This is a genomic window from Streptomyces sp. NPDC052301 (genome assembly GCF_044593395.1).
GTDB lineage: Bacteria > Actinomycetota > Actinomycetes > Streptomycetales > Streptomycetaceae > Streptomyces.
In genome coordinates this window covers 24883-82553 of sequence record NZ_JBIUBE010000022.1, presented here as the reverse complement: position 1 = coordinate 82553, position 57671 = coordinate 24883, and the positions used below count along the sequence as shown (strand labels likewise).

The 57671-nt window shown below is 71.2% G+C and carries 38 protein-coding genes, 2 pseudogenes and 1 riboswitch (1 of these 41 running past the window's edge); of the genes and pseudogenes, 16 read left to right on the top strand and 24 right to left on the bottom strand.

Annotation, left to right across the window (positions count from 1 at the left end; translation table 11 throughout):
- From ACIHEJ_RS38200 to ACIHEJ_RS38180, 5 genes are all read right to left on the bottom strand, one after another.
- On the bottom strand, window positions 1-7999 hold the 5' portion of the coding sequence (locus tag ACIHEJ_RS38200; protein ID WP_400142450.1) for an SDR family NAD(P)-dependent oxidoreductase. It extends 23 nt beyond the left edge of the window; only the first 7999 of its 8022 coding nucleotides appear in the window; it begins with the start codon at window positions 7997-7999; its stop codon lies off the left edge, out of view.
- Window positions 8000-8379: 380 nt separating this feature from the next.
- Window positions 8380-10764, bottom strand: coding sequence for a phosphoketolase (locus ACIHEJ_RS38195; protein WP_400142449.1), 2385 nt, complete (start codon window positions 10762-10764; stop codon window positions 8380-8382).
- Between the two features lie 334 nt (window positions 10765-11098).
- On the bottom strand, window positions 11099-11425 hold the full coding sequence (locus tag ACIHEJ_RS38190) for a hypothetical protein (protein WP_400142448.1): 327 nt from the start codon (window positions 11423-11425) through the stop codon (window positions 11099-11101).
- A 117-nt stretch (window positions 11426-11542) separates the two neighbouring features.
- Window positions 11543-12025, bottom strand: a complete 483-nt coding sequence (locus ACIHEJ_RS38185; protein WP_400142447.1) for a DUF3618 domain-containing protein — start codon at window positions 12023-12025, stop codon at window positions 11543-11545.
- The gene (locus ACIHEJ_RS38180; RefSeq protein WP_400142471.1) at window positions 12022-12393 is read right to left on the bottom strand and encodes a phage holin family protein; all 372 of its coding nucleotides are present in this window, start codon (window positions 12391-12393) and stop codon (window positions 12022-12024) included. The genes ACIHEJ_RS38185 and ACIHEJ_RS38180 overlap by 4 nt, the downstream gene beginning before the upstream one ends.
- A 746-nt stretch (window positions 12394-13139) precedes the next feature.
- Between ACIHEJ_RS38180 and ACIHEJ_RS38175 the strand changes: the two genes are divergently transcribed.
- Window positions 13140-14129 (top strand): magnesium and cobalt transport protein CorA, encoded by a 990-nt coding sequence (locus ACIHEJ_RS38175; RefSeq protein ID WP_400142446.1) that lies wholly within the window; start codon window positions 13140-13142, stop codon window positions 14127-14129.
- Between the two features lie 145 nt (window positions 14130-14274).
- Here ACIHEJ_RS38175 and ACIHEJ_RS38170 read toward each other — a convergent pair whose 3' ends face one another.
- The 3 genes from ACIHEJ_RS38170 to ACIHEJ_RS38160 all read right to left on the bottom strand — a co-directional run bounded on the left by ACIHEJ_RS38170 (window position 14275) and on the right by ACIHEJ_RS38160 (window position 16479).
- Window positions 14275-15297, bottom strand: coding sequence for a cytochrome c oxidase assembly protein (locus ACIHEJ_RS38170; RefSeq protein ID WP_400142445.1), 1023 nt, complete (start codon window positions 15295-15297; stop codon window positions 14275-14277).
- A gap of 267 nt (window positions 15298-15564) precedes the next feature.
- Window positions 15565-15957: a DUF2267 domain-containing protein gene (locus tag ACIHEJ_RS38165; protein ID WP_400142444.1), complete on the bottom strand. Its 393-nt coding sequence runs from the start codon at window positions 15955-15957 to the stop codon at window positions 15565-15567.
- A gap of 51 nt (window positions 15958-16008) precedes the next feature.
- On the bottom strand, window positions 16009-16479 hold the full coding sequence (locus tag ACIHEJ_RS38160; RefSeq protein WP_400142470.1) for a hemerythrin domain-containing protein: 471 nt from the start codon (window positions 16477-16479) through the stop codon (window positions 16009-16011).
- Window positions 16480-17459: 980 nt separating this feature from the next.
- Between ACIHEJ_RS38160 and ACIHEJ_RS38155 the strand changes: the two genes are divergently transcribed.
- Window positions 17460-18698: a cytochrome P450 gene (locus tag ACIHEJ_RS38155; protein ID WP_400142443.1), complete on the top strand. Its 1239-nt coding sequence runs from the start codon at window positions 17460-17462 to the stop codon at window positions 18696-18698.
- 287 nt (window positions 18699-18985) lie between these two features.
- Here ACIHEJ_RS38155 and ACIHEJ_RS38150 read toward each other — a convergent pair whose 3' ends face one another.
- On the bottom strand, window positions 18986-19483 hold the full coding sequence (locus ACIHEJ_RS38150) for a peptidylprolyl isomerase (RefSeq protein WP_400142442.1): 498 nt from the start codon (window positions 19481-19483) through the stop codon (window positions 18986-18988).
- A 401-nt stretch (window positions 19484-19884) separates the two neighbouring features.
- Window positions 19885-20432, bottom strand: a pseudogene (locus ACIHEJ_RS38145) (ABC transporter ATP-binding protein); the annotation flags it as partial.
- A gap of 92 nt (window positions 20433-20524) precedes the next feature.
- Window positions 20525-20620: riboswitch (TPP riboswitch) on the top strand.
- Here ACIHEJ_RS38145 and ACIHEJ_RS38140 point away from each other — a divergent pair.
- Window positions 20610-22010 carry a purine-cytosine permease family protein gene (locus tag ACIHEJ_RS38140; protein ID WP_400142441.1) on the top strand — a complete coding sequence of 467 codons (1401 nt, stop codon included), beginning with the start codon at window positions 20610-20612 and terminating at the stop codon, window positions 22008-22010. It overlaps the preceding riboswitch by 11 nt.
- A 65-nt stretch (window positions 22011-22075) precedes the next feature.
- On the opposite strand, the pseudogene ACIHEJ_RS38135 reads toward ACIHEJ_RS38140, so the two are convergent.
- From ACIHEJ_RS38135 to ACIHEJ_RS38105, 7 genes and pseudogenes are all read right to left on the bottom strand, one after another.
- Window positions 22076-22288: pseudogene (locus ACIHEJ_RS38135) on the bottom strand (NAD(+)--rifampin ADP-ribosyltransferase); the annotation flags it as partial.
- Window positions 22289-22354: 66 nt separating this feature from the next.
- Window positions 22355-22999 (bottom strand): dihydrofolate reductase family protein, encoded by a 645-nt coding sequence (locus tag ACIHEJ_RS38130; protein ID WP_400142440.1) that lies wholly within the window; start codon window positions 22997-22999, stop codon window positions 22355-22357.
- A 127-nt stretch (window positions 23000-23126) separates the two neighbouring features.
- Window positions 23127-25157 (bottom strand): trypsin-like serine peptidase, encoded by a 2031-nt coding sequence (locus ACIHEJ_RS38125; RefSeq protein ID WP_400142439.1) that lies wholly within the window; start codon window positions 25155-25157, stop codon window positions 23127-23129.
- A 1-nt stretch (window position 25158) separates the two neighbouring features.
- Window positions 25159-27012 carry a peroxidase family protein gene (locus ACIHEJ_RS38120; RefSeq protein WP_400142438.1) on the bottom strand — a complete coding sequence of 618 codons (1854 nt, stop codon included), beginning with the start codon at window positions 27010-27012 and terminating at the stop codon, window positions 25159-25161.
- A gap of 68 nt (window positions 27013-27080) precedes the next feature.
- A complete protein-coding gene (locus ACIHEJ_RS38115; RefSeq protein WP_400142437.1) occupies window positions 27081-28991 on the bottom strand; it encodes a GMC family oxidoreductase in 1911 nt (636 codons plus the stop codon).
- Window positions 28988-29395 carry a hypothetical protein gene (locus tag ACIHEJ_RS38110; RefSeq protein ID WP_400142436.1) on the bottom strand — a complete coding sequence of 136 codons (408 nt, stop codon included), beginning with the start codon at window positions 29393-29395 and terminating at the stop codon, window positions 28988-28990. Before ACIHEJ_RS38110 ends, ACIHEJ_RS38115 begins: the two co-directional genes overlap by 4 nt.
- A gap of 243 nt (window positions 29396-29638) precedes the next feature.
- A complete protein-coding gene (locus tag ACIHEJ_RS38105) occupies window positions 29639-29989 on the bottom strand; it encodes a hypothetical protein (protein ID WP_400142435.1) in 351 nt (116 codons plus the stop codon).
- Window positions 29990-30227: 238 nt separating this feature from the next.
- Here ACIHEJ_RS38105 and ACIHEJ_RS38100 point away from each other — a divergent pair, with 238 nt between their 5' ends.
- The 3 genes from ACIHEJ_RS38100 to ACIHEJ_RS38090 are packed head-to-tail and all read left to right on the top strand — an operon-like array spanning window position 30228 to window position 34233.
- Window positions 30228-30947 carry a FadR/GntR family transcriptional regulator gene (locus ACIHEJ_RS38100; protein ID WP_400142434.1) on the top strand — a complete coding sequence of 240 codons (720 nt, stop codon included), beginning with the start codon at window positions 30228-30230 and terminating at the stop codon, window positions 30945-30947.
- On the top strand, window positions 30944-32404 hold the full coding sequence (locus ACIHEJ_RS38095) for a hypothetical protein (protein ID WP_400142433.1): 1461 nt from the start codon (window positions 30944-30946) through the stop codon (window positions 32402-32404). The genes ACIHEJ_RS38100 and ACIHEJ_RS38095 overlap by 4 nt, the downstream gene beginning before the upstream one ends.
- Complete coding sequence (locus ACIHEJ_RS38090; protein WP_400142432.1) at window positions 32401-34233, top strand: GMC family oxidoreductase N-terminal domain-containing protein; 1833 nt, start codon at window positions 32401-32403, stop codon at window positions 34231-34233. Before ACIHEJ_RS38095 ends, ACIHEJ_RS38090 begins: the two co-directional genes overlap by 4 nt.
- 145 nt (window positions 34234-34378) lie before the next feature.
- On the opposite strand, the gene ACIHEJ_RS38085 is transcribed toward ACIHEJ_RS38090, so the two are convergent.
- Together ACIHEJ_RS38085 and ACIHEJ_RS38080 are read right to left on the bottom strand one after the other, a co-directional pair.
- Complete coding sequence (locus tag ACIHEJ_RS38085; RefSeq protein ID WP_400142431.1) at window positions 34379-35758, bottom strand: MFS transporter; 1380 nt, start codon at window positions 35756-35758, stop codon at window positions 34379-34381.
- A gap of 37 nt (window positions 35759-35795) precedes the next feature.
- Window positions 35796-37709 (bottom strand): glycoside hydrolase family 15 protein, encoded by a 1914-nt coding sequence (locus ACIHEJ_RS38080; protein WP_400142430.1) that lies wholly within the window; start codon window positions 37707-37709, stop codon window positions 35796-35798.
- A gap of 334 nt (window positions 37710-38043) precedes the next feature.
- Between ACIHEJ_RS38080 and ACIHEJ_RS38075 the strand changes: the two genes are divergently transcribed.
- From ACIHEJ_RS38075 to ACIHEJ_RS38065, 3 genes are all read left to right on the top strand, one after another.
- The gene (locus ACIHEJ_RS38075; RefSeq protein WP_400142429.1) at window positions 38044-38796 is read left to right on the top strand and encodes a ribonuclease BN; all 753 of its coding nucleotides are present in this window, start codon (window positions 38044-38046) and stop codon (window positions 38794-38796) included.
- A 174-nt stretch (window positions 38797-38970) separates the two neighbouring features.
- A complete protein-coding gene (locus ACIHEJ_RS38070) occupies window positions 38971-39357 on the top strand; it encodes a VOC family protein (RefSeq protein WP_400142428.1) in 387 nt (128 codons plus the stop codon).
- An 836-nt stretch (window positions 39358-40193) separates the two neighbouring features.
- Window positions 40194-42563, top strand: coding sequence for an SCO7613 C-terminal domain-containing membrane protein (locus ACIHEJ_RS38065; RefSeq protein ID WP_400142427.1), 2370 nt, complete (start codon window positions 40194-40196; stop codon window positions 42561-42563).
- A gap of 109 nt (window positions 42564-42672) precedes the next feature.
- Here ACIHEJ_RS38065 and ACIHEJ_RS38060 read toward each other — a convergent pair whose 3' ends face one another.
- The gene (locus ACIHEJ_RS38060) at window positions 42673-43206 is read right to left on the bottom strand and encodes a kinase (RefSeq protein ID WP_400142426.1); all 534 of its coding nucleotides are present in this window, start codon (window positions 43204-43206) and stop codon (window positions 42673-42675) included.
- Window positions 43207-43586: 380 nt separating this feature from the next.
- Here ACIHEJ_RS38060 and ACIHEJ_RS38055 point away from each other — a divergent pair, with 380 nt between their 5' ends.
- Entirely contained in the window at window positions 43587-45749 is a 2163-nt protein-coding gene (locus ACIHEJ_RS38055; RefSeq protein WP_400142425.1) for a SpoIIE family protein phosphatase, read from the top strand.
- Window positions 45750-45909: 160 nt separating this feature from the next.
- On the opposite strand, the gene ACIHEJ_RS38050 is transcribed toward ACIHEJ_RS38055, so the two are convergent.
- A complete protein-coding gene (locus ACIHEJ_RS38050; RefSeq protein WP_400142424.1) occupies window positions 45910-47094 on the bottom strand; it encodes a type III polyketide synthase in 1185 nt (394 codons plus the stop codon).
- Window positions 47095-48143: 1049 nt separating this feature from the next.
- Window positions 48144-49046, bottom strand: coding sequence for an FG-GAP repeat domain-containing protein (locus tag ACIHEJ_RS38045; RefSeq protein ID WP_400142423.1), 903 nt, complete (start codon window positions 49044-49046; stop codon window positions 48144-48146).
- A gap of 321 nt (window positions 49047-49367) precedes the next feature.
- Between ACIHEJ_RS38045 and ACIHEJ_RS38040 the strand changes: the two genes are divergently transcribed.
- Window positions 49368-49796, top strand: a complete 429-nt coding sequence (locus ACIHEJ_RS38040) for a hypothetical protein (RefSeq protein WP_400142422.1) — start codon at window positions 49368-49370, stop codon at window positions 49794-49796.
- A 428-nt stretch (window positions 49797-50224) separates the two neighbouring features.
- On the opposite strand, the gene ACIHEJ_RS38035 is transcribed toward ACIHEJ_RS38040, so the two are convergent.
- Together ACIHEJ_RS38035 and ACIHEJ_RS38030 are read right to left on the bottom strand one after the other, a co-directional pair.
- Window positions 50225-51469 (bottom strand): ThuA domain-containing protein, encoded by a 1245-nt coding sequence (locus tag ACIHEJ_RS38035; RefSeq protein WP_400142421.1) that lies wholly within the window; start codon window positions 51467-51469, stop codon window positions 50225-50227.
- Window positions 51470-51841: 372 nt separating this feature from the next.
- Window positions 51842-52318, bottom strand: a complete 477-nt coding sequence (locus ACIHEJ_RS38030) for a MarR family winged helix-turn-helix transcriptional regulator (protein WP_400142420.1) — start codon at window positions 52316-52318, stop codon at window positions 51842-51844.
- 151 nt (window positions 52319-52469) lie between these two features.
- Here ACIHEJ_RS38030 and ACIHEJ_RS38025 point away from each other — a divergent pair, with 151 nt between their 5' ends.
- From ACIHEJ_RS38025 to ACIHEJ_RS38005, 5 genes are read left to right on the top strand one after another with little or no spacing between them, the layout of a single operon-like run.
- Complete coding sequence (locus tag ACIHEJ_RS38025; RefSeq protein WP_400142419.1) at window positions 52470-53570, top strand: phenazine biosynthesis protein; 1101 nt, start codon at window positions 52470-52472, stop codon at window positions 53568-53570.
- A complete protein-coding gene (locus ACIHEJ_RS38020; RefSeq protein WP_400142418.1) occupies window positions 53570-54997 on the top strand; it encodes an aldehyde dehydrogenase family protein in 1428 nt (475 codons plus the stop codon). Before ACIHEJ_RS38025 ends, ACIHEJ_RS38020 begins: the two co-directional genes overlap by 1 nt.
- Window positions 54998-55009: 12 nt before the next feature.
- Window positions 55010-56263: an MFS transporter gene (locus ACIHEJ_RS38015; protein ID WP_400142417.1), complete on the top strand. Its 1254-nt coding sequence runs from the start codon at window positions 55010-55012 to the stop codon at window positions 56261-56263.
- A gap of 15 nt (window positions 56264-56278) precedes the next feature.
- Window positions 56279-57004, top strand: coding sequence for an SDR family NAD(P)-dependent oxidoreductase (locus ACIHEJ_RS38010; protein WP_400142416.1), 726 nt, complete (start codon window positions 56279-56281; stop codon window positions 57002-57004).
- 37 nt (window positions 57005-57041) lie between these two features.
- Window positions 57042-57557: a DUF2231 domain-containing protein gene (locus tag ACIHEJ_RS38005; protein ID WP_400142415.1), complete on the top strand. Its 516-nt coding sequence runs from the start codon at window positions 57042-57044 to the stop codon at window positions 57555-57557.
- Window positions 57558-57671: the final 114 nt, after the last annotated feature.

The following is a 57671-nucleotide window of genomic DNA, read 5'->3' as shown; positions in this document are numbered from 1 at the left end:
CTCCGATCCAGTCGCGTATCGCCGCGGCCGTCGTGCGCGCGTCTTCCTCGAGCATGCTCACGTGGCTGCCCGGCACATCCACCGTGTCATGGGCACCCGGCCAGGTCGATCGCCAGCGCTGCGGCATCTCCGGCAACGGCTGTGTGGCCCGTACGAACAGGGTGGGCACGCCCGTCGGCCGTGGCTGCCAGGTACGGAACATCCGGGTGTACGCCCCCAGCGACAGCAGCGTCAGGTCGTCCACCGCGCCGTCGAACTGCTCGCCCATGGCGAGCGGCATCCGCGCGGGCAGGGCCAGCAGCCACGGTTCGGCTTCCCGGTCCGGTGTGATGTGGTAGGTGTCCACCAGAACCAGTCCGGCCGGTGGATCGCCGTCGGCCGCCAGCCGTTCGGTGACCGCGTGCGCCGCCGTACCACCCATGGAGTGGCCCACGACGACGTACGGGCGGCCACCGAGGTGACGCCGTACCGTGGCCGCGTGCAGGCCGGTCAGCGTCTGCAGGTCCTTCGCCACGGCGTCCCCGTCGTCGATGCCGGGGTGCCGCAGCTCGAGGACGTCCCGCTCGCCGTCGAAGCAGGAGGCGAGCCCCGCGTGCCAGGGCCGCCCCAGGTTGGGGGCGAAACCCGGGACGCAGACGAGCGCCGGGCCGTCCGCGCCGGTGGCCGCGTGCAGCGGCGGCAGCTCATGCCGGTCGGCGTCGCCGCTTCCGAAGGACGGCGCACCGAGGGACGCGGTCACCAGCAGATGCATGGCCGAGACCACGTCGCCTGTCTCGCAGACCTTGCGGTAGAGGGCCGGCAGGGAGTGAGTGGCCCGAGGGCCGTGCGTCGCGCGCCGGTCGGGCGGGAGGAGCGGTCGTGGAGCCTCGGAGAGAGCAGTCCCCGCCGTGGCCGGTGCCGAGGGCGCGGGGAGCGGCAAGGAGGTGGAGCCGCCGACGGGCCGTGCTGCGTCGGGCACGTCCGTCTCCGCTCCGTCCGACGTCTCTTCGGGCAGGGAATCACGCAACTCCGCGTACACATGGGCGGCGAGCTCCTGCACGCTCGGCCTGTCGTACACGACGGTGGCCGCCAGCCGCACCCCAGCGAGCACGCTCAGCCGGTTGCGTAGCTGCACGCTCATCAGCGAGTCGAGGCCGAGTTCGGGAAAGCCACGGTCGACGGCGCCGGCATCCGTGTGACCGAGCACCGCGGCGGCCTCGGCGCGGATCAGGTCCTGAAGCACCGTGACTCGCTCGGAGACGTGAAGGTGGGCCAGCCGATCACGCCAGGTGCCTTCGGTGCCGGCCGGGGCGGCGTCGTCCCCGGCCGGGCCGGACGACGCCGTCGGCCGGGCCGGACGCAGCAGCTCGCGCAGCGGTGGTGGTACGGGTGTTCCGGCGGCCGGTGCTCCGGGCGTGCGGTCCAGCGGCAGTGGCGCAAGAACCGGCTCGCTGCCGGCCAGAGCGGCGTCGAAGAGCGCCAGGGCCTGTTCGGGGGAGACTGGGCGTACCGCGCCGCCGTGGACCCGGCCGGTGCGGGCCGCCATGCCGTCCGCATCGGCCCACGGCCCCCAGAGCAGCGACAGGGCGGGCAGGCCGAGCGCGGCGCGGTGCCCGGCCAGTGCGTCCAGGAAGGAGTTCGCCGCGGCGTAGTTGGCCTGGCCGGGGTTGCCCAGCAGACCGGCCGCCGAGGAGAACAGGACGAAGTGCGTCAGGGGCAGGTCCTTCGTCAGCTCGTGCAGATGCCAGGCGGCGTCGGCCTTCGGCCTCAGGACGGCGGCCAGTCGTTCGGGTGTCAGCGTCTCCAGTACGCCGTCGTCCAGGACTCCGGCCGTGTGCACCACGGCGGTGAGGTCGGACCCGAACTTCGCGAGGAGCTCCTCGAGTTGGGAGCGCTCGGCGGTGTCGCAGGCCACCAGGTCCACCTGTGCGCCCGCCCGCTCCAGTTCGGTCCGCAGGGCCCGCGCACCGGGGGCCTGGGGTCCACGCCTGCTGACGAGCAGCAGACGCCGCACCCCGTACCGGCCGACCAGGTGCCGGGCCAGCTGTGTGCCGAGGGACCCGGTGCCGCCCGTGACCAGGACGGTGCCCCGGCCGAACGAGGCCGCGGCCGCGGGCGGGTCGGCGGCCGTCAGTCGCGGGATGCCGAAACGGCCCTTGCGGATGGACAGTTGCGGCTCGCCCGTGGCCACGGCTGCGGGCACCAGCCGAAGCGACTCGGGACCGCCGTCCACGTCCACGAGTGTGAGCCGCCCGGGGTACTCCGCCTGTGCGGCCCGCAGCAGTCCCCAGACGGTGGCCGCGGGCAGGTCCGGTGCCTCGTCGGCAGCACCGCGTGTCACCACTACCAGCCGTCCGGAGCCGGCGAGTCGCGTCCGCGCCAGTGCCAGGGCCCGTAGCGCGAGCGCGTACGCAGTGGCGGCAGGGTCGGCGCCCGCGGTGGCGGCGGACAGGGAGGCTACGACGACTTCCGGTACGTCCTCAGCCCGGGACCCGGCCCCCGCGTCCGTCACGTCCTGTGGTGGGAACACTCCGGCCAGACCCAGATCGTCGGGGTCGGCCACCGACAGGTGAGTTGCTCGCGCCGGGACCGCCAGGTTCGTCCAGCGCAGCCGGTACAGGTCTCTGACCTGCACGGCGCCCGTCTGCGGGACCGGGCGCGTGGCCAGCGATTCCAGGTGGGCGACCGGCGCGCCGGAGGGCGTGGCGAGGTCCACGCGGACCGTGTCGGGGCCGGTCGTCCTGATTCGTGCGCGCAGCTGCGTGGCCCCGCTCGCGTACAGCGTCATCCCGCGCCAGGCGAACGGCATCCGGGCCTGGCCGGCGGGCGGGGCGGTGAGCAGCCCGGCGTGCAGGGCGGCGTCGAGCAGCGCCGGATGGACGGCGTGGCGCCGAGCCTCCGCCCCCGGTACCGGGCCGACGTCGGCGAACAGTTCGTCGCCGCGCCGCCACAGGGCCTTGACGCCCCGGAACGCAGGCCCGTACGCGTGGCCGGCGGCGGCCAGCTGCTCGTAGGCGCCGGTGAGGTCCACGGCCGTGGCGTCCTGCGGCGGCCATGCGGGCGGCGCGGCCGCCGCTCGGTCCCGGGTCTCGGTGGCGGGGCCGAGTCGCCCGGTCGCGTGGTGGGTCCAGGCGCCCAGCGCGCCGGAGTCCTCGGGGCGGCTGTACACGTCAGCGGTACGGTGGCCGGTGCCGTCGGGTTCTCCCAGGACCACCTGGACCTGTATCCGGTCCCGGTCGGCGGCGGGCAGCGGCAGGGCGGCCAGGTGGACGAGTTCCTCCAGCACATCGAGACCGCACGCGTCGCCCGCTTGCAGCACCATGTCGGCGAACGCGGCGCCGGGCACGAGGGTGTGTCCCGCGACGGCATGGTCACGCAGCCATGGCTGGGCCGCGGCAGACAGCAGACCATCGCACAGCAGGCGGTCCGTGCCCGGCAGGGTGGCCGTCCGGGTGAGCACCGGGTGGCCGGGAGCGGCGCCGGCGTCGGTGGTGGTGCCGGGCAACCAGTGGCGCTGCCGCTGGAAGGGGTAGGTCGGGAGGGCGACGTGGCGGGCGCCGCTGTCCGCGTACACCCGCCGCCAGTCCAGCGGCAGACCGTGGACGTGGAGCCGGCCCAGCGCGGCGAACAGCGTCTGCGGCTCGGGCTCGGTGGCGCCGCGGCGGGCGACGGCCGTGCACAGGAGGCCGTCGACCGAGTCGGCGAGGTTCGTCATGGTCTGGGCCGTGAGCTGGGTGTCCGGACCGATCTCGACGAAGGCCGTCACCCGGCCCTCGTCCGCCAGCCACTGCACGGTGTCCCCGAAGCGCACCGCTTCCCGGGCGTGCCGTACCCAGTAATGGGCGGCGCACAGCTCGTCGGTGGTCGCCGGCCGGCCGGTCAGGCCCGAGACGACCGGGATGCGTGGCGTGCGGTACGTCAACTCGCTTGCCACGCGGCCGAATTCGGCAAGCATCGGCTCCATGAGGGCGGAGTGGAAGGCGTGGCTGACCCGCAGACGTGTGGTACGGCGCCCGGACGCGGCGAACTCTGCCGCGAGCTTCAGGACGGGATCCTCGGCGCCGGAGACGACGACCGCGCGCGGGCCGTTCACGGCCGCGATCGCGACCCCGTCGGTGAGCCGGCGTGCCACCTCCGCCTCGGTGGCGTCCAGCGCCACCATGGCGCCGCCCTCGGGCAGTTCCCGTATCAACCGTCCCCGGGCGGCCACCAGTCGCACCGCGTCCTGTTCGGACAGGATCCCCGAGGCGTGAGCCGCGGCCAGTTCACCGACAGAGTGCCCGGCCAGGAAGTCCGGTCGCACACCCCAGGACTCCAGCAGGCGGAACATGGCCACTTCGAACACGAACAGAGCGGCTTGGGCGAAGTCCGTACGATCCAGCAGTCGGCCCTCGTCGGCTTCCCGGAGGACCGAGCGCAACGGGCGCTCCAGACAGGCGTCGAAGCGCTCGCACAGGGCGTCGAAGGCGGTGGCGAAGACCGGGAAGGCCTCGTACAACTCGCGTCCCATACCAGCGCGTTGGGCACCCTGGCCGGTGAACAGCACGGTGAGCCGGCCGGCGGGCCCCTTGACGTGCGACCCGGCCGACTTCGCCAGGGTGTCCAGGGCGCCCAGCAGGCTCGCGCGGTCGTGGATGTCGAGCGCGGCCCGGTGGCCGAGCGCGGCCCGGGTGGTGGCATGGGTGAACGCCACGTCCAGCGGGTCGAGTCCGGGACGCTCGCGCAGGGCGGCGGCGGTCCGTTCGGCCTGGGCCCGCAGGGCGGCCGGGCTCGCGCCGGAGAGCAGCAGCGGAGGTGTGACGGTCCGGCCCAGGGACGTCCGGACTGCGGCGGGTGTCGTCTCGGGCTCCTCCAGGATCACGTGCGCGTTGGTTCCGCCGATCCCGAACGCCGACACGGCGGCACGGCGGGGCCGCCCGACCTCCGTTCGCCACTCCTCCTGTCCGGTCAGCAGCCGTACGGTGCCGGACGACCAGTCCACCCGGGGCGACGGCTCGTCCGCGTGCAGGGTGCGCGGGAGGACGCCGTGCTGCATCGCCAGGACCGTCTTGATGACGCCGCCGACGCCGGCCGCGGCCTGCGTGTGGCCGATGTTGGACTTCAACGAACCCAGCCACAGGGGACGTTCGGCGAGCCGGCCCGAACCGTACGCGGCCAGCAGTGCCTGCGCCTCGATCGGGTCGCCGAGCGCGGTGCCGGTGCCGTGCGCCTCGACGGCGTCGACATCCGCCGGCGACAGCCCCGCGTCGGCGAGTGCCGCTCGGATCACCCGTTGCTGCGCGGGCCCGTTGGGCGCTGTCAGACCGTTGGAGGCGCCGTCGGAATTGACGGCCGAGCCGCGCAGCACGGCCAGCACGGGATGCCCGTTACGTCGTGCGGCGGACAGTCGCTCCAACAGCACCAGGCCGACGCCCTCTCCCCAGGCGGTGCCGTCCGCTGCCGCGGAGAACGGCTTGCACCGGCCGTCCGGGGCGAGTCCGCGCAGCCTGCTGAACGCCAGGAACGGCGCGGGCGTGGCCATCACGGTCACCCCGCCGGCGACGGCCAGCGAACACTCACCGTCGCGCAGGGCCCGCGCGGCCGAGTGGATCGCCACCAACGAGGACGAGCACGCCGTGTCCACGGTCACGGCCGGTCCGCGCAGGCCCAGGGTGTACGCGATCCGGCCGGAGGCCACGCTGCCGGCCGATCCCAGGGCGAGATGGGCCTCCAGCTCGTGCCCCGCGCGGTGCAGCAGCCGCCCCGCGTAGTCGCTGTGCATGACACCGACGAACACACCGGTGTCGCTGTCGCGCAGCCCCGACGGGTCGAGGCCCGCCCGCTCCAGGAGCTCCCAGCCGGTCTCCAGCAGCAGCCGCTGCTGAGGATCGGTGGCCAGTGCCTCACGGGGCGACATGCCGAAGAAGGCGGCGTCGAATTCGGCGGCCCGGTGCAGGAAACCGCCCCTGCGGGTGACGGAGGTGCCGGGACGGTCGGGATCGGGGTCGTACAGCACGGCCTCGTCCCAGCCGCGGTCCGCGGGGAAGTCGGAGGTCGCGTCGGTGCCGTCCGCGAGCAACCGCCACAGGCCCTCCGGGGACTCCACGCCGCCCGGATATCTGCAGGCCATGGAGACGACGGCGATCGGCTCCCCGGGCTCCGTGCCCGATCCACCGCTGGGCGTACTGATGGCCCCGACGCGGTGTTCGCCGCGTAGCGCCTCGTGCACGAGCCGTGCGACGGCGGCGGGGGTGGGGTGGTCGAACACGAGTGTCGCGGGGAGATCGAGACCTGCGGCGGTGCCCAGCCGGTCGCGCAGCAGCACACCGCCGAGCGAGGTGAGCCCGAGCGCCGTGAACGGCTGGTCGGGGTCGAGGTCCTGCGCGGGCAGATCGGCCGTCCGCGCCGTCTGCTCGAGCACCAGGTCGAGGACGGCGTCGGGCACCGCCGACACTCGCGCGCGGAGCTCGGCCGAGGCGGTCTGCCGCTCCGCCGCCTGCCGCTGCGCCAACTGCTCGGCGAGCGCCGCCCGGACGATCTTGCCGGACGGGGTGCGGGGAACGGACTCGGTCGCGTAGATCTCGTCCGGTACCTTGAACGCGGACAGCCGCTCCCGGCAGACCTCGCGTGCCCGCACCATGTCGATGCCGTCGGGTCCGGGGACGACCAGGGCGACCGGCACCTCGCCCAGGACGTCGTGCGGTCTGCCGACCACAGCCGCGTCCGTGATGCCCGGGCAGGTGAGCAACGCCTGCTCCACCTCGGACGGGTTGACGTTCTGACCGCCCCGGATGATCAGCTCCTTGACCCGGCCGGTGACGCGGAGGGAGCCGTGCGGCAGACGCCGGCCGAGGTCTCCGGTGCGGTACCAGCCGTCGGTGAACACCTCGGCCGTGGCATCGGGACGGTTGTGGTAGCCGGTCATCAGGTTGGGACCGCGGACCCAGATCTCCCCCTCGCCCCCGTCGGCGACCTCGGCACCGGTGTGCGGGTCGGCCAGCCGGATGGTGAGCCCCTCCAGCGGAGCGCCGCTGGAATCTTCGTCGCGGGGCCCGTCGAGCCGTTCGACGGCGATCTTGCCGCACGTCTCGGTGGAGCCGTAGCCGTCGAGCAGCGGGACGGCGAGAACGCTGCCGATCTCGGCCTTCAGCTCGGGAGGGCAGGGTGCGCCCGCCGTGACGCACACCCGCAGCGAGGACGGCACGGCGCCCGGCGTCCGCCGCAGCGCGTCCAGCAGCAGACGGTAGGTGGCGGGAACCCCTGCCATCATGGTGAACGACTCCGCGGTGAGCGCCTCGACGACGTTGCCGCCCCGCTCCAGCAGATACGCACTGGCACCGACCGCGACCACCCCGAGCAGGCACAGCGAGTGGGCGTAGCAGTGGAACATCGGCAGGGGCCACAACAGCCGGTCCCGCTCCCCCAGCCCGTACGCCGGCACATAGGCCGCCGCCACCGACCAGAGGGCGGAGCGCTGCGTGGAGACGACGCCCTTGCTCTCCCCGGTGGTGCCCGAGGTGTACAGGATCCAGGCAGGCTCGTCGAGGTCGAGGTCGTCGCGGGGCGGGTGGCCGGGATCCGTGCCGGCCAGGTCCTCGAAGTCGGGCACATCGTGCGGTACGCCGCCCTGGCCGACGGCGACCACGTGTGTCCCGGGCCGGGCGGACGCCAGCGGGATGACCAGCGGCAGCAGTTCCTCCTCGGTGAGGACGACGGTCGCGCCGCTGTCGTCGAGGAAGTGCGCCAACTCCTCTTCCGGCGCTCCGGTGTTGAGCAGCACCCCGACCGCTGCGGCCCGAAGGACACCGAGACATGCCTCCACCACCTCCACGCGATTGCCGAGATGGACGGCGACGCGGTCGCCGCGCCGCACCCCGAGCCGGGCGAGATGACCAGCCAGCCGACCCGTGCGTTCCTCCAACTCCCGGTAGGTGACGGCTCGACGGGCATCGCGGTAGGCGATCTTGCCTCCCGACCGAGCCGAGTGCTCCCGCAAGGTGCCGGGCAGCGCACGCACCAACTCGGCCTGGAACTCAGGCATCCCCACCCCTTTGATCACCCGCTGGTCACGGAAGACACTACGGCAGCCGACCGCGCGCACAGCGGCAGCCGCTGCCGGCGTTCGGCGCATCGGCCCTACCGCAACCCGAGCTGCGTTCCGCTGCCGTGCAGCTGCCCGCAGCCGGCAACCGGGCCACACCTCTTCTTTGCGTACCTGGAGGTTCGCGTGGAGGGCCGGCTCGGAGGTCGAGGAACAGGCTCGCGCGCCTGAGGCCTTGGCGCTCGATCATGCATTCGGGCCGTCCGGTCGCCTTCTTCCTGTCAGAGGACCGGAGATCCGGCGTGCTTCGCGGGTGAGCCGTAACTGGGTGTGGGCGACCCTCCCGCCCGGTCCGAGGCCGTGATCCACCTCGTCATGACTCAGCCGTCCCAGGTCCAGTCGGTGACCTCCGGCAGGTCCATGCCGTGTTCCCGGATCCAGGCATGGTGGCGCTGCCGGGTGTCTTCCATGCGCTGACGTACGGCCGCCGCCTTGACGGCGAGGCCGGGGACGCGGTCGATGACGTCCATCACCAGTCGGTAGCGGTCCAGGTCGTTGCGGACCACCATGTCGAACGGCGTGGTCGTGGTACCGATCTCCTTGTATCCACGCACGTGGAGGTTCCGGTGACCGGCACGGCGGTAGGCCAGTCGGTGGATCAGCCACGGATAGCCGTGGTAGGCGAACAGGACCGGCTTGTCCGCGGTGAACAGCCCGTCGTATTCGAAGTCGTTCATGCCATGCGGGTGTTCCTCACCGGGCAGCAGCCGGGCGATGTCGACAACGTTGACGACGCGCACGGCCAGCTCGGGCAGGTGCCGACGCAGCAACTGGGCCGCGGCCAGCACCTCCTGGGTGGGTACGTCGCCCGCGCAGGCCAGCACCACGTCGGGTTCGCGGGTGCCGTCCTCGGTGCCGGCCCACTCCCAGATGCCGGCGCCACGCGCACAGTGGACCTTCGCCTCTTCCATCGACAGCCAGTCGAAGCAGGGCTGCTTGCCCGCGACGACGACGTTGACGTAGTCCCGGCTGCGCAGCACGTGGTCGGCCACGGACAGAAGCGTGTTGGCGTCCGGCGGGAAGTACACCCGCACGGCCTCGGGGCTCTTGTTGAGGATGTGGTCGACGAAGCCGGGGTCCTGGTGGGAGAACCCGTTGTGGTCCTGCCGCCACACGTGCGACGTCAGCAGGTAGTTGAGCGAGGCGATCGGGGCGCGCCAAGGCAGACGGCGAGTGGTGCGAAGCCACTTGATGTGCTGGTTGACCATCGAGTCGACGATGTGCACGAACGCCTCGTAACAGGAGAACAGTCCGTGCCGTCCGGTCAGGAGGTAGCCCTCCAACCAGCCCTGGCAGGTGTGTTCGGACAGGATCTCCATCACGCGGCCGTGCCGGTCGAGGTGTTCGTCCACCGGCAGCATCGCGGCCTGCCAGGCCTTGCCGCTGGCGGCGTACACCGCCTGAAGTCGGTTGGATGCCGTCTCATCGGGGCCGACGAGCCGGAAGTCGCGGCGGTCGGTCGTGGCTTGCATGACGTCCTCGAGCATGTCGCCCAGAACACGGGTGGGTTCGTGCAGACTCGCACCGTGCTTGTCGACTTCGACTGCGTACTTCTCCAGCGGCGGCAGCGGCAGTTCCCGCATGAGCAGGCCCCCGTTGGCGTGCGGCGTGGCGCCGAGCCGTCGGCAGCCTTCCGGAATGCATGCCAGGACACCCGCGCGCGGGGCACCCTGGTCGTCGAAGAGTTCCTCGGGCCGGTAGGAACGCATCCACTGTTCCAGTTGCCGCAGATGTTCGGGGTTGTCGCGCACGGCGGCCAAGGGGACCTGATGGGCGCGCCAGGTCCCCTCGACCGGCAATCCGTCGACTTCGGCGGGACCCGTCCAGCCCTTCGGGGTGCGCAGCACGATCACCGGCCAGCGGGGCCGCTCGGTGGCCCCGTCCTCGCGGGCGGCCCGCTGAAAGGCGGCGATCCGGTCCAGTGCGCTGTCCATCGCCGTGGCCATCGCGCGATGGACGGCGGCCGGCTCGTCGCCGGTGACGTGGATCGGGTCGTGACCGTAACCGCGGAGCAGTTCGTCCAGCTCGGTTTCGGGCAGCCTGGCCAGCACCGCCGGGTTTGCGATCTTGTAGCCGTTCAAGTGCAGGATCGGCAGCACGGCGCCGTCGTGCACCGGGTCGAGGAACTTGTTCGAGTGCCAGGAGGCCGCCAGCGGGCCGGTCTCCGCCTCCCCGTCACCGACGACACAGGTGACCAGCAGGCCGGGATTGTCCAGCGCGGCGCCGTAGGCGTGGGAGAGCGAGTAGCCGAGCTCCCCGCCCTCATGGATCGAGCCCGGGGTCTCGGGAGCCACGTGGCTGGGCACCCCTCCGGGGAAGGAGAACTGCTTGAACAGCCGGGCCATACCGCCCGTGTCCCGCGTGATGTCCGGGTAGGTCTCGGTGTACGACCCCTCCAGCCAGGAATTGGCGAGGACCGCCGGGCCGCCGTGACCGGGTCCCCAGATGCACAGTGCGTCGAGATCGCGGGCCTTGATGACGCGGTTGAGGTGAGTGTGCACCAGGTTCAGGCCGGGAGAGGTGCCCCAGTGACCCAGCAGGCGCGGCTTGACGTGCTCGGGGCGCAGTGGCTCGGTCAACAGCGGGTTGGCCATGAGGTAGATCTGCCCCACGGACAGATAGTTCGCGGCGCGCCAGTGGGCGTCCAGGGAGGCGAGCTCCTCGTCCGAGAGTTCGGCGGGCGCCTGCTGCGAGTCGACGGACATCCGGATTCCTTTCGGTTCGGGACAGCGTTCGGGTGTCGTGCGCCTTCGTACGACCCACCTTCCACCGACGTACCGACCACCCGACAGGGCCGTTCGGGCTACCCCGTCAGGAAGAGCCGGCCCATCGGGCGTACCGGGGCCCGGAGAACCACTCATGGCGCCGCCGGACGCTTGGCCGCGGCGAGCCCCCTCTGTCACGAAGCGCCGAACCTCAGCAGGTTCCAGCCTCCTCCCGCTCGGCTACCGGCGTGTCCGCCGGGAGACGAACAACATCGGCCCGCTCCCCCATCGGGACGACGAGACCGCCTGGTGGGTGGTCGGCGACGAGATCGCCTCAGGCCTGCGCTTCACAGGCGACAGCCCGGGAGCCCGCTCGCTCCACGGCTGACGGCTTCCCCTGCCAACCGGTCGCAGCCTGCAGGGCAAGGGACCGCGCCGCGGTGGAGGCGCTGGACACCGACGTCATCCGGGTCTCGCCGCCCAGCCCTGCCGCCCGATCTCCGGCGGCGTGGCGGCCGACCGGATCGCCGGAGCTTCCGGCACCCCGAACATGATCGGCGAGAAGGCGCACGCAAGAGCGGACTTCGTCGGTGTCGTCCGGGGCGTCCAGGTCGTGGCCGAGGATCTTCCAGGTCTCCTGGAACAGCGCTCCCGCAGCCATGCCGCCGACAGCACCGAGCACCGGACCGACCGACCTGCAGGCGATCTCCAACGCCTCCACCCGGCTCAGCCCTCCACCCGGCTCAGCCCTCCACCCGGCTCATCCCCCCCACCCGGCTCAGCCCTTCACCCGCCGGCAGGCCAGCCACACCACGGCGGCCGCACCCGTCGCCGCCAGCAGCGCCTTGCGGTTGTCCCGTGCCACCCGCGCCCCCTGAGCGGTCTTCTGCCGGACCGGCTCGGGCGCGTTGTCCTGCCACATCTGACCGGCCTGCACCACCTTCGCCCGGGCCTGTTCGGCGGCCTGGACGGCCTTTTCCTTGACCGGGTCGGGCAGCCGGTCCTGCGCCTGATGGGCCAGGTCGGCAGCCTTCGCCCTGAGTTCTCCGGCCTTGAGCGCGGCTTGCCCCTTCAACTCGTCGGCCTTCGCCGCGGCCTGCTCCTTGACGTCGGCGGCCTTCTCCTGGACGCGCGCCCTGACATCGGTCTTCGCCGCGAGCGCCTCGACCGTCTCCCCGAGCTCAGCTCGTGTCTGCTCGACCTGCTCGCGCAGTTCCTCGGGGCTCGCGGCGGTGGGCTCGTCGTGAGGCGGCTGGGTCATCGGTGCACACTCTCCTTGATCTCGGCCACGTCGGCCTTCACGTTTTCGACCGTCTGCTCGGGCCTGGGGTGCCCGGCCCGGTCGACCTGCTTCTTTCCACTCATCGCCAGTACCGCGGCGATCACACCCAGTACCGCGGTGACGATCAGCCCCGCCGCCCACACCGGCAATGCCACCGCCAGTGCGGCGATCGCGGTGGCGACCAATGCCTGCAACAACAGCAAGCCGACGACTCCGGCGCTGCCGAACAGACCGCCGCCCTTGCCGTAGTGCTTGCCCTTCTCCTTCATTTCCGCCTGCGCCAGGCGCAGTTCGCCGCGCACCAGCTCGGTCAGCTGCTGCGACGCCCGTTGCACCAGCTCGCCCACCGGCTCCTGACCGGAGCGGTCCGTGCGCCGGTCGGATCCGGCGTGGTGCGGCTGCGTGTTCGACACGGCGGTCACCTCCCATCCTTCTGCACTCCTGCATGCCGGGCTCCGTCATGCGCCCGGCCGCCTCCGATTCCCGCGAGTACCCCGATAGGGCGAGTTCAGGACCGACGGTGTGGCCGACGGGCTCGACCGACTTCCGCCCCTCGACCCGGGCCCCGACAGCTGGTCCTGTGACGCCGCATCAGGCCGGGAGCGTGGCGAGTGAGCCGGCCGCCGGCCAGGCGCGCGCCACAACCGCGGTGTAGGCCACCGCGGCGGCGGTACGACCGAAAGGGAAGGACGAGGAGTCGGGGCGGTCGTCGACCTCCTCGTGGGGGACCCACTCCTTCGGCGGCTGCGGCCTGCATCCCGCAGGCAACGGCCCACACCTCGGGATCATCAGGGCGTGGGTCGCACCTCGCCCAGGCGGCGGCTGTGACCGGGTGTCGCGCAGCGGGGTGTACGGCTCGCTGTCCGGCATCGGCCGCCACGGCAAGGTTCGCGACGCTCGAGGTGACTGATCGGCCGGACGCACGGCTGCCTCGAGCCCTGCACCCGACGGGCATGACGGCCACCTGCAGGACGGACCGACCGCGCGACCCGTGTGAAGTCCTGGTGGGCGGCCCGGAGGCCCTTCACTCCGCCAAGCACCTCTTTGCCCTCCCGGGAGCATGGAATGCGGTCCCGGAAGCATCCGAGAGGGTATGGAATGCGTGATCTACCAGGAGCAGACGGGTGAGTGCGAGCAGATCGACTGCAGGCAGGCGGACGGGGGATGCAAGGTCACCCTCGACCGTTTGGCGGCCTTGGAACCGGATGAGTTCGCCTGGATCCGCGTGGACGGCCCCAGTCAGGAGGAGCTGCAGCGGCTGGGCGAACAGCTGGAGCTGCATCCGCTGGCCATGGAGGACGCGGTTCAGGCTCATCAGCGGCCGAAGCAGGAGCGCTACGGCGATGTGCTGGCCGTCGCGGTGAAGACGCTGTGGTTCGTCGAGCAGACCGCGGACGTGGAAACCGGCGAAGTGATGATCTTCATCGGGCCGTCCTTCGCACTGACCGTGCGGCACGGGGCGAACGATCCCACCGTGGAGGCTGCGCGCCGGCTCGCGGCACAGCACGAGATGGTACGGCTCGGGCCGGTCGGCGTCCTGCACACGGTGACCGATGTGATCGTCGACGCCTACGCCGAGGCCGCCGCCGAGGTGCGGGAGGACCTGACCGAGCTGGAGCGGTGCGTGTTCTCACCCGCCCGCGAAGACCTGACCGAGCGGATCTACTCGCTCAAACGCGAGGTGGTGGAGTTCCGCGACGCCATCCAGCCCCTGGTCCCGGTCCTGCAGCCCTTCACCACGGCGCGGGACGACTGGCCGCGGCAGGTCGTGCCGTATTTCCGCGACGTCTCCGACCACCTCACCCGTTCCGACACGGAAGTCCGTGCGATGGACGACCTGCTCGCCTCCGTCCTGGACGCCCACCTGGCGAAGGTGGGCACCTGGCAGAACGACGACATGCGCCGCATCAGCGCGTGGGCGGCCATCTTCGCCGTTCCCACCATGGTTGCCGGGATCTACGGCATGAACTTCTCCCACATGCCGGAGCTGGACTGGCGCTACGGCTACCCGTGCGCGCTGGCCGTGATGGCCCTCGGGGCGGGACTGCTGTACCGAGCCTTCCGCCGCAACGGCTGGCTGTGACAGCGAACGGGCCGCCGGGCCCCGTGCGCCCAGCCCTCCAGCCCCGGCCTCGTGTCACCGGCAACAGAGCGGCCTCGGCCGGGGCCATGAAGGCACCTGGAGCGGCTTGGGACCTTCATCGTCTGCCGACCTCGGCCACCGCAGGTCAGTCGACTCGGTGCTGACGCCGGATGGTCGCGGCCACCTCGTTCTGTTCGGTCTCCCACCAGGGACGCACCCGGTCGGGGGACGGCGCGGGGTCGTCGGAGGTGGCGGCCGTGGGGACGGGGACAGCGGCGAGTTCCGCGTCCAAGCGACGGTCCAGCGCCGAGGTCTGGACCCGCTCGGCGCGTGCCCACTGATAGAGGAGCGCCAGCATGAAGGGCAGCGCGACCAGTTCGGCGATGCTGAGCATCGCTCCACCTCCGAGCTGCTGGTCGCGCTGCACGTCCGGTGCCCATGACGGCGCGTGGTGCGCGTACCAGGCACCCGCGATCAGTGTGCTGTGCGTCATGACGACGACGCCGGGGACCGCGTCGACGATGCCGTCCAGGAAGACCAGTGCCGCCCGGACGGGATGCGTGCACCAGGACGGCAGCGCCTCTTCGTGCGTCAGCACCGGTACGACGACCAGGCAGCCGGCCACCAGCAGGTGCAGATACATCAGTTCGTGCAGCCAACCCACGCGCAGGGCGGTGGCGAAGTACGGCGTGAAGTAGATCGCCAGTTCGGTGGCCAGCACCAACGCCGTACTGACCAGAGGGAAGGTCAGTAGGCGGACCACTTTCCCGGACATGATCCGCCGGATCCGCGCCCCCACGCCGTCGGGGGACGCCTCGACGGCGAGCCGCAGGGGATCACCGAGGGCGAGACCCAGCGGAGCCACCAGGTCGAGCAGGATGTTCTGCACGGCGGCCGGCCAGAACAGAGCATGGTCGTACACGGCGAGGGAGGACATGGTGGCCACCACCGGCCCACCGAGCCCGAGCAGCGCGAACACGGCGACACGCGCGAGCGGCCAGGGCTTGCCGCGCCGACGCAGACGCAGTACGCCCCAGCCGTAGAACGAGCCGAGGACGGCGACCAGCAGCAGCGCCGGGGCGTCGAGCTGCCACGAGGACAGCAGCCGTCCTGCCGTCAACTCCGGGAGCTGCCCCGCCGACAGGTCCGTCATCACGGAACCAGCCATCTGGATCGTCCTCCTTCGCCCCGGACGGGACGAGTCGACTCCGTTGCACAGCGGGACGGTAGTACCGGGCGGCCCGAGAGCGGGCAGCAGGGGTTCCTACGGCGAGTCGTGCGAGACCCCGCCGGTGGGACTCAGCCGGAAGGGGCGAACGCACGCCGTGTTCCCCGCTCACCCGTTCTCGAAGGTTCAGAAGAAGCGAGCCGGGCCGGCCCCGGCATGCTGATCGTCCTTCAGAGGGGCAGCCCTCGACCGGAGGCTCCGGCCGCGTCACCCGGGGTCGGTGCAGCCGAACAGACCGGCATGTCCTGGGGGCAGCTGGGTGAGGAGACGCCGGAGCAGCGCGTGGTCCGCGATCTCCGCAAGAGTCGGCAGTACGGCGTCGATCTCCCGTCTGGCCTCGACGAGGTCTTCGTTGCTGCGGTCGGCCACTGCTTCGACGAACAGGGCTGGTGTCAGTGGTTCGTTGGCCGGCTCGCCTGCGGTCAGCAGCGATCCGCACCCCTCGGGCAGCAGGGCGGCCAGGTCCGTGCGGTCGTCACCCACCAGGTGGGCGCCGAGTACCTCCAGCACGTTCTGTACGGCTCTGGCTCCTTGTTGCGGCCCCTCATAACCTACGCGTTCAGTGACCTGGGTGAGGAAGGCGTCCAGGCTCATGTGCATGGCAGCTCCTGTCGTAGATCGACTGTCTTCGGTGGTTCGGTCTGTAGGGCCTCACGCGGGCGCAGCGGCTCGAACCATCCGGTGCACGCTGGCGACGCTGCCGCATCGCGCCGTCAACAGATCGGCTTCCGTCCTGGCGAAGCCGGCGCCGAGCTCCTCCCGGCACCGCCGACTGAGGGTTTCACGGGCGCGGTTGACGAGAATGCGCTCCTCCTCGTCCGTGTGGCGGGCCGTGACCGAGGCCAACTGTTGCAGCCGCCAGTCCCATTCGGCGGAGCCGATCTCCTGCACCTGCAGAAGCGCGAAGAGGACCTTGACGGCTTCCTGGTGTGCGGTCTCGATGTGCTCGACGGTGTCCCCGTCATCGAAGGAGACGAGAACGGGGTGTACCGAGGCTCTCTCCGCCTCACCGTGCGCGATCATCAGGTGTGCGAAGTCATGCAGTGCGGTCTCGCGGTCGGCCTCGGTGTTGCGCATGAGACGGAGCAGGTCCTCCATCGTCCGGTGATCCCTGAGGATCATCTCGACGACGTCCTGGTTCGGCGTCACGGGTGCGTCTCCTCCCTGTAGTGGCCTGTAGCGGCTTTCACTTCCCGTTACCCCCACTCCATGCGGGAATCCGGAATTTGCCCCTTTTGCCTCATTCGTCCAGGCCAAGCGCGCGTCATCCTCGTGACGCGCCCCGAACATCAGGCCGCGGCACCGCCGTTGTGGAGCCGTCCGGCTGACCGGGGAACTTGCCGCAGGCTCGGGTGCCGTGACCGGTGCGGTCGGCGCCGAGGTGACGACAGCAATTGATCACGGCGGTTGAGAGGTTGGTGACGTGGCGTCGGCCGTCCGAGCACCGGTGGAACAGAGGGTTCACGATCGGGGCCGGCCCCACAGCCCGCCGTCAGGCGCCGCACCGAACTCCCGTGGACGCTACGCACACCGATGTGGACGCTACGCGAAGGACAACCCGCCGTTCACCCGCGCATCATGGGCTCCGGCCGCCGAACCGGCCGAGTGGACAGCGCGCCAGGGCCACGGGGGTGCCCTGACGCGCCCCCGGCGCAACCCCACGCACCTCTGCCGTCACTCGATACACCCACACCCGACACCCGACCCGGCACGGACGCCGCTCGAAGGGTGTTGCCCAAGGCTGTGACCCGGCAGGCCTCAGGGTCGGTCCGCCGGCGCCTGCAGGGGTCGGACCGGGGCGGGCACCGGGCCCGTCGACTCACGGTCGATGTGCGCGGTGTGCAGGGTGTGGCGGCGGAGGCGGGCGGCGGCCCCGTCCGAGACGTCTTCGGGGATGCGGGCGTCGAGGTCGAGCAAGGCGTCCAGGGCTGACCGGCTGTTGCTCGTCGTCGCGGAACCGAGTCGCGTCGCTGGACGGGCCGGGCACTCGGCCGAGTCGCCGACGGGACGGACTTGTACAACCGGTGCTCGACACCGCACTGTTGCCGGGTATTCGTTCACACGGTCAGGAGTCCCGCTTGTCCTCCCCTACCCCCGCTTCCGTGCCCGCTCACGTCGTCGACCCCGGCGGCGGCTGCCCGCACGCCCTGAACGCCCGCCTGCGGGCCCGGGGGCCCGTCGCGGACGTCGTCCTGCCCGGCGGGGTTCCCGCAGCGGTCGTCCTGGGACACGACGCGCTCAAGGAGTTCCTCGCCCACCCCGACGTGGCCAAGGACGCCCGCCACTGCCCGGCTCTGAACGACGGCACGATCCCCGCCGACTGGCCGCTGCGGGTCTTCGCCAACGCCCAGGGCATGCATACCGCCGACGGCGCCGATCACCGCCGGCTGCGTTCCCTCGTCGGCAACGCCTTCACGGCCCGTCAGGTGGAACGGCTGCGGCCGCGCATCGAGGAGCTGACGGCGGGCCTCCTCGACGACCTCGGCCGGGCCGCCGCCGAGAACCCGGACGGCATCGCGGACCTGCGCACCCACTTCGCGCTCCCGCTCCCGTTGAGCGTCATCTGCGAGCTGCTCGGCGTGGACCCCGAGCACCGCGACCGGCTGCACGACCTGACCTACACGGTGGTCATCGCCACCGACACCACCCCGGCGGAGGTGATGGCCGCCGTGGGCGAACTCGTCGAGCTGCTCGGCACGATCGCGGCCGCCCGCCGGGCCGCCCCCGGCGACGACCTGACGAGCGCCCTGATAGCCGCCCGCGAGGACGGCGGCGACCGCCTCAGCGAGGCCGAACTCATCGGTACGATGCGCCTGATGCTGGTCGCCGGCCATGAGACCACCCTCAACCTGATCAGCAATGCCGTACGGGCGCTGTGCACCCACCGTGACCAGCTGGCACTGGTCCTGGAGGGCAGGGCCACCTGGTCGGACGTGGTGGACGAAACACTGCGCTGGGACGGCCCGGTCAGCTGGTTCCCCTTCCGCTACCCCACCCGCGACCTGGCCCTCGGCGGCACCGTGATCCCGCAGGGCACCCCGGTCCTCGCCGGCTACACCGCCGCCGGGCGCGACGAGGCCTTCCACGGCCCGGACGCCGACCGCTTCGACGTCACCCGGCCCGGCGTGGCCCGGCACCTCTCCTTCGGCCAAGGCGCGCACTACTGCGTGGGCGCCCCGCTCGCCCGCCTCGAGGCCACGATCGCACTGGAACGGCTCTTCACCCGCTTCCCGGACCTCGACCTCGCCGTCCCCGAGGGCCGACTCCCCCGCCAGCGCAGCTTCATCGGCAACAGCGTCGAAGCGCTCCCGGTCCGCCCTCAGCGCCCGGTCCGGCGCTGAGGAGCGGCACGAGCCGGCGACAGCCCGACGCCGGCCTTCCGCGCCTGCCGGAGAAGCCGCCTCGGACTCTTGCGCCCCCGCAGCACCGCATCGGACAGCCTCCTCGAAAGCACCGCTTCAGCGGGGCCGGCTCCGCGGGCGGGTCCGATACGGCGCAGCATCGTCAGGAAGGCGATCCGGCTGCGGGAGTCGTCGTCGCGCAAGCGGCGTCCCGGCCGGCCGGCCGGGACGCCGGAGATCATTACGGCGCGACCCTCGGCGAACCGGACCCGGGTGAGGGGACCGATTCAGCTGCCCTCGACGACGCCGGAGGCCGCGATCTCCACCTTGCCCTTCGGGGCGCCGGACTGCGAGCCCAGCGACTCGATCTGGTCGACGAGGTCCTGGCCCTCGACAACCTCGCCGAAGACGACGTGCTTGCCGTCGAGCCAGGGGGTGAGGACGGTGGTGATGAAGAACTGCGAGCCGTTGGAGTTGGGGCCGGCGTTCGCCATGGACAGCAGGTACTTGCGGTCGTGCTTCAGCTCGAAGTTCTCGTCCTCGAACTTCTCGCCGTAGATGCTCTTGCCACCGGTGCCGTCGTGGCGGGTGAAGTCACCGCCCTGCAGCATGAACTGGGGGATGATGCGGTGGAAGCCCGAGCCGGCGTAGCCGTAGCCGTTCTGGCCGGTGGCCAGTTCACGGAAGTTGCGCGCGGTCTTCGGTACGACCTCGTCGAAGAGGTTGAAGACGATGCGGCCGGCCGGGGCGCCGTTGATGCTGATGTCGAAGTAGACGTTGCTCATGGGGTTCATCCTGTCACCCTTGTTGCCGGACACGCCGAAAGGGGCCCCGTTCATCGCACGTGCCGGATGAGCTGAGCTCCGGGTGCGGTGCGATCGTACGGCCGGACGCGGCTGCGCCCTGTGCGGGACGAGCCCGGACGACGTTCCGGTTCCGGCTCGGGTGACGCCCTGCCGTGACCGCCACTCCCACCGGTCAGGAGCCTGCAGGGCACGACGTGCGCGCCCTGCAGGCAGGCCTCGTACGTCGCGGTGTCGCACGACGAAGACGGCGAGTGCGACGGTGACCGACGGCCGGAGCGCGTACACGAGGCACGAGCCGGAGACCGTGGCGGTGTAGCCCAGGGACCCGGGTCCCGGGCTCCACTTCTGGACCAGGCGCCTCCAGGCGGCCGACACCATCGCTCTCCTGCCGTGTATTCGACGCTGTCGGCGGTCAGCTCCATGAAGGCCGCCTCCAGGGAGGCGGCGCGGGTGGTCAGCTCGCTCAGCCGGATGGCGTTCTCGAAGGCGAGCGCCCCGATCCGGTCCGCTGGGAGCCCGGACCCGGCGAGCCGGCGTCGGCCGCGCCCACCGGCTCGACCGAGGCGCCCGCCGCGGTCAGCACGGCTGCCATCTCGGCGACGTGCGGTGTCCCCACCAGAACGCTGCTGCCGGTGCTACGGGCTGCGAAGTCGCGTACCGGCTGCGGCGAAGAGGCGGCCCCGGCCGATGACGACCAACTGGTCGGCGGTGTTCTCCATCTCTGACATCAGGTGGCTGGAGAGGAGGACCGTGCGCCCCTCGTCGGCGGGCGCCGGAAGAGCGGGCGCACCCGGAGCACGCCCTCCGGGTCCATGCCGTTGATCGGCTCGTCGAACATGAGCACGGGTGGGTCCCCGATCAGGACGGTGGCGAGGCCCAGCCGCTGCTTCATGCCGAGGAAGACTCCGCCGATGCAGCGGCTCGCCGCCCGGCCGTCCCGCGTCCGTGGTCGCGCGGTGCCACACGCCCCGTCCCGTCCCGGCAGGAACCGGTCACCGGTCCGGGCTATTCTGGCCGGCGTACCTGGACACGGGGTGCCCCCGCACGGGGGCTGAGATCACACCCGTTGAACCTGAACCAGTTAGGACTGGCGGAGGGATGTCGTATGTCGTTGCCGTATGCCCATGAAGAGACGGCCGTCGCCGAGGCGCGGCGGGTCTTCGACGGCCGGATGCCGACGGCCCCCGGCGATCTGCGGGTGGAGGCGCGCGGCATCACGCCGGTGCCCGAGAACGCTCGCTACGGCAGCCCCCGGCGCCTGTTCACCGTGTGGTTCGCCCCCAACCTGACGATGACCGGCGTGTTCACCGGCACGGTCGGGGCGGTCCTCGGTCTGGACTTCGCCACCGCGCTGCTCGCCGTGGTGCTCGGCACCCTGCTCGGTGCGGTGCCCACGGCCTACCTGGGGACCTGGGGCAGCCAGACCGGGGCGGGCCAGCTGCCGCTGGCGAGGCTGGCCTTCGGACGGGCCGTCGCTCTGCCGGGCACCCTGCAGTGGCTGTCGTCGATCGCCTGGGACGCGCTGATCGGTCTGTTCGGCGGGGACGCGCTGGCCCAGCTGTTCGGCTGGCCGTTCTGGTTGGGGGTCCTGGTGATGCTGGCGGCCCAGGGGGCGCTGGGCGTGATCGGATACGAGGCGATCCACCGCCTGCAGACCGTGATGACCTTCGCGCTCGCCGCCTCGCTCGTCGCGTTGGCGGTGAAACTCGGGCACGGCACCCAGCCCGCGACGGCCGCGACCGTGCACGGCGCCGACCGGGCGGGTGCGTTCGTTCTGACCTGCACCGTCGCATTGAGTCTCGCCCTCTCGTGGGCCCCGTACGCCAGCGACTTCAGCCGCTACCTGCCCCGGACGGCGTCCCGTCCGCGCATGTTCTGGTACACCCTGCTCGGTGTCGGCGTGTCCTTCGTGGCGGTGCAGGCGCTCGGCCTGTGGGGCGCCGCCCAGTTCACCGACCAGACCGCCCGGGGCGTGGACCGGCTGCTCGGCGGCGGCGCGCTCGGCGCGTTCGGACTCCTCGCCGTCGCTCTCGCGGCCCTGTGCAGCAACGCCATGAACGACTACAGCGGGTCACTGGCGCTGCAGACCGTCGGCGTGCGGCTGCCGCGGCCGGTGGCCGCCGGGCTCGCCGCGGTGCTCGGTTTCCCGCTCGTGCTGTGGATGCACGCCGCCGACACCACCGCCCGCTTCCAGAACGTACTGCTGTTCGTCGGCTACTGGATCCCCGCGTTCGTCGCGGTCGTGATCGTCGACTGGGTGGTCCGCGCGCGGGCGCGCGGCGGCCGCCCGATCGACCTGACGGCGGAAGAGGCGGAGTCGCAGCCGTGGTGGCCGGCTCTCACGGCGTTCATCGTCGGTTTCGCCGTTGCGGTGCCGTTCATGAGCACCAGCCTGTACGTGGGCCCGGTCGCCCGGGCCCTGCACGGCGCCGACCTCGCCTACCCCGTGGCGTTCCTCGCGGCCTTGCTCGTCTACGCGCCGTTGCGTGTACGGCCCCGGGCCTGACCTCTGTCGATACAACGGCGTGGCCGTCCTGATCCTCGTCCGCTCCTCAAGAGCGGCGGCTCTCGTCAGTCCAGGATCGCGGCGACGCCGCGGCGGCGAAGGCCGGCCAGCCCGTCCGACATGACCTTGATCTGCTCCGGGGAGTGACCGGCCCAGCCCTTGAGCTCCGAGACGATGCGTACCGGCTCGCGTGTGCGATAGGAGCGAGTGGGGTTGCCCGGGAACTTCTTGTCGGTGATGTTGGGATCGTCCTCGAGATCGCCGGTCGGCTCCACCACGGGGAACCACAGGGCAGGGCCCACGCCCCCTCGCAGGCGCAGTCCGAACTGGGGTGGGCCCTCGCGTCACCTTCGCCAGAACAGGTGGTGCGTCACGCCGCCCGGGCTCGGCACCACCTCCAGGTGGAACCGGTCGAGCAGTTCATCGGGGGACTCCCACAGCCGTAGTCCGGAGCCGAGCTCCACCGGCGAGACCGCCACGTGCATGGTGTCGACGAGGTCGGCGTCGAGGAACTGGCGGATGGTGGTGACCCCGCCGCCGAGTCGGACGTCCTGGCCCTGCGCCGCTTCCCGCGCCCGTTCGAGGACGGCGGCCGGGTCGCCGTCGACGAAGTGGAACGAGGTGTCGGAGAGCGTGAACGACGGACGCCTGTGATGGGTCATGACGAACACCGGCGTACGGAACGGGGGTTCCTCGCCCCACCAGCCACGCCACTCGTGGTCCTGCCAGGGCCCGCGCTGGGGGCCGAACTTGTTGCGGCCCATGATCTCGGCACCGATGTTGCGCGCGAAGTCCCGCGTGAAGTAGTCGTCGAGGCCCCGGCTCCCGCCGGCATCCGTGCGCATGGGCCAGCTCGCCGTGGCGCCGGCCCAGGCGAACAGCCTCTCGGGATGGTCGAGCCCGAACGGCCGGTCGAGACTCTGGTGCTCACCGGCACCGATCCCGTCGCTCGAGACGTTGAAGTTCATGACTCTCAGCAGCTGATCCACGTGTTTCCTCGTCTGGTCACGTCGCTTCGTCGTGTGGCAAGGCGCCGCACATCCTGACGTCGAACGGGAGGTGACGGAATCGACAGCAGCCGCTGTTTTTTTCTCGGGCGACCGCGCATGCGCACGATCAGCTGAGCTTGAGGTGGCCGCCGATCTCCCCGGCGACCTCGGGGTGGGAGAGATATTCCATGATGTTGTGGGCCTGGTCGCGGGCGTTGACGACCGCGACGTCGGTCACCGTGCCCGCCCATTCGTCGGCCAGCGGGCACCCGATGGTCACGGCGTCCGACGGGTACCACGCGTTCAGCCAGTCCGTCACCGTTTCGGGGCGCCTCGGCACCTCGACCAGCAGCCTCTTGTACACGCTGTCGAGCCCCAACGGGCTGCCCACGGTGGTGAGATGGATCGTACGCAACGCGGTCGGAAGCCGGGTGGTGAGGTCCATGGCGACCACGGTGCCGAGGCTGTGGCTGACGAGAACGACCTCCCCGTCCTCCGGGAACGTCTCCAGCACACCGTCCAGGACGGCGTCCCTGACACCCGGGTCGTCGAGGTACGCGGCCACGTCGCGGAGGACGAGGGCGATGGTCCACGCATCGAGGTCACTCCTCGCGGCCAGCCAGCTCAGCTGCCGGTGGAGCGGCCCGACGAGGTCACCCGGGGCGAGCCGTTCGACGTCCGGCCGCGTCTCCTGCGGGGCGTTCCATCGGACGGCGGCCTCACCGATCATCTCCTCGTACACCGCTCGGGCCGTGGACGATGCGGGAGCCACCGCCTCCGCCGGGGAGAGACCGGTGGTCTCGGTGGCCCGTGCCACGGCCTCCCGCGCCGGGAGCGCCTGCACCAGTCGATCGCCGTAGTACGGGAACCAGGCGTCGGCCGGATCGACCGGCGGGAGTCCGGCGCGGACGAGTCCCTGGTCGAGGCCGGCCGTCCACTCGCGGCGCAGGCTTTCCGGGTCCTTGCCCTGCTGGGAGCGCCCGTGCAGGAAGACCAGATGGCGCTCGCCGCCGAACGCGCCCTCCCGGGCGCGCAGGCCCCTGCGGGTGACGGCCGGCGCGACGGCCGGTGCCCCTACGGTGTCTGCGGCTGTTCGGACCGGCGCGGCGGACTCCGCCGGACCGAGGCTCAGCCCCGACTCGGCGCCCATGTCCGCCAGCGGGCCCGACCGGCTGTCGGGTGGCAGCTGCGCGAGGTGCCGCAGGACGGAGCTGATGCGCACGCCCTCGTTGGAGACCCAGTCGACCGCGTCGTCGCCGTCACCCGGCTGCCACACCTGCCCGTCGCTGCGCAGGACACGTCCCTGGTCGTCGGTCCTCGGGACTCCGCTGTGGTGGAGCGCGACGACCTCCCACTGGTCGTTGAAGACCGGGGAGCCGGAATTGCCGGGCTCGGTGTCCGTCTTGTACTGGAGGAAGTCGTCGAGCCGCACCTGGAGCATGTTGTCGCGGACGGCGATCTCCTTCAGGCGCCCCATCGGGTGGCCGATCACGTTCACCGGCTCGCCTACGACCAGCTTGCCCGGTTGTGCGCTGAGCCGGTTCCAGCCGAACGTCTCGCCGGGCGGCCGCCCGCCCGCGTCCGGCGCGACCAGCACCAGGGCGAAGTCCAGGCGCTCGTCGGCCACGAAGAACGCGTCCGGGTCCAGTTCCAGCCGCACCGACGGCTGCGGCGTGTTGTCGACCGTGACCTGGGCGTCGAACTCGACGAAGCACTGCTGGGCGGCCTCCGCGTCGGTGAGCACATGATGGTTGGTCATCAACAGGCTCGGCGACACCAGAAAGCCGGTGCCCAACGGGAGTTCCCGGCCGTTCTCCCGTACCGATATCCGGGCCACGGTTCGCGCCGCCCGCGCGCCACGTGGCAGAAAACTCCACGCCTGCAGGTCCTTGGACACCCCGAGGATGCGCTCGTAGGCGTCGGGCGCGGTCAGCGGCTCGGCGCGCACGGCCTCCACGGCCATGGCGGCCGGGACCGCGTGCCGGTCCAACAGCCGCCTGGCACGCGCGGCGAGCGCCTGCCGCGAGTCGGGGAACGGTACGCCGGCATCCAACTGCCGCTCCACGGACGCGCGCTCGTCGCTGGTCTCGCGGTACCGGTCGGCGGCCGCGGCGGCCTGGCGTGCGCGCTCCTGACCTGTCCGCTCGGTCGTTCGCATCTCAGGTCTTCCTCGGTGCTGCGCTGTGCCAGGGCACGAAGGCGTTGCCGAGCCCGGACAGGGCCGTACGCAGTTCGGGGTGGTGGCGCAGCAGAACGCTGACCATGCTGTTGTCGTCGATCCAGGCCATTCCGGCCTTGGAATAGACCTCCGGGGTGTAGTGGGTGGTGAAGAACCGGTCGCTGTTCAACCGGCGCGACGCCATGAGGATGAAGATGCGGAACGCCGTGTCGCTGAAGGCGAATCCGGCCGGCAGCTTCTCCGCGTACAGGCCGACCATCAGGTCGACCTTCTCGATGTCGCCACCGTAGAGCCGCTCGATCCGCTCGGCCCACGCCGGATCGTGCGCCAGCTCCGTGAAGCTCTCCGCCGGCTTGAGCCTGAGCAGCCGCCGGAACTCGTTGTACCGAGGCACCCCCAGCTCCCGGGAGCGCAGGATGTCGGTGGCGGCCAGGTCCTGCAGCTGGCCGTCCGGCCGCTCGAACTCCTGGAGGAACTTGGGGAAGTTGTGCAGGGTGACCAGTCCGGGATGCAGCGTGCCGAAGCTGTAGAGCAGGTCGGCCATCTCCGTGGTCTCCAGGAACTTCAGCGCTCCCGGACCGGCGATGTCGCGCAGGGTGCAGTGGCGCAGGGTCGTGTCGTCGGCCACGGCGCGCAGGTGCCAGTCGTCGCGGATCAGCGGGTGCATGCGGTACACCGCGACGAACTCCTCGGTGAGGCTGTACGGGACGCCGTAGTGATCTGTCTCGCCGCCGGGGATGCCGCTGATGACCTCGCTGTCGCTGATGCGCCCGAACAGGTTGTGGACGCGTTCGCCCGCGATGCCCCACCAGTTGGCGCGCAGCGCCTTGACGGTGGTGGGGTGGCTGATCACGGCCGGTGTCCACTCCACGGTGTGGATCTTCGCGAGGAGCGCGGAGTTGACGAGCCGGGCTCGCTGGAACAGCTCCTCGTCGCTCCAGGACGGGTAGGCGCCGTGCAGGTGGTCACAGATCGCGTTGTGCTCCCGGGTGAACAGGTCCTGCATCATGGCGAGGCCCAGCCAGAATCCGGGGACGCGTGTGGGGTCCTGGGACGGGTCGGCCGGGACCGGTGCCTTCTCGTCGTCCCACAGATGCAGCTTGCCCAGTTCGCCGGTGCGCAACTGCTGCTGTTCGGCTTCGTTCTTCCCGTAGATCTGCGACGCATCCCACCAGTGGGAGGAGACGTTGACGCGGGTATCGGGCGTACCGGGGGGTGCCTGTGGGTCACGCGTGGGGTCGTCCGGGGTCCGCATGATCTTCATGGGGTTCTCCGGCCACGGGTCGTCGGCCACCAGGGGAACCTCCCAGGGCCGGTCCGCGGGGCTCGTGCCGTGGCTGAACCAGTCTCGGATCATGAACTGGAGCCAGGCGGCGACCAGCGAGTTGACGGACTCGGCCGGGATGAGCTCGTCGCGGGTGAGCAGGGCGCGGCTGACCTCGCGCGGGCTGGGCGCGGCCAGGACGTCCTCGGGAGCGGCCGGGGCGATGGCCTCCAGTGGGATGTTGCGGCCGAAGCGGGTGCCGGCCATGCCCATGCGTGGCTCGGCGAGGTCGTTGTGGCTGCCGTCGGCGGCCCGGTTGACCTCGTGGCTCGCGGTCCCGGGTGCGGGCTCGGGCTGGTTGATCGCGGGCAGTCGGCTGGTGTCGTACAGGTTCTTCTGCCGGAGCTTGACGCGCAGCCCGAAGAGCGTGACCAGGCCCGCCGCCACGGGCAGTTTGTCCCAGCCGACGCGGCGGTCGATGTACTGGGCGGCAGCGGTGATGATCCGCCAGGGCAGGGACGTGCGGTATCCGGCCGAAGGGCGCCGTGGGGCGCGTCGGTGCGTGCTCATCGCGATCCTCCTTGGAGGGCTCCTGGTGGTTGCGTTCGGTGAGGCCAGGGTCGGAAGGCAGGAGTGGGTCAGGACGGGGCAGCGTCTGCCAGGATCACGTCGCTCGCCTTCTCGCTGATCATGTAGATGGGAGCGGCGACGAAGAATCCGGGAATGCGGGGGAAGACCGAGGCGTCGACGATCCGAAGGTGGTCCACCCCGAGGACCCGGAACGCGCTGTCGACCACCGCCGAGGGGTCATCGGGGCGTCCCATCCGACAGCTGCACGACGCATGGTGCCCCCAGGCCTCGTCCTGGACGAAACGGCGGACGGCGTTGCGGTCGTCGACCTCGTCGCCGGGCCACAGCTCCTTGCGGATCACGGAGCCGGCCCTGCGGTTCATCCCGCGGACGAACTCGACGGCGTCGGCCATCGCTTCGAGGTCCAGGCCCTCCTTGTCCGTGCCCTCGGTGAAGTAGTGGAAGTCGACCAGCGGGGTGTCGCGCGGGTCTGCGGAGCGCAGCCGCACCCGGCCTCCCGTGTTGTGGGTGCGGCTCTTGAGGATGGCCCAGGTGAAGCGGTCCTTGTGGTGGGTGAGGTCGAGGGAGTAACCAGGACGGTATCCCCTGAAGTCGAAGGGCCCGCCGAAGATGAACAGGTCGGGGGTGTCCAGGTCCGGACGGGACTTGCGGGTGATGCCGAGCACGGCGCCGTTGGTGGTGTAGAGGCCCTTGCCCTCCTGCCACTCCCGGTAGCAGCGGTCCGGCTCGGTCCCCGGCTGCGGAGCGTGGAAGTCACACTCCTCGATGAGCGGGAACTCGCGGACCATCTGGCTGACCACGCCGACCTCGTACCGGTCCTGAAGGTGCGCGCCCACCCCGTGCAGTCCGACGCGCACGGGGATGCCGTGGCGCCCCAGTTCCTCAGGCGGTCCGATACCCGAGAGCATCAGCAGCTGGGGTGTGTTGAAGGCACCGGCCGCCAAGATCACCTCGCGTGAGGCGAGGACCCGGCGCAGCACCGGCGGTCCGGTGTCCGGCCGAGTGCCGGGATCGGCCCGGTAGGCATGCGCCTCGTCCAGGTAGTCGACGCCGGTCGCCGTATGTCCCTCGTCCAGTACGATCCGCGCGGCCAGCGCGTGGGTGCGGACCACCAGGTGGTCCGGATGTCCGCGCTGTACGGCCTGGACGCGTTCACGTACGGCGCTGCGGCGGCCGCCCTCCGTGGAGATGGGGATCTGCCACAGCCCTTGCAGCGCCTGGGTCTGCACCCGCCAGTCGTTGGGGTCGACGAAGGAGTCGGCCCCCTCGAGGGGGGACAGCGGCCGGCCGAGGAAGCCGGCGAGCGTGTCCTCCGCGGCGGAGAGGATGACTTTCAGCAACTGCTGGTCCTGCACGGCGAGTCGGGGATCGGCCAGTGCGGTGGGCAGCCAGCCGTCGAATCCGTGCCGGGCGTCGTTGCGGTACCGGGCGGCCACGAGGGGCAGGCTCCGGAGCACCGCGGCCACGAGCGGGTTGCGCGGCGGACGCTTGGGTCTGGGCAGGTACGTGCAACGCTCCAGCCGCTCGAAGTACCGGCGCATGGCCGTGCTGTGCCAGGTGGCGTCGCCGGTCTCCGCCGCGATGGCGTCCCAGTCGCGGTTGTACGGATAGACGGTGATCAGAGCATGGTGGGCGGTGCACCCGCCGATCGTCCCGGCGCGCGGGTAGAGGACGCCCTTGCCCGGCACGAACTTGCCGTCGCGCTGTTGCTGCTGCTCGTCGGCGTAGTGCCGTACGAAGTAGTTCCAGCACTGCACCGGGTCCTCGGAGGCGTCGGCGTGGAACGCGGGCACCAGGTAGCGGTCGTTGTCCTCGGCCCCGCCGGCGTCCAGCAGCAGGGTGCGCATGCCCGCGGCGGCGAGATTGGCGGCCAGCGGACCGCCACCCGCGCCGGCGCCGACGACGACGTAGTCGAATCCCGTCTCGGTGGGGGGAACGGCCCCGGATGTCGCCGTCATCTCGGCTTGCTCTCCGCGGAGTCGGCGAGGGAGGCTGTGGCGCTGACGGACAGCGCGGTGTTGACGGCCGAGATGAGGGTGGTCAGCACGGCGGTGCGCGGCGGTGCATGCCCCTGCAAGCCGACCGTGGCCGCTGTCGCGGTGTCGCTGCCGTGGATCAGGACGGCCTCGCGCAGATCCTCCCGCAGCCGTTCACCGCTGTGGGTCAGCAGGGCGAGGCCCAGCAGGACCGTGCGGATGCCGAAGAGCCGAAAGGCGTAGACGGCTGCCGGGCTGGGCGGATCGCGGTCGGGATCGAACCGTCGGATGAGCAACTCCGGCGCCAGCAGACCGGCGGCTCCGTTGAGAAGTCTGATTCCGGCGAGGACGTAGACCGAGACAGGGCGACTGGAGGCCGTGGCCATGATGTCTCCTGGAGGTGTGCTGATTCTCGCGGTGACGGGAAGGTCCGCCGAGCTCCACGGAAAGGGAGAGGAACACCCTGGACGCACTAATGACCACGCTATGGGACCGGCTACCCGACGGCATCTTGAAACCCGGCGTCTGCAGGCAGGATGAAAGGTTGAATCCTTGATGGCGGGCGTGGGCGGGCGGACGGTGTGGTTCCAGGGGGTCCGGGACCGTCACGTGGAGCTGCCGGTGCGCCCCTACCGGGCGCGTCCCGTGGGGACGGGCACCTGGTCGATCGGGCGCGTCCGAAGCCAGTACGAGCGGACTGCGACGGTCAGTGCGACCCCGTACACGGCGAACGCGATCATGCCGGCCCAGCTGACCAGCAGGGCGTCCCCCGAGGTGGGAAAGTCGCCCTTCCGCATCGTTGTCACGCCCGCTGTGGCCAGCGCGCAGTACGCGAGCCCGAGCACCCCGTAGCGAGCGGGAGTGGCGGCACCGATCAGGGCCGGGGTCAGCGGCAACCAGCGCGGCCCCGAGTACGGCGGCGAGGTCCGCCTGGGGGACTGCGGCACGTGCCTTCGCCAGGACGTGGGGGAAGTGGTCATCGTCGATGACGCCGAGGTGCTCCTGGCGCAACCGGTGCATGATGTGGACGAGTTCGGGCCGCAGCCGCATCCACGCTCGCGAAGCGCGGATCTGCCGGTCGACCTGGTCCCCAGTACCAGGCGTCATCGGGTACGGAGTACGACGCGGTGATCGCGTGATCGCCGTCGGCCGGACCGGACTTCCCCTTGGGCGTCGGATTGTCATGACCATTGACGCCCGCGGGCGAGAACTGGTTCAGTGGCTCATCCACTGAGCCACTGGGAGGACTGCGTGGAGGCACTGCCGCGGGAAACCATCGTCGATGTCCTGGAGAGCCGTCTGCGCGAGGACATCCTCGCCGGACACCACCCGGCCGGCAGCTACCTGCCGCCGGAGCGCGCGCTCGCCGACGGTTACGGCGTCACGCGCACCACCCTCAAGCACGCCTTCGGACGTCTGGCGCAGGCCGGACTGCTCGAGACGCGGCACGGTGTCGGCACCCGTGTCCGGGACTACCTGCGGCTGGGCGGCGCCGACCTGCTGCCGATGCTCGTGCGGCACAGCCCCGACTGGATACGGGAGGTCTTCGAAGTGCGGCGCCACATCGGCGCGTTGATCGCCCAGCGTGCCGCCGTCCGTGCCACCGGCCGTCAACGTGCCGAGCTTCGCACGCTGCTGACGGCCGTGGCGGAGGCGGTGGACGCCGATGCCGTACAGCTCGCGGACATCGAGGTCCACCGGGCCCTCGCCCGCGCCACCGGCAACCGCGTCTACGTCCTGCTGACCAACACGCTGTTCAACGCCTATCTGCCCGTGCGCGCGGCGCTCAGGGCTCCGTTCGAGGACGCCGCCGTGGCGCACGGACGCCTGGAGCCGGTGGTCGACGCGGTCACGGCCGGCGACGAGGCCGGCGCCCGACAGGCGGCCGAGCGGTACCTGACGGCGACCGAACGGATCATGTTGGAGGCTTGCGCATGAGCGAGGACACGACAGCACGCACGTCACCGAACGGCAACGCCAACGGCAACGGCAACGGCTCATCGGCTCGTGGCACCCGCTTCAGCGAGACGATGGTCGGCACACTTACGCTCGACGGCGAAGAGCACGCGCGTCCGGTCCGTCTGGATCTGACGGTTTCGACCGACCGCCTCCTGAGGCTCCTCGGTACCACCCGTGCCCGCGCCACGGGTCGGATCCGTGTCGCGGGCTGGGCCGACGACCCCGATGTGCAGGGCGAGTTGGAGATCTCACCGCTCACGCGCGGCCGCATCCGCTACCGCATCGCCTTCACCGCCGGCGGCCGACGGCTCACCTTCGACGGCTGGAAGTCCGTCACCCCGCGCAGGCCCGTCACCTCGATGACCGTCTTGCCGTACACCGTCTTCGAGGACGCGGTGCCGATCGGCACCGGCACCCTCCGTTTCCCCCTCACCACCCAGCTCCTGCCCTTCCTCGCCGGTTTCCGCTTTCCCCGCCAGGTGGATCCCGGTGGCCTGCTTGCGCCCCGCTGGCGTGGCGAGCGGGGCCGTACCGAGGTCTGGTACACCACGATCACCGATCCGGACACCGGCAGCGGGCTGTGGCTGCACCACGAACTGGTCGCTCCCGCCGACGGTTCCGAGCCGTACGCCCATGGCTGGGCGGCGGTCTTCCCGAAGCACGGCCCCGTGCGGCACGCCCGGTTCGGCCCGGCTCGGTGGACGGACGAGAAGTCCGGTTTCAGCACCGGTGGCGTCGTGGTACGGCCGGGGCGCCTGACGGGGTCCGCGGCAGACGGCGCCCTGCGCTGGGATCTCAGGGAACGGCCCATGGCCGGGCCCCTGTTCACCTTTCCTCGTTGGGCGTGGAACCGGTCGCTGCTGCCGGCCGCTCAGATGCTTCCCGCCGCGCGGTCCGGCTATGACGGCACATTCGGTTACGACGGCACGACGCTGACGCTCTCCGCGGCGCCGGGGGCTTCCGCCCGGATCTACGGTCATGGCAGCGCCCGCCGGTGGGCCTGGCTGCACGCCGACCTCGGCGCGGGTGACGTCCTGGAGGTCGTCGCAGCGGTGTCCACGCGTCCGGGCCTGCGCAGGCTTCCGCCCCTGGTCTTTCTCCGGCTGCGTCACCACGGCCGCTGCTGGCCGCGCCGCCCGGAACGGTCGGCCGTCGGCTGGGCCGGAGCGGGGCGCTTCCGCGCCCGTATCGGCCTGCCCACGTGGACGGTCACCGGCCGCGCGGGGCTGCGCCGGATCCGCGTCGAGGTGACGCAGCCCGCCGACCGCACGCTCACCCTGGACTATACCGATCCCGACGGCCGGCACGCGACGTGCCGCAACAGCGAGCGCGCCGACGCGCACGTCCTGCTGGAGCGCCGGCGCTTCGGCCGCTGGCGCTCGGAGGCGGAGTGGACGCTCGACGGCACGGCCCACGCGGAGGTGGGCACACGATGAGTCTCGCCGGCCTCGTGTCCGCCTTCATCGCCGACGACGGCACCGCCGACTGGCCCCGCCGGGTCCCGGCCCGCCTGGAGACGGTGCTCGCCGCGATGCCGCTCGCCGCCCGGGCCGGCGTGCGGGCAGCGGCATGCGCCGTGGACGCCTACGCCCTCGCACGCACCGGACGCTCTCTGAGGGAACTCACCGCGCTGGAAAGGGAGTTGGTCCTGCGTGGTCTCGCCGCGCGTCCCGCGCTCCTCCCACTGCTGGACGTGCTGAAGGTACCTGTCCTTCTGGCGGCCGGCACCGAGCACATGCTCCGGGGCGGCTCCGCAGCACCGGTCCTCACGCGTCAGGACCCGCCGCTGAACGTGACGCCGCTGACCGCCTGGCCCGCTCGCTGCACCGCCGACGCCGTGGTCATCGGTTCGGGCGCGGGCGGGGCCATGGCCGCGCGGACGCTGGCCCGGGCGGGACTCGACGTGGTCGTCCTGGAAGAGGGACACCACCACAGCACCGAGTGGTTCGGCCGGCGCGTGCCTCTCGACCGGTTCACCGAGCTGTACCGGGACGGCGGGGCGTCCGTCGCCGTCGGCACCCCGCCCTTGCTCCTGCCGACAGGCCGGGCCGTCGGCGGCACCACGGTCGTCAACTCCGGTACCTGCTACCGGACTCCGGTCCACGTCCTCGCGCGCTGGAGCAGCGACTTCGGTTTCAGCCTCGCCGACGGCTTCGGCCCGTACCTGGACGAGGCCGAACGCACCTTGCAGGTGGCCACCCAGCCCGCCGACGTTCTCGGCAACAACGGCCGCATGGCGCTCGCCGGCGCCCGGGAACTGGGTTGGCAGGCATCTCCGCTGCGTCGTAACGCACCCGGCTGCCGGGGCTCCTGCCAGTGCGTCGTGGGCTGTCCCACCGGCGCCAAACAGAGCGTGCAGCTCTCGGTGCTGCCCGACGCCTGCGCCGCAGGGGCCCGCATCGTGACGGGGGCACGGGTCGAGCGCATCCTCGTCGACGCGGACCGGCCCGGGGGCCCGCGGGCGGCAGGGGTGCGGGTGCACGGAAAGAACGGCAGCGCGGAGATACTCGCCCCACTGGTCGTCGTCGCTGCCGGTGCACTGCAGTCACCACCGCTGCTGCGCCGCTCCGGGCTCGGCCGGCATCCACGCCTCGGTCGCAACCTCAGTGTGCACCCGGCCACCAGCGTCGCCGGACGCTTCGCGCAGCCGGTCACCGCCTGGAAGGGGGTGTTGCAGAGCGTCGGTGTGGAGGAGCACCACGACGCGGGGATCCTCATCGAGGCCACGGCCACCCCGCCCGGCATGGGCTCGTTCGTCCTGCCCGGGCTGGGCGCCGAGCTACGGCGCGAACTGGAGAGCGCCGACCGGCTTGCCACGCTCGGTGCGATGATCGCCGACCGGCCCTCCGGGCGCGTCCTGGGCCGTGACCGCACACTGATCCGCTACGGCGTGGACCCTCGCGACGGTGCGCGCCTGATGAGGGCCGTCCGCGCCATGGGCGAGCTGCTCTTCGCCGCGGGCGCCGAAGAAGTGCTCACCGGTGTCCCCCACACCCCCCGGGTTCGCGACCTGGCGCAGCTGGACGCCGTTCTCGCCCGAACGACCGTACGACAGCTGCATCTGTCGGCCTACCATCCCACGGGCACGATCGCCGCGGGCGCGAACCCCCGGCTCTTCCCCGCCGATCCGGCGGGCCGGCTCCGCGGGGTACAGGGAGTGCTGATCGCGGACGCCTCCGTACTCCCCAGTTGCCCGCAAGTGAACCCCCAGTTGAGCATCATGGCGGCGGCTCTGGCGGTGACGGCCGCGCATCTCGCTCCCTGACACCTCGGAGGATTCCCTTGTCGTGGCGGTCTTCACGGTTGGGGAGTCACCCCGGGGCGCGTCCCTGGGTGACTCCACCCCGGGGCGCGTCCCGACCCACCGGGGTGAGGGGGCGACCGCCATCCTTTTCCGCTGCGCGAGGCGGCTATCCGTGCGGCTGCGGTGCTGTGCTGTGCGGGACCTGCACGGGGCTTGGGCCGGTCTGCCGAGGAAGGCGTACTGCCGCGGCGAAGCCGCCGAGTCCTATGACGGCCAGGGTGATCATCGCTGTGGCATAGGCTCCCTTGGTCAGTCCGGAGACCAGGATGGTGCCGGCGATGGCTGTCCCGAAGGAGGAGCCGAGGTTCGACACGCTGCGGGACAGGCCCGAGATCTCCCCCTGCAGCTCTTCCGGGAAGCTCGACTGCACGACGTTGACCGACGGGGTCAGCATGACGCCCAGTCCGAGTCCGATCAGCAGGAGTCCGGGGACGAAGGCCCAGCCGGTCGAGAAGCCTGCGGCCAGGACGACCAGGACGACGACACCGGTGATGCACACGGCGAAGCCGGTCATGATGAGCGTGCGCTGGGGGTGCCGCTCGGCCAGTCGCTCGGCGGACAGGGACGTGACCAACAGCCCCAGGGTCGCGGCGGTGAAGATGACACCGGTCTGGATGGCGTCGTAGTGGCGTACGACCTGGAGGTAGGCCGCCACCGTGAAGGACGAGCCCATGAGCAGCAGCCATTGGACGTTCTGGGTGATGAGGCCGAGGTTGGATGTGCGGTTGCGGAACAGGCTGAGCGACAGCAGTGGTTCTTTGCCGGCGGCCTCCCTGGCTCGTACGTACCGGAGGAACCACCAGAGCACGAGGGCGCCGAGGACCAGGAGGGTGATCATGAGCCAGATGTCGTTGTCCGCGGCCAGGATGCCCATGACGACCAGGACGAGACCGACGGCGGACAGGACCGCCCCGGCGGTGTCGAAGGAGCGGGTCGGATCGGGCGGCAGCGGATCAGCGATACGACGACTGAGTATGACGATCACCGCGATGACCAGTGCCTGGAAGACGAACGCCGCCCGCCAGCTGAGCCCTGTGGTGATGAGGCCGCCGATCAGTGGGCCGGCAGCGGCGCCGATGCCGCCCAGCGCCATGATGACGCCGAAGGCGCGGGCGCGGGAGGTCACGTCCGGGTAGAGGAGCGTCGTGAGGATGTAGACGGGCGGGATGAGCAGGGCTGTGCCGACGCCTTCGAGGATGGAGTTGCCGAGGATGAGCACGCCGAGGCCCGGAGAGGCCGCGCTGAGCAGAGCGCCGATCGCATAGACGATGAGGCCGGTCAGGAAGCAACGTTTGCGGCCGTAGCGGTCGGTGAGTTTGCCGCCCGGGATCATCAGCGCCGCCATCACCAGCAGGAAGACGGTGATCGCCACCTGTACGCCTTGGACCGTGGTGTCCAGATCTTTGCTGATGTCGTTGATCATCACGTTCATGTTGGAGCCGGCGAAGCTGCAGATGAACTGGGCCAGCGCCAGAGCGGCCAGCACGCGTCCTGCTCCTGCGGACTGCTTCGGCTCGGCAGTCTCAACCACGGGTGTCGCCCCCCTCAGCGCTCTCCGCAGGCGCCGTCAGGCCATGGGTTGCGGGGTGCCTGTGATTGTCCGTTCGGGGCCTGGCCTCTGCCTTGCTCAGTTCTTCGTCGAGCGCCATGGCCGCGGTGACCAAGGCGAGGTGGGTGAATGCCTGGGGGAAGTTCCCCAGCTGTTCACCCGAGGGGCCGATCTCCTCGGCGAACAGGCCGACGTGGTTGGCGTACGTGAGCATCTTGTCGAAGGCGTGCCGGGCCTGGTTGAGCCTGCCGCTGCGGGCGAGTGCTTCGACGTAGAAGAAGCTGCACAGGTTGAAGGTGCCTTCCGAGCCGCGCAGACCGTCCGGGGACGCAGTCGGGTCGTAGCGGTAGACGAGGCTGTCGCTGACCAGCTCTTCGTCCATGGCGTCGAGGGTGCTGAGCCAGTCGGGATCGCGTGGTGAGAGGAAGGCGACCTTCGGCATGAGCAGGAGTGAGGCGTCGAGGACGTCGGTGTCGTAGTGCTGCACGAAGGCCTGTCGCTTGTCGTGCCAGCCGTGCTCGACGATCTGGCGGAATACGGTGTCCCGGACGGTGGTCCAGCGTGCGACGTCGGCCGGTCGGGAGAACTCCTTGGCCGCGTAGATGCCGCGGTCGAACGCCACCCAGGTCATCAATCGGCTGTAGGTGAAGTTCTGACGGCCGCCCCGGGTCTCCCAGATGCCTTCGTCCGGCCGGTCCCAGTGGTCGGCGAGCCAGTCCAGGACGTCGCTGAGTGCCTTCCAGCCGCGAATCGCACCGATGTCGCCTCCGACGATCAGGGCGTCCGAAGCCTCGCCGTAGATGTCGAGCTGGAGCTGGTCGGCTGCAGCGTTGCCCGCGCGGACCGGGCGTGAGCCGAGGTAGCCCTCCAGGTGGTCGAGGATCTCCTCGGTCAGGTGAGGGTCGCCGTCGACGCGGTACATGATCTGGAGGGGATCGCCCGAGGCTGTCCGCCTGGCCTCGATACGGTTGCGCAACCAGTGACGGAAGGCGTGCGCCTCCTCGTGGAAGCCCAGATCGATCAGTGTCCTGACGGAAAGCGCCGCGTCACGGATCCAGGTGTAGCGGTAGTCCCAGTTGCGCTCCCCTCCGATCTGCTCGGGCAGTCCCATGGTGGCAGCGGCGATGGGGGCCCCGGTCGGCGCATACGTGAGCAGCTTGAGCGTGATCGCCGAGCGGTTCACTACGTCCTGCCAGCGGCCGCGGTAGGTGCACGACCGCAGCCAGGACAGCCAGAAGGCCCGGCACACCTCGAAGTCGTCCGCGACCTGTGCCAGAGAAGGGCGCTGCGGGACGGGACCGTCGCTTGCCGAGCTCGTCAGCACCACCGCTGCCGCCTGGCCGTCCGACAGGGTGAAACGGGCGGTGACGTCGTTGCCGTCCGGGCGGAGCAGAATGCCGGTGGTGGACTGCAGATACAGGTCCGTCCCGGGGCCGCGGAAGCGGGCGGAGTGCTCGTCATCCGGTGTGAGTGTGTGTGAGGCGCGGCCGTAGTCGAAGCGCGGGCGACAGGTGAGGACGAAGGGCAGACTGCCCCGGACGACGCGTGCGACCCTCACCAACCGGTGTCTGTCCTGCGGCGTCGAAGAGTCGATGGGCATCATGAAGTCGGCCACCTCGCCGACCCCGTCGGGGGCCATGAAGCGGGTGACCAGGACGGCTGTGTCGGACAGATACAGCTGGCGGACCGACATCCCGTTCCCGTCCGGGTTTTCCACGGCGAGACGGCAGTGTCCCCCGCGATCGCTGTCCAGCAGCGATGCGAAGACGCTGGGTGAGTCGAAGCGCGGCGTGCACCACCAGTCGATGTCTCCGCCGGATGACACCAGGGCGGCGGTCTGAAGATCACCGACCATGCCGTGCTCGGCGATAGGCGGATACCGGTTCACATGATCTCCCTCGTCGAGCCGATGCACCGTGGGCAGGCATCCGTCACCCACTTGCTCGCAGTAAGCGTCCGGCAGCGCGGAGGGGACTGCCTCACCCCCCGGGGGTGAGATGGGTGCCGGGACTCAGCCGCGGACGGCCCGTGATCATGGTGCAGGCGGACGGCGGGCGGTTGCGTTCGCCGCCCTTCGTTCCGGCGTCGCCCTGCGCGGGCTGCGCGGGCGCGGTCAGCCCTGTTGACTACCTGGTATGGGCAGGCGCCAGACTTCTTCCGGTGAGGATCACCGCACGGCCGCGCGCAGGATCGGGCTGGTCGGCCGTTGGCGCATGTGGGGCATGCGCTTCGCGGAGAGCACGGCGGGACGGTTGTGGGCACGTCTCAGCGCGGCGGACTTCTTCGGTCACTCGTTCCAGTTGGCGGCGCTCGCGTTCTTGTGCTTCTTTCCCTTCCTGATCCTGCTGACGGCCGTGGCCGGTCAGGACGTGGCCGACGTCCTGGCGGGCTGGCTCGGGTTGAACCAGCAGGCGGCGCAGGCCGTGGCCGCTCTGTTCCGGCCCGGTTCCACCTCGGGCACGCTGACCCTGGTGAGTGCGGTCTTGCTGATCGCGGGGGTGGTCGCCGTGGCCGGTACCCTGCAGGGCTGGTATCAGTTCCTCTTCGACGTGCGTCCACGCTGGTGGCGGGACTTGGGGACGCAGCTCGTGTGGCTGGCGGGGCTGGTCGCCTACGGCGTGGTGCAGACCAGAGGCGGCGCGGCGCTCCCCTTTCTCCCTTTGAAGGGCCTGTTCAGCTTCGTCCTGGCGCTGTTCTTCTGGTGGGGCACCATGCGCCTGCTGCTCACCGGCGCGGCCGCCTGGGGATACCTGCTGCCGGCGGCGCTGGCCACGGACATCGGCTGGACAGGCCTCGGGCTGTTCTCCTCCCGCTACTTCTCCACGACGATCGTGGCCAACAATGAGAAGTACGGTCCCGTGGGCGTGGTCATGGTCATCCTGTCCTGGCTGGTGGCGGTGGGAGTGGTTGTCCACCTCGGGGCTGTCGCGGGCCGTGAGTACGCCGAGCACCGCGCGGCTCGTTCGCCGCGCTGACGGCCGCGGGCACACGACGTACCCCTCCCCGCCGCTCTCGGTATCGGTCTCGGTGTCGGAAATCGGTCTCGGTCGCAGGTCGGAGCAGGACAGGACCAGAGACGGATGGCCCTGCAACGAACGGTTGTTAGCGTGGACAGTGATTCCGGCAGCCAAGCAGAAGGAGGCCGAACAATGGCGGTCGAGCTCAACCACACGATCGTCGCCGCGCACGACAAGCGGGCGTCCGCACGATTCCTCGCCGAACTGCTGGGTTTGGAAGTCGCACCGCCCTTCGGTCCGTTCATCCCGGTGCAGATACCGAACGGCATCACGCTGGACTACATGGACACGGCCGGGTCGATCACCCCCCAGCACTACGCGTTCCTGGTCTCCGAGGACGACTTCGACACGATCTTCGCTCGTGTCCGCGAAGCGGGCCTGAGCTACTGGGCGGACCCGTATCACCACCGCCCCGACGAGATCAACCACAACGACGGCGGCCGGGGCGTCTACTTCGACGACCCGAACGGGCACAACCTGGAGATCCTGACACGACCGTACGGGAGCGGCGGGGACTGAAGGGTTCTTGGGCGAAGGAACCCTGGGGTAGGAGGGATCACTGTCTTCCAGGGTGATCGAATGGACGTGGGGGCGGTACTGATTGCGATCACTGGTGTAGCGGGAACTCTCGGGGGTGCGTTGCTCACCCAGCGGGGCGCCGACCGGGCCAAGAAGCGCGAGTTGGAGATGGTCCAAGCCATCCAGGAAGCGCGCGAGAACCGTGAGCTGCGCCGCAGCTGCCACACACAACTGCATCGGGACGCCAGGCAGTTCGCAACGGCGCTCAGCCGGCACTTGTACGTCATGCGGGATCGTACGCCCGGGCATGAGGACGTATCGGCGTTGGAAGGAGTCAAGGACGCCTACCGTGACCGGTGGTCCGAGGCTTCTGATGATCGCCCCCGACACGGTGATCGTTCCGGCTCACGCACTGAACGAAGCGCTGACCGGGGTCTATGGACAGGTCAAGCGCCTGGAACAGGGGAACCCACGGCCAGGCGAAAGCCCGCAGTCAGCCGCTGAAGCGCAGCATGCGCTCTGGTCTCTGACAGGTGTCATGAGAGAGGCTATGCGTCGTGATCCGGGCGTCACCGCAGACACCGGCGAGGAGGCCGCGCGGTACACCACGTCGCGGTCCTCCTGTAACCCCACGGCCCTGACCAGGGACTTCGCTGAGTCGCTCGACGGCCCCGGCTCCTAGGCGCTGCGCCAGCCCCGCAGGTTTGCCGCTCGCGCTCACGCGCCCCGCCACGCCGGCCGGCTCCCGCTCCGGGGCGGCGCCTTCCCGGGACCTGAGTACGTACTGAGTACGCGCGCTCATGCCGTACGACGTGGCGCGGACCACACTCCGACCCATGACATACGTTCCGCCACCGGCCGAGGAGCTGCGGCTCATAGACGCCGAGCTGTGGCAACTGGATTCCCGCCGCGCCCAGTTGCTGACGCGTCGCGCCTGGTTGCTCGCCCGTCTGCCCGCGCCGGCGCCCGGTGCGGTGCCGCCCGCGCCGCCCCGCCCCGAGGCCACCGCGCCACGCGTGCAGAATGTGCTGCTGCTCCTGGGCGGCCTGCTGCTGACGATCGCGGCGATCGCGTTCACACTGGTCAGCTGGGGACACCTGGGAATCGCCGGACGTTCCCTGGTGCTGGGCGCGGTGACGGTGGCCGCCCTGGCCGCTCCGCTGCCGCTGCTGGGACGCCGCCTGCGCTCGACGGCCGAGGCGGTGGCCGGGCTCGCGCTGGCACTCACGGTGCTCGACGCGTACGCGCTGCAGGCGGTCGCCCTCACCGGGGTCGACGGCACGGCGTACGCGGCTGGGGCGTCGGCGGTGCTGGCGGCCGTCTGGACGGGTTACGGGCTGCTGCCGCGCACCGCGGCGCTGCGGCTGCCGCTTCCGGCCGCGCTGGCCGCGGCGCAGCTGCCGCTGCTGCTGTGGGCGGTGGCGGCCGACGCGGGGCGGTACGGGATCACCGCCGCGCTGCTGGTGACGGCCGCGTGCGACACGGCGGTGGCGCTGCGCGCTCCCGCCGGGGTGGTACGGATCACCGCCGCGGTCGGCGCGTACGGCATGGGGGCGTGGGGCGCGCTGGGCGCGGCCTGGCTGTCGTGGACGGCCGACGGTCCCGGCGCGGGGGCCCAAGCGGCCGCGCTGCTGCTGTTCGCGGCCGGTATCGCGTTCGCGGCGGCCCGGCGGGATCGTGCCGAGGGGCACGCCGTCGGGCTGTCCGTCGCGGTCGGTCTGCTGGCCGTCGCCGCGCTCGGCGGCATCGTCCGCCCGACGCTGCCGGCCACCTGGACGGTTCCCGTTCATCTCGCCGTCGGGATCGCCCTGGTGGCGGCGGTTCGGGCCGATCGGCTGCCGGAGCCGGTGCGGCGCGGCCTCGCCCTCGCCTCCGCCGCCGTGCAGGGTCTGGCGGTGCTGTGGGCGCTGCCCCTGCTCGCGCTGACGCTGCTCGGGCCGGCCGGCTGGGCACGGCGCGTCTGGTCAGGGGCACCGGGCGGTGCCCGGGAGGCCGTGTCGGCAGGCGCGCCGTGGCTGCCGCAGCTGCAGACGGCGCCGCTGGTCCTGGCCGCCGTCGCCGCCGTCCTCGCGCTCGCGGTCCGGGACACGACGTGGCGGCCCCGGGCGCTGCCGGTTGTGCTGGTGCTCGGGTGGTCCGCGCTCATGGTCGTGCCCCCGGTGCTGGACGTGCCCTACCCGGTGGCGCTCCTGGCGGAGGCGCTGGCGACGGCGGGCCTGCTCGCGGGGGCGACACGGTCCCGGGCGGCGACGGGCGCCGGCACGCTCGTGATGTCGGTACCGGCCCTCGTCACGTCGGTCTCACTCGCGTTCCTCGCGCTGCCGACGCGGTCCGCGACCCTGACGGTGCTCACCGGACTCACAGCGCTGTTCACGGCGGGGTCCCTCAAGCAGCGCCCCGCAACGCTCACGGCCCCGGCCGCGCTCGGGTACGGCGCCGCCCTGGCCTGCGCCGTTGGCGCTGCGTCGGGCTGGGCGCCACAGCACACCGCGCTGCTCGTGCTCGTGGTCCCGGCGGTGGCCGCGCTGCTCGCCGCACGGGCCGCCGACGCGCGAACGACCGTGGTGGTCGAGGTGACGGGTGCGGCCGCCGCTCTCCTGGCGATCGGGCTGACGGTCACCGATCCGGCGATGCTGTCCCTGGCGCTGTCCCTGTCCGCGGTCATCGCCGCCGGGACGGCCGTGCGCCCCGACCGCCGTCCCGCCGCCTACGCGGCCACCGCGCTGTTCGCCCTGGCCACCTGGGTGCGCCTCGCGGCCTGGGGCGTCACGGCACCGGAGGCGTACACGGTGCCGGTGTCCGTCCCCGTGCTCGCGTGGGGCGCGCTGCGCCGGCGCCGGGATCCGCGGGCGTCGTCGTGGGCGGCGTACGGCCCCGGTCTCGCCGCCACGCTCATGCCGAGCCTCGCGGCCACCTGGGCCGACGCGCACGCCACCCGCCCGTGGCTGCTGGGCGCGGCGGCGCTGCTGGTCACCCTGCTGGGCGCCCGGCACCGGCTGCGGGCGCCGCTGCTGCTGGGCGGCGGGGTGCTCGTACTGGACGCGCTGCACGAGCTGGCCCCCTACCTGGTGCAGGTCACCGACGCCCTTCCCCGCTGGGTTCCTCCCGCACTCGCGGGAGTGCTGCTGCTCGCCGTCGGCGCGACGTACGAACGGCGACTACGGGATGTGCGGCGGGTGCGGGAGGTACTGGGCCGGATGAACTAGCGCACGGCTACGGCGCCCTGTGGTTCGAGCTGCGTCCGGTGCGTCCACCGTCCACCCAGTGCGACGCGTCGGGCGCACTCTGGCGCCCTCGGTCGCACCGGTGCCGCGGTCAGCGGTCCAGTGCGGGCAAGTGGGCCAGACCGGTGTCGAGCATGATGCGATCGACGGTCTCGTGCAGGGCGCTGTCGGCGCCGATGACGGTCTCGAGCCCGTCGGGCAGGAGGTCGCCCGGCCGGTACCAGTCGCGCAGTTGCGTCTCGTTGACGTCGTCGGCGATCGGCTTGGTGGTGTGCCGGGCGAGGGTTTCGTGGAACGGCACGTCCAGGTAGTAGCCGTGGGTCGGGCCGCGGTGGTCGGCGCGCAGTCGGGCGAGCATGTCGCCGTAGTGTTCGGCGTAGAGGATGCCTTCGACGACGACGTGGTAGCCGGCGTCCAGGGCGTAGCGTGCCGTGAGGTCGATCAGACCGATGTTCGCGGCGCCGGGCCGGTCGCGTTCGCGGAGCACGATGCGGCGGAGGTTGTCCTGGCCGACCAGGGCCAGGCCGCGGCCGAACCTTTCGCGGAGGCCGGCCGCGACGGACGACTTCCCCGAGGCGCTGTTGCCGCGCAGCACGACCAGCCGGGTTTCTTCCGTGCCCACCATCACAGCGGTGACGCTACCGGACGGTTGGCGACACCTCTGGGCCTTCACAGCCCCGGGCCGGCGGCCTGATCTTTTCCCCGGGCGAACTGCGCGACGTCTCAGCCGAGCAGATCGTCGCCGAAGCCCTCGGATACCGGACGGTCGCCCTGTGAACGACCGGCCGGGGCGGCCGACGCCTGCCTTTCGTTCGCCAGAGAGTCCGGAGCCTTGTGTCGTACCGGGATGCGGCGCTGTGGTTCCAGGTGTGCAGGGCGCCGCTGGTGTGGGCGAAGCGACACCCGGTGTTATTCAATGAGGTGTGCGGTCAGGGATCTCGGGGCTCCGTCGCACGGGTCCGAGTACGGCCCTGGCGCTGCGCCGGGGATTGCCGAGAGAGCCGCATGGACTCCACACCCTCCCCCTCGTCCTCTTCGCCGTTCGACCTGGTCAGCAGCGCCCTGGGGCGCTACATCCCGCGCGGCGGGGCGTCGGCGGCCGCCGGTCCGGCCGATCTGCAGGGGGACCGCAGCACCCGCCAGGGCGTACCCGGCGACCCGGAGTCCGGCCGTCAGGAGCAGATTCTCGGCGTGGTCAACCTGGACAGAGGCCTGAGAATCACCCGCTGCAACCTGGACGCCCCCGTGTTCGCGGGTCTGGACGCCGTGGTCGGGAGTTCTTTCGTCGATCTCCTGCCCCCGGGGGACGTACCGACGGTCACTCGGAGGTTGCGGCAGGTCCTGGAGACCGGCGAGGCGCACGTCGCCCGGATCCAGCGTCTGCGGCGCGGCGACGGGTCGGAACTGGTGGTCTCGATGAGCATCCTGCCCGCCGCGGCGCGCCAGGAGGGCCTGACCGTCTCTCTGATCGCCATGGCCAGGAGGCTGCACCTGTACGCCGCCGAGACCGCGATCGGTACCTCGCTGGACATCGGCGAGACCGCGCAGTCCCTGGCGGAGTCCCTGCTGGCCTGGGGAGACGTGGCCGCCGTCGACCTCGACTTCGCCGTGTGGACGGGCGAGGGAGTCACCGAGCAGGCACAGGGGCGCATCAGGCTGCGGCGGGCGGCCCTGGTGCCGGATCGGGCGTGGCCCGAGGGCTACGTGACGCCGGGCGACGATCTTCCCCGCGACGCGAGTCGCCTGCTGGCGCAGGCCGTACGGCGGGACGATGCCCCGCAGGCCATCGTCATGCCCGACCGGGAGGCGGTCGAGCGGGTGCTCGGCAGCCCACAGGTCATGCGTGCCCTGGTGCCCGGTGACCGGTCTGCGGGTGTGGCGTGCATACCGCTGGTCCTGGACAGCGCGGCGCCCGTCGTCCTGGGCGTGGCGGAGGTCTGGCGGCGCGCCGACTGCCCCTTCCGCGACAGCGAACTGTTCGACCTGCAGGAACTGGTGGCCAGGACCGCCCATCACGTCGACCTCGCCCGTCAGCACCAGCGCGAGCACACGCAGGTGCTGGCACTGCAGCGCCGGCTGCTGCCACGGACCGGTGGCGACACCATCGAGATCGCCAGCGTCTACCAGCCCGCCACCCCCGACAGCGCGGGCGTCGGCGGCGACTGGGTGAACAGCTTTCCGCTGCCGGACGGCCGTACCGCGCTGGTGGTCGGTGACGTCGTCGGGCACGGCCTCGGAGCCGCGGCGACCATGGGCCAGCTGAGCATGGAGGCCCGCGCGCTGCTGTCCGCGGGACTGGCGCCCGACGAGGTTCTGGAGCACCTGGACGAGACCGTGACGCTGCTGGACGACTCGGAGTCCGGGCTGGCGGCCGGCTACAGCGCCCTCGGGTCGACCTGCTGCATCGCCCTCTACGACCCGGTCAGCCACCGCGTGGCGCTGTCCAGCGCCGGCCACCTGCCCCCGGTCCTGGTGCACCCGGACGGGCACGCGGGCCCGCTCGCGGTCCGCCCGCACCCCGGCCTGGGCGCCGAGTTCGCGCTGCGGGAGCCGTTCGACGTGCACACGTTCGGCGCGCCCCCGGGCTCCCTGCTCGCCCTGTACACCGACGGCCTGGTGGAGGATCCGACCGTGTCCATAGACGACGGCATCGGCAGGCTGGCGGACGCCGTGTCCACCGTGCACCCCTGGGACGCCCTGCAGCAGGCCGCGCGGCGCGTCGTGTCCACGCTGGCGCCCGCGCGCCAGCGCGACGACGTGACCCTGCTGCTCGCGCGCATGATCGGCTACCGCAAGGGGGACACCGCGACCTGGCGGCTGCCCGCCCGCGACGACGCGCCCGCCCGTGCCCGCGCGCAGGTCTCCGCGCTACTGCGGCGATGGGGCACCAGGAACGACACCCGCGACAACGTGCCGCTGCTGGTCAGCGAGCTGGTCACGAACGCGGTGCGCTTCGCCACTGGCCCCATCACGGTGCGGCTGATCAGGTCCGGTCACGGCCTGCTGTGCGAGGTCGGCGACACCGGCAACGGCAGGCCACGGCTGTGCCGGGGCGGCCTGCTCGACGACGGCGGTCGTGGCCTGAACATCGTGCACAGACTCACCACCCGGTGGGGGGTGCGGTGGACGGACACCGGCAAGGTGGTCTGGGCGGAAGTCGCCAGGTGACGCGGCCGCGAGGCGGGGTGCGGCCGGCGTACGGGAGCACGGCGAGGGTGAAGAGCGGCGTGCGCGTCAGCCGGCGCCACGGACGGCGCCTCCACGGCACCGGTGGCGTGAGCCGTGATGCGGGCGGCCCGTTCGCCGGTACAGGTGGCGCGGGCTCGCCCTACAGCCACTCCCCTTCCAGGGCGGTGGCGGTGAGGCCCGGTGCCGCCGCGTACAGGACGGCACGACTGCCTGGCTTCTGACCGGCGTCGTGCGCCCGCCGCATGATGTCGAACACGGCGGCGCCGCCGCGGTTGCCGGTGGTGTAGCTGTCCCGGCTGTAGTCCAGCAGCCCGGACGGCCACGCGTCGGGCATCGTCTGCTCCATGTACTCCAGCACCCGGGTACCGCCCGGGTGCGCGAGCAGCACGTCGGGGTGCCAGGAGTCGGGGTCGTCCTGGTAACGGACGCGCAGCCACTCCCACATCGCGGTGACCGTCTCCTGTACGGCGCGCGGCCCGCGCCGGTCCATCACGAAGTGGGTGCCGTCCGACCGTGTCTCCAGGCGGTGCAGGTCCTGGGTGCCGGGCAGGGTGTGGTTCCAGGCGGCGTCCAGCCGCAGCACCGACTCGCGCCTCGGGCGGCCGGTGACCACCGCGGCGACCGCGGTGTCCGCGAACAGCAACCTGACGATCAAGGACTCGAGGGTGTCGTCCGCGGGCTGGTACGTCGTGCTCAGCGCCTCCGAGATCACGACCAGGACCACCCGGTCGGGGTCCGCGGCCACGAGATCCGCCGCCAGCGCCAGTGAACGGGTCCCCGCGATACAGGCCCACTGCGTGGCCGGCTGCAGCATCACGTCGTTGCGGAGCGGAAGCTTGTTGGCCAGGGCGATGTCCAGACCCGGCAGCGCCGGGGTGGTGGAGTTGCTGGTGATCAGGCAGTCGACGTCCGAGGCGTCCAGCCCCGCGATCTGCAGGGCCCCGCGCGCCGCGCGCTCCCCGTAGGCCTGCACGGCCTCCCAGGCCGGCGCCGTACGCTCCTGAACGGTCTGGGGCGTGGGTATCGCCTCGAGGGCGGCGATCACGCGGTCCACGTCCTGCTGGGTGAACCCGTCGCGTGCCAGCGCCTCTTGGGCCGGCCCCATGCCGACAGCCCCGAGGCCGCCGCCGCTGCCGGGCGCGACGGCGGTCTCCAGCGGCAGCATCCACCCACGGGTCCGGATGCCCGTACTGGCCGCGATGCCGTCGATCCGCGGCGCCCACGCCGCATGCGGGTGCCGGTCGCGCACCTCCGCCACGATCTGGCTGGTCTCCACGGTGTGCTCGCCGTGTATCACGGCAGGAGGGCAGAGGTAAGCGGCCATGATGGGGCACCTTTCCGAGGGAAAAAGGAGAAATGTCGCGAGTGCTGTGTCTTGGGTCACTCTGGGAGTTCGCGGCCAATGGAACGCCTATAAGCCCCACTTCGGGCGTCGACGTCCGGTTCGAGAATGGACGCTAAATGGACATTTGCGCTGTGACCAAGACAACTCGGGCAGCCCTCAGCGGGCGTGAGACGCCACACACCCTCGAAAGAAGGGGGCCCTCGAAGCGGTTCCGCAGGTCTCTTCTGGCTTTCCGTCAGCCAGGGAGCGTCCGGGACATCGCCACTGCACCCTCAACCGCCGCCACCCGGCACGTTCAGGTGTCCGCGCACCGAGGCACAGCGCCTGCGCAGCGACTGGCGCGTTCACGCAAAGGGTTCACCGGGCGGCCATGGAGTGGTCTGCGTTCGATCGGCTGGAGATCACAGTGCTGCCGCAGGGACCACGTTTCCTGCCGAGCTGCGCCGCTGGGTCAACGGCGAGAGCTTGGTGGAGCAGGGGGTGGCCTCTGGGGCCGTGTGCCTCTGGCAGTGGAAGCGCTGCTCGTGGGGCGCGCCGGCCCGCTGCCGGCGACGTCCGGGCCGCGCCGTGTGAGGCAGATCCGGGTGGCGGCTCTTGGCACGGCGCGGCGGGCCGACCTCGAAGAAGCGGCGCGACTCCCCCGCGCCGACGATCCGATCGTGGTCCGGGCGTGGCATCAACTGACGTACGGTGGGCGCCGATCGCGCCGCTGCCACCAGACCGATCCCCGGACGGGGCGTCGGCGGGATCACCGACAGGTCGTCGACGCGATTGCGCGGGAGTCAGCGGACCGGCTCGCAGCGCATGCGCCTGCCGCCCACACAGGGAGGCCTGGAAGGACGCCCACCAACGTGTCGCCGGGGCCCGCGAAGGGGGCCCGGGGCAGGCGAGACGGCCGGCCATGCCATCGGCCGGCGTCTGCGTCCATTGCCACCACGGCGGCCCGCAGCCACCTCCGGGAGGAGGGGTTCGGGGCCGGGACAAGGCTCGTGTGCTGCACCTCCGGTGTCAGGCGCCCGTAGGGGATGTCAGAAGAGGTCGCGGTACTGGTTGAAGCCGGTGCCGATCTTGGCACGGGACTCGAAGGGCGCGGCCGCCTTGCCGTTCCCCTTGTACAGCCACAGGTTGCCCTTGGGGTCGCGGGCGAGCAGGTCGCTGTGGCCGTCGCCGTCGACGTCCCCCGTGGCCACCAGCTTGTTGAACTGGTTCCAGCCGGAACCCACCTTGACGCGGGGCGCGAACGGCTTCCGCGGATCGCCCGTGCCCTTGTACAGCCAGAGGACACCGCGCTTGTCACGGGCGACGACGTCCGACTTGCCGTCGCCGGTCAGGTCGCCCTTGCCGGTGATCTGGGTGAACTGGTCCCAGCCGGAGCTGACCTTGACGCGCGGTGCCAGCGTGCCGTCCGCCTTGGTCTGGAAGCGCCAGAGGGCACCCTGCTTGTCGCGGACCAGCAGGTCGGGGTGCTTGGCGTGAGCCAGAGTGCCCGGGGAGAAGGTGACGTTGTACCGGCCCCAGCCCGTGGCGACCTTCTTGAGTCGCCCGCCGCGCCAGAGGTTCAACGTGCCGTCGTCCATGACCTGGTACGCACCGTCCTGCCAGCCGGTCAGGTCAGGGTCTATCGACACCTCGTACCTGAGGTGCGGCCAGACGGCGACGCCCGATCGGTCATCGAAGCCACCCTTCCCGTCGGGCATGTAGACGTACATCTGGCCCGACGACAGGATCCCGGTGAGGAAGAAGAACGGCGCGGCGGGGGTGGGCTTGTGCTGCCCGGCCGTGGCGGCGCTGCGGGCGGCGTTCCCGGCCGGACCGGTCGTCGCAGGGGCGTCGGCCATTGCGGTGCCGGCGGTGGCACCGACCAGGGCGACGGCGATCGCCGAGGTGACGAGGCGCGACAGGGCGCGTGCACGCCGGGGAGACTGGGTCACGTATGACTCCATGAGGTGTGGGGAATCAGGCGGTGCGCTCTGCCCAGGTGCAGGGAGCGCCCGCATCATTGTCCTGATCTTGACACGTCTGTCCCAGTGGTTTTGCGGTGGGGCACGGAAGATGACATTCCGCCCAGACGACACCCATGTCAGGGCGCCTGCGCGATGGACCACGCGCGACACCCCGCCTCGAACCCGAGCCGCCGGCCCGACCCTCCGACCGTCAGCGCCGGTGGCCGTCCGGGCGACAAACTGCCCCGGACGGTTGAACCACGACGGTGCAGAGTTGTGATCATGAAGTCATCATGAACCACTCATAACATGATCAGACACGCAATGCGCACCCTCTTCGCCGCCGCCCTCGTGGCTGCTCCCCTCGCCCTGACCGCGACGCCCGCACAGGCCCTGACGGCATGTACGGTCAACGGCCGTCCCGTGTCCGGTACGACCGTCAGTGGTACGGCAGGCTCCGACTTCATCAGCTGCGGCTCCCTCGCCCCCGGCGACAGCGTCGCCGGGTTGGGCGGGAGCGACTTCATCGTCATCGACGGCGTCGTTGCCGGCACCGTCGACGGCGGCGACGGCGACGACTACATCACGGCCGGCGCGGGCACTACGGCGAGCGGCAGGGTTCTCGGCGGCGCCGGCGACGACTTCATCTCCGTCGGCCCGAACGCCGGCACCGTCGACGGCGGATCCGGGGTGGACTTCTGCCGAGTCGCCTCCGGCAACCCCCCCATCAACTGCTGACCAGCAGCTCAGGACAATGAGGCCGGCCGCCCCCCTCCAGAGGCGGCCGCCGACAGGCAGGTCCCTGTGAAGCCTCGGCGGGCGCAGGGGGGCGGTGGCGGGGCCGCCGCCTCGTCGGCCCCGCCGAAGGCCGGCTGGAGACGGCCGGTCAGCGTCAGGAAGGCGACGAACACGCCTGTGGCGATCCAGCCGGGCCACCCGGCCATCCCCGTGTGCAGGGGATCCGGTGGGGCCTTGGGACCGGCGAACTCCTTGACCATGTCGACACTCACCGAACTCACGAACGTGTGGCCGATGACAGCGGGTACGACCGACCCGGAGCGCAGCCGGATCAGCTCACCGGTGAGTCCGCCTGGAGCGCGTATCGACGGTGGACCCAACTCCACGGTCCGCGTCGGGATCTCCCCACCCGCCGTGGTGTCGGGTGATCAGGAAGGCAGGACCCAGCGCTGGTTGGCCGTGCCGGCGCAGGACCAGATCTGCAGCCGGGTCCCGTTCGCGGAGCTCGGCCCGGTGGCGTCGAGGCACTTGCCCGACTGAGGATTCACGAGCGAGCCGTTCGCTCCGGGCCCCCAGATCTGCGATCCGGTCCCGTTGCAGTCGTAGAGCTGCACCTTGGTGCCGTTGGCGGTCCCCGCCGACGTCACGTCCATGCACTTGCCGAGAGCAGAGAGGGTGCCGGTGCTGCCCACCGTCCATGTCTGCGCGCCGGTGCCGTTGCAGTCGTAGAGCTGTACGGCCGTTCCGTTGGCACTGGAGGCCCCCGCGACGTCGACGCACTTGCCGCCGTAGCCGCTTATCGGGCCGGACACCGTGCTGGGCGGGGTCACTGGACCCGACTGGCCTGCTGCCCACTTCATCTCCTGAAGGAGCAGCTGGTTCTGCTGCGCGCTCGCGAAGGTGGACGACAGTGTCGTGTCGGTCGCGTAGTCCATCGCGTTGTGACCGAAGTTGTTGTAAACCATCTTGTAGTCGCGGTTGGTCCACACGATCGGGTAGTAGCCGCTGTACCAGGTCTGGTTGGGGTCGGTCCCGATCGGGAAGGTGGACGGGTCCATCGATGCCAGGATGTCGATGTCCGGGTTCTGCCTGAGGTCGTTCTGCCAGCTGTACCACTCACTCACCGACGACGAGATGGTGGTCGGAAGGCCGGCGGTGGCCGGGTGATCGGCGTTCTCGATCTTCAGCGTCTCCGCGGTGGGTCCCCAGGAGTTGCTCCGGAACGTGCCGGTGCCCAGGAACGTGTTGTGGTACCAGGGCCAGTCGCTCGTGCTGTCGTTGTAGGCGGAGACATGGAAGCCGACGAACCCGCCGCCGCCTGCCATGTAGGCCTGGAAGGCCGACTGCTGCGACGTTGTGTGCGGGTAGTCGTCGAGGAACATCACCACCTGGTAGCCGGCCAGGTCCGCGGCGTCGAGCCGGCTCCAGTCCGTGGTCGCCGTGTATGTGAACCCGTTCTGCGCGCCGGCTTTCGGGAACCAGTCGTTGGCCTCGTGGTCGAAGCTGATATGAGCCGCGTCGTAGGTGCCGTTGTAGAAGGCGATGACCTTGAAGGCACTGGCCGCCCGGGCGCTGTGCGCGGGAGCGGCCTGGAAACCGAGCACCACGGCGAACAGCGCGAGCAGTCGCAGCAGGATGCGCAGTCTGGGGACATCCGTTCGGGCACGGGTCATCCGAGGTTCCTCCTCGTCCACGATGGCGGTGGGGTGCGTCGTGCGTGCGCCTCACCCAGGAGTATGGGTGATGTTCATGTCAATGAACATGGTCTGGACCAAACTCCCGCACTGGTACACCCGAACGCCCCGGAACGGTTCGAAGCAGATCGCGAAGCACGACCGGGGCACGAGGCGACTCCCACCGCGATCCCGGTGGGCAGCACGAACGACAGCACGGAACGAGCAGATCAACCGACAGTCGCACGATCAACGACTTCCGTGAGGACAAGGAAGGCCAACTCGACCTGACTCCGGCCCCCACCCGGTTCCGGTCCAGCGCATCAGAAAGTTACGGATCGTGGACACACGGGCGCGGCACGGAGCGAGCGGTCAGAGCAGGCGCAGCAGCAGTGAGCGCAGCGTTTCGCGTTCGTCCTCGGCGAGGGGCTCCAGGAATTCCTCCTGCACCAGCCCGATCAGCCTTCGGAGCTGGCGCAGTTGGGCGGTGCCCAGTTCAGTGAGGTACAGGGCGTAGGTGCGGCGGTCCTGGCCGCGGCGGCGTTCGAGCAGGCCGGCCTTCTCCAGGTCGTCGGTGAGCGTCACGATCGTGGTGCGGTCGATCCCCAGCTTCGTGCCGATGACGCGCTGACTCTGACCCTCTTCGAGGTCGACCAGATTCAACACGCCGAAGTGACGCAACGTCAGCTTGAAGGGGCCCAGCGCCTCGTGCGCCAGCTCGGTGATGCGCTGCGAGGCCTTCCGGAGCAGAAACGGATAGGAGGCCTTCACCGAGTCCGGCAGCGTGACGAGGAACGCGGCATCCCCGTCGGTCGGACGGACGAGGGTTTCGTCACTGTAGGTCGCCATCTGGTTACTCCTGTCCGGCCTTGACGTTCGTCTTTATGATGCTACATACTCCGACTCGTCAGTTCAGCTGACAATCAGTATCCCGACTGATGGTCCCTTGCGCTAGCCCCGCAGAGCACGGAAGCGTGCCGAGAGACAGGACCGATCCGAGATGGCCGACGACTTCAGTTCTGTGTTCGAGCCGCCCATCGACTCCTCCCCCGACATCGACGACCTCGTTCGGGCCACCATGGAGTGGCACTTCTCCCCCCTGACCGGAAGCCCGTACTGGGTCGACCGCGCGACGTCCTTCGGCTTCGACCCGCTCACCGACGTCAAGACCGTCGCCGATCTCGGCCTGTTCGCCGACGTGGCGGTGGACTGGAGCCGGATTCCGGCGAGTTCGCTGGTGCCGCGCGGCTGCCTCGGCCGGGGCAAGCGGTTCGGTGTCTACGAGTCGGGCGGTGCGACGGGTGCGCCCAAGAGAATCGTCGACGCGACCTCGCGCAGCCGCAACGTGACGTGGCAGAGCCACATGCTCGACGAGCAGGGGTTTCCCTCCGGAGCGGGCGGGTGGCTGCACATCGGGCCGACGGGGCCGCACATCATGGCTAGGAACATCAGCGTGCTGGCCGAACTGCGCGGGTTCCTCAACCATTTCGTCGACCTCGACCCGAGGTGGGTCCGCCGCTGCGTCGCCGAGGGGCGGCAGCCGGAGTTCCGCCGCTACATCGACCACGTCCTCGACCAGGTCAAGGACGTGCTGAGCAGCCAGGACATCCGGGCCGTCTCCAGCACCCCGCGCATCCTCGAGCACATCGCCGCCCGCGAGGACGTCTACACGCTCATGCGTGAGAAGGTCCGCGGCATCGTGTGGGGCGGGACGAGCATCGACGCCGAGACACTGCACCTGCTCGAGGACGAGGTCTTCCCCGAGGCCACGCTCGCCGGCGCGTACGGCAACACCATGATGGGGGTCGCCCCGCAGCGCACCCGCCTCGATGCTGACGCCGCGGCCTGCACCTTCCGTCCGTACTACCCGTACACCGTCGTGGAGTTGGTCGACCCGGCGCAGCCGGAGCGGGCGGTCGAGGAGGACGAGGAGGGGCGCGTGGTGATCACGGTACTGACCCGTGACTACTTCACTCCGCCGACCCTGGAGCGGGACCTGGCCGTCCGGCGGCGATCGGCCGGGGGCTTCGCGGGGATCGAACTGTCGGACGTCCGTCCGTACGAGCCGGCGGACACGAAGATCATCGAGGGTGTGTACTGATGGTGGCACCCGCACCCCTTCACGAGATTCCCCTGGTCCGGGCGGGCAGGGCGGCCGCGTCCGCCGAACGGTCACAGCTGTGCGGGGTGGACGGGACTCCGCTCGCCGTGGTCCACCAGGCACCCCCGCTGCTGGCCCGCCTCACCGTCGCGGACGTACGCCGGTACAGTGCGGGCGACGCCGCGGACGGCGCGCCCGATGCGTCGTTACTGCGGCGCGCGGGCGAGTTGTTCGCCACGGCCACGCTCGCCGGGCTCACCCCTGACATGTACTGCGCTCTGCAGGCGCGAGCCGCCGGTGTGCCCGTCGTCGTGGCGCGCCACTCGCTCGAGGACATGGCGCAGACCTTCGCGAACGTCGGTGCCCGGGTGGCCGCCGAGCGCCCTGCGGGGGTCAGCGGCGAGATCGTCCCCGGCGACATCTCGGCGGTGTGGACGCGACGCGGTGATGTGCTGGCGGTGGTCGCACCGAGCAACAACCCCGGCACGCACACCCAGTGGCTGACCGCGCTCGCGTGCGGTTACCGGCTCGTGGTGCGGCCCGGGGCGCGTGATCCCTTCACCCCGGCGCGGATGATCGCCGCCCTGCTGGAAGCCGGTGTCCCCGGGCACTATCTCTCCCTGCTGCCCGGCAGTCACTCGACCGGTGACGCGCTGGTGGAGGCGGCCGACCTGAGCCTGGTCTTCGGCGGCGACGCGGCGGCCGAGCGCTACGGCGCGGACCGCCGGGTGATCCTGCGCGGCCCCGGCCGGTCGAAACTGCTGCACAGCGGGGCGATCACCGACGAGGTGGTCGACGTCATCTGCGACTCGGTCGGATACGACGGCGGCATGCGGTGCACCAACGCGACCGCCGTGTTCACCGATGCGGACCCGCGGGCGCTGGCCGAAGCCGTGGCCGCGCGCCTGGCCCGGCTCGCCGCCGCCCCGCCCCAGTCGCCCGAGGCCCGGCTGCCGGTGCTGCCGATCAAGGAAGCCCTCGCGCTGCGCGAGCAGTTGGCGGGCCGCCTCCAGGGCGCGGTGGACGTGGCCGCCGGACTCTATGCGGACGGGCCCGTGGCCGATCTGGGGGACGGTTCGGGTGCGTTGCGGCCCGCGGTCCTGCTCTGCGACCGGACGGACCATCCGGGGGCACGGATCGAGCTCTCCTTCCCGTGCGTGTGGATCGTGCCGTGGCAGCGGTCGCAGGGGTTCGCCCCGCTGCGCGACACGCTCGCGCTGACCGTCCTCGGCGACGACCCCGATCTGGTGCGGGAGGCCTTGCGCGAGCGCACGATCCGCAAGGTCCTCTTCGGTCACCTCCCCACGTACGCGGCGGGAGCGGTCAGTCCGCACGACGGATATCTCAGCCACGACCTGATGGAGGCACGCGGGTACGGCATCGGGCGGCCGACCAGCATTCCGCCGCCGGATTCGCTTCCGGCCTGAGTGAGGAGCACGATGAATCAGCGACCGGACACCTTACGGCGAGCGCGGGCGTCGAAGAGCCTGAACGTGCTGTACGTGGGTTCGTTCCTGGGCAACTTCGACCGGATCGTCATCACCCCGCTGCTGCTGCCGGCCGCCAAGGGCCTGCATGTGAGCGTGGGCTCGGTGACCGCGGCCCTGACGGCGTATCTGCTGCTGTTCGGTGTGATGCAGCCGGTGCACGGGCTGATCTCGGACACCGTCGGCCGGGTGCGGGTGATGCAGGGCGCGCTGCTCGGGATGTGTGTCGCCGACCTGGTCTCCGGACTCGCCCCGAGTCTGTGGGTGCTGATTCTCGGCCGGGCGCTGGCCGGGGCGTCCGCCGCCGCGCTGCTGCCGGTGGCCGTGGCGTACGTGGGTGACCGGGTTCCGTTCGCGCAGCGGCAACGGACGGTGGCGACGGTGCTCGCGGCCGGTGCCGTGGGAACCGCGGGGGCCACCGTGGTGGCGGGTGTGGTGACCCATCTGTGGAGCTGGCGCGGGGCGATCCTGCTGGTCGCGGTGGCCGCACCCGTGCTGGCCGTGGTGACCGGGTGGTTGCCGGAGGCGTCCGTCCCTGCGGTCGGGGCGACGAGTGTGGCCGGGCGGATCCGCCGGGTCTTCGCCATCGGATGGTTCCGTTTCCTGGTGGTCTTCGCCCTCGTCGAGGGCGCGGCCATGCTGGGGTTCTTCAACTTCTTCAACGCCGCCCTGCAGAGCGGTGGCAAGAGTGTCCTCCTCGCCGGCCTGGTCACCGGTTCCTACGGTCTGGCCGCGGTCGTCGGCGGAGTGGCGGTGCGGATGGCGGGGCGGCGCGTCTCGGCGGCGGCACTCTTCGGGACCGGCGGTGCGGTGCTGTTCCTGGGCTACGTGGCGTGTGCCCTCAGCCGCTCGATGGCCGGGGTGCTGGTGGGCAGTGTGGGCGCGGGACTCGCGTTCGCGCTGGCCCAGTCCATCGTGCAGACGTGGGCGACGGAGGTGGCCGAGCCGGAGGACCGCGGGGTGGCCACCTCGCTGGTGGCGTGCGCGGTCTTCACCGGGGCCGCGGTGAGCACCTACCTGGTCAGCGGGCTCGCCAACAAGACGCACTTCGGGCTGCTTTTCACCGTCGCGGCCCTCGTCACCGCGCCGGTGGCGATCGTCGGGCCCGTGGCACGGGCGCGGTTCTCCACAGCTCTCGCACGGCAGCGCGCGGCGTCCGGGAAGGCGGACTCACCGCTCCCGGCCGGCCGCAACGAAGGCAACTAGCGAAGGGGCTTGCAGATGGCTCGGACAGTGGTGGTGACCGGTGGCGGTACCGGTATCGGCAAGGCGGTGGCGCAGGCGTTCCTGGCCGACGGCGACAACGTCGTCATCACGGGCCGGCGGGAGGAGGTGCTGCGCCGGGCGGCACAGGAGCTCGGCGGGGCGGTGAGCGCCCACGCCTGCGATCACACCGATCCCGAACAGGTGGAAGCGCTGCGTGACAAGCTGCCGGACGTCGTGCACGTGCTGGTCAACAACGCGGGCGGCAACCGTGACTTCGACGCCGCGCCTCCCGGCGACCTGCGGGCGGTTGCGGAGCGCTGGCGGGCCAACATGGATGCGAACCTGCTGGGTGCGGTGCTGACCACCGCCGCCTTGGACAAGCTGCTCGTGTCCGGCGGGGCGGTGGTGAACATCAGCTCGTTCGCCGCGGACCGGGGAGCGGGCTCGTACGGGGCGGCCAAGGCCGCCATGAACACCTGGAACATCTTTGTCGCCCGGCAGTTGGGCGGCCGTCAGGTGACCGCGAACGTCGTGGCGCCCGGCTACATCGACGCCACCGAGTTCTTCCGTGACCGCCGCTCCGGCGAGTTCCACGCCGAGCGGGTCGCGGAGACGATGGTCGGCCGGGCCGGACGCCCCGAGGACGTGGCCGAGACCGTCCGCTTCCTGGCCTCGTCCGCCGCCCGGCACATCACCGGACAGGTGCTCCGCGTCGACGGAGGCGTCATCCCCACCCGCTAGTCCTGCTTTTCCTCCCTGATCCCGGAAGGACATGAGCATGAGTGACACGAGACGATCCGAAGGCTCCGCCGCCCGTGCCGGCGCGAGCGCCGCGCCGGGCACCGGCAGCCCGGTGCACCCACCCGTCGCGCACCTCACCTTCGGCACGTACCTGACCGGTGCGGTGCTGGACCTCGCCTCGGTCTCGCACGCGTTCGCCGCGTCCACGAGCCACGACCTGTTCCGGGCCGGGACCTTCGTCTTCATCGTCGGCAACGTGGCCATCGTGCTGGCCCTGATCGCAGGCTTCGCGGACCGCAAGCAGCGGACGGCCGCGGGCAGCGAGGACCGCGCGGCGGTGAACAAGCACGCGCTCGGCGGCTTCGTGGTGTGGGTGCTCTCCGTCGCCGACACCGTCGTCAGGCAGGGCGCCTCGTCCAGCACCACGCACACGCCGGTGCCGGTGTTCGTGCTGACGGTGCTGGTGGCGGTGGGTCTGCTGGCGACCGGCCGGATGGGCGGCAAGCTCGTGTTCCTGCGGGGCATCGGCCCGGCCGGCCGCAGTGCCCGCTGACCGCGTCGAGGGCGAACCGCACGACCCCGTGGGCACGACCCCGCCGGGGGGGGGCGGCCCGGGGGGGGGGCGGGGGCGGGGGCGCCCCGGGGGGGGCGTAGCCGCGTAGATAAC

Bases quoted from the DNA above. Each gene is read 5' to 3' on its own strand.
- ACIHEJ_RS38095 (WP_400142433.1), top strand. From the start codon at position 30,944: ATGAGCGAGGACACGACAGCACGCACGTCACCGAACGGCAACGCCAAC.
- ACIHEJ_RS38015 (WP_400142417.1), top strand. From the start codon at position 55,010: ATGAATCAGCGACCGGACACCTTACGGCGAGCGCGGGCGTCGAAGAGC.
- ACIHEJ_RS38160 (WP_400142470.1), bottom strand. From the start codon at position 16,479: ATGATCCTCAGGGATCACCGGACGATGGAGGACCTGCTCCGTCTCATG.
- ACIHEJ_RS38055 (WP_400142425.1), top strand. From the start codon at position 43,587: ATGGACTCCACACCCTCCCCCTCGTCCTCTTCGCCGTTCGACCTGGTC.
- ACIHEJ_RS38075 (WP_400142429.1), top strand. From the start codon at position 38,044: ATGCGCTTCGCGGAGAGCACGGCGGGACGGTTGTGGGCACGTCTCAGC.
- ACIHEJ_RS38170 (WP_400142445.1), bottom strand. From the start codon at position 15,297: ATGGCTGGTTCCGTGATGACGGACCTGTCGGCGGGGCAGCTCCCGGAG.
- ACIHEJ_RS38050 (WP_400142424.1), bottom strand. From the start codon at position 47,094: ATGGCCGCTTACCTCTGCCCTCCTGCCGTGATACACGGCGAGCACACC.
- ACIHEJ_RS38115 (WP_400142437.1), bottom strand. From the start codon at position 28,991: ATGACGGCGACATCCGGGGCCGTTCCCCCCACCGAGACGGGATTCGAC.
- ACIHEJ_RS38185 (WP_400142447.1), bottom strand. From the start codon at position 12,025: ATGACCCAGCCGCCTCACGACGAGCCCACCGCCGCGAGCCCCGAGGAA.
- ACIHEJ_RS38125 (WP_400142439.1), bottom strand. From the start codon at position 25,157: ATGCGAACGACCGAGCGGACAGGTCAGGAGCGCGCACGCCAGGCCGCC.
- ACIHEJ_RS38140 (WP_400142441.1), top strand. From the start codon at position 20,610: ATGTCGTTGCCGTATGCCCATGAAGAGACGGCCGTCGCCGAGGCGCGG.
- ACIHEJ_RS38175 (WP_400142446.1), top strand. From the start codon at position 13,140: ATGGAATGCGTGATCTACCAGGAGCAGACGGGTGAGTGCGAGCAGATC.
- ACIHEJ_RS38120 (WP_400142438.1), bottom strand. From the start codon at position 27,012: ATGAGCACGCACCGACGCGCCCCACGGCGCCCTTCGGCCGGATACCGC.
- ACIHEJ_RS38030 (WP_400142420.1), bottom strand. From the start codon at position 52,318: ATGGCGACCTACAGTGACGAAACCCTCGTCCGTCCGACCGACGGGGAT.
- ACIHEJ_RS38005 (WP_400142415.1), top strand. From the start codon at position 57,042: ATGAGTGACACGAGACGATCCGAAGGCTCCGCCGCCCGTGCCGGCGCG.
- ACIHEJ_RS38110 (WP_400142436.1), bottom strand. From the start codon at position 29,395: ATGGCCACGGCCTCCAGTCGCCCTGTCTCGGTCTACGTCCTCGCCGGA.
- ACIHEJ_RS38165 (WP_400142444.1), bottom strand. From the start codon at position 15,957: ATGCACATGAGCCTGGACGCCTTCCTCACCCAGGTCACTGAACGCGTA.
- ACIHEJ_RS38150 (WP_400142442.1), bottom strand. From the start codon at position 19,483: ATGAGCAACGTCTACTTCGACATCAGCATCAACGGCGCCCCGGCCGGC.
- ACIHEJ_RS38190 (WP_400142448.1), bottom strand. From the start codon at position 11,425: ATGGCTGCGGGAGCGCTGTTCCAGGAGACCTGGAAGATCCTCGGCCAC.
- ACIHEJ_RS38060 (WP_400142426.1), bottom strand. From the start codon at position 43,206: ATGGTGGGCACGGAAGAAACCCGGCTGGTCGTGCTGCGCGGCAACAGC.
- ACIHEJ_RS38070 (WP_400142428.1), top strand. From the start codon at position 38,971: ATGGCGGTCGAGCTCAACCACACGATCGTCGCCGCGCACGACAAGCGG.
- ACIHEJ_RS38040 (WP_400142422.1), top strand. From the start codon at position 49,368: ATGATCAGACACGCAATGCGCACCCTCTTCGCCGCCGCCCTCGTGGCT.
- ACIHEJ_RS38020 (WP_400142418.1), top strand. From the start codon at position 53,570: ATGGTGGCACCCGCACCCCTTCACGAGATTCCCCTGGTCCGGGCGGGC.
- ACIHEJ_RS38105 (WP_400142435.1), bottom strand. From the start codon at position 29,989: ATGACCACTTCCCCCACGTCCTGGCGAAGGCACGTGCCGCAGTCCCCC.
- ACIHEJ_RS38025 (WP_400142419.1), top strand. From the start codon at position 52,470: ATGGCCGACGACTTCAGTTCTGTGTTCGAGCCGCCCATCGACTCCTCC.
- ACIHEJ_RS38195 (WP_400142449.1), bottom strand. From the start codon at position 10,764: ATGTCCGTCGACTCGCAGCAGGCGCCCGCCGAACTCTCGGACGAGGAG.
- ACIHEJ_RS38035 (WP_400142421.1), bottom strand. From the start codon at position 51,469: ATGACCCGTGCCCGAACGGATGTCCCCAGACTGCGCATCCTGCTGCGA.
- ACIHEJ_RS38090 (WP_400142432.1), top strand. From the start codon at position 32,401: ATGAGTCTCGCCGGCCTCGTGTCCGCCTTCATCGCCGACGACGGCACC.
- ACIHEJ_RS38065 (WP_400142427.1), top strand. From the start codon at position 40,194: ATGACATACGTTCCGCCACCGGCCGAGGAGCTGCGGCTCATAGACGCC.
- ACIHEJ_RS38010 (WP_400142416.1), top strand. From the start codon at position 56,279: ATGGCTCGGACAGTGGTGGTGACCGGTGGCGGTACCGGTATCGGCAAG.